The sequence below is a fragment of the Chryseobacterium sp. KMC2 genome (assembly GCF_016756935.1).
Classification (GTDB): Bacteria; Bacteroidota; Bacteroidia; order Flavobacteriales; family Weeksellaceae; genus Chryseobacterium; species Chryseobacterium rhizosphaerae.
Genome location: NZ_JAESIT010000027.1, coordinates 1 through 56,086, shown reverse-complemented (window position 1 = coordinate 56,086; position 56,086 = coordinate 1). Strand labels below are relative to the sequence as shown.

General features: G+C 34.9%; 65 protein-coding genes, 1 pseudogene and 1 riboswitch (1 of these 67 cut by a window edge). Of the genes and pseudogenes, 12 read left to right on the top strand and 54 right to left on the bottom strand.

Annotated elements, in window-relative coordinates:
• Both JML65_RS21920 and JML65_RS21915 read left to right on the top strand, forming a co-directional pair.
• Positions 1–605: the 3' portion of a GNAT family N-acetyltransferase gene (locus tag JML65_RS21920; protein ID WP_202272202.1), read on the top strand. It extends 241 nt beyond the left edge of the window; only the last 605 of its 846 coding nucleotides appear in the window; the start codon falls outside the window, past its left edge; its stop codon occupies positions 603–605.
• Between the two features lie 107 nt (positions 606–712).
• Positions 713–1,996, top strand: a complete 1,284-nt coding sequence (locus tag JML65_RS21915) for an ectonucleotide pyrophosphatase/phosphodiesterase (protein WP_202272200.1) — start codon at positions 713–715, stop codon at positions 1,994–1,996.
• A 76-nt stretch (positions 1,997–2,072) separates the two neighbouring features.
• On the opposite strand, the gene JML65_RS21910 is transcribed toward JML65_RS21915, so the two are convergent.
• The gene (locus JML65_RS21910; protein ID WP_202272198.1) at positions 2,073–2,951 is read right to left on the bottom strand and encodes an NAD(P)H-binding protein; all 879 of its coding nucleotides are present in this window, start codon (positions 2,949–2,951) and stop codon (positions 2,073–2,075) included.
• 173 nt (positions 2,952–3,124) lie between these two features.
• On the opposite strand from JML65_RS21910, the gene JML65_RS21905 reads away from it, so the two are divergent.
• Positions 3,125–3,484 (top strand): winged helix-turn-helix transcriptional regulator, encoded by a 360-nt coding sequence (locus tag JML65_RS21905; protein ID WP_202272196.1) that lies wholly within the window; start codon positions 3,125–3,127, stop codon positions 3,482–3,484.
• A 477-nt stretch (positions 3,485–3,961) separates the two neighbouring features.
• Here JML65_RS21905 and JML65_RS21900 read toward each other — a convergent pair whose 3' ends face one another.
• On the bottom strand, positions 3,962–5,014 hold the full coding sequence (locus tag JML65_RS21900) for an NAD(P)-dependent alcohol dehydrogenase (protein ID WP_084085652.1): 1,053 nt from the start codon (positions 5,012–5,014) through the stop codon (positions 3,962–3,964).
• A 33-nt stretch (positions 5,015–5,047) separates the two neighbouring features.
• On the bottom strand, positions 5,048–5,452 hold the full coding sequence (locus JML65_RS21895; protein WP_084085651.1) for a cupin domain-containing protein: 405 nt from the start codon (positions 5,450–5,452) through the stop codon (positions 5,048–5,050).
• A gap of 130 nt (positions 5,453–5,582) precedes the next feature.
• On the opposite strand from JML65_RS21895, the gene JML65_RS21890 reads away from it, so the two are divergent.
• The 3 genes from JML65_RS21890 (at position 5,583) to JML65_RS21880 (ending at position 8,434) form a co-directional block, all read left to right on the top strand.
• Positions 5,583–6,485 carry a helix-turn-helix domain-containing protein gene (locus tag JML65_RS21890; RefSeq protein WP_202272194.1) on the top strand — a complete coding sequence of 301 codons (903 nt, stop codon included), beginning with the start codon at positions 5,583–5,585 and terminating at the stop codon, positions 6,483–6,485.
• A 203-nt stretch (positions 6,486–6,688) separates the two neighbouring features.
• Entirely contained in the window at positions 6,689–8,026 is a 1,338-nt protein-coding gene (locus JML65_RS21885) for a carboxylesterase family protein (protein WP_202272192.1), read from the top strand.
• A gap of 240 nt (positions 8,027–8,266) precedes the next feature.
• Positions 8,267–8,434: a hypothetical protein gene (locus JML65_RS21880; protein WP_179140043.1), complete on the top strand. Its 168-nt coding sequence runs from the start codon at positions 8,267–8,269 to the stop codon at positions 8,432–8,434.
• A gap of 79 nt (positions 8,435–8,513) precedes the next feature.
• Here JML65_RS21880 and JML65_RS21875 read toward each other — a convergent pair whose 3' ends face one another.
• The 6 genes from JML65_RS21875 to lpxK form a co-directional block, all read right to left on the bottom strand.
• Positions 8,514–9,986, bottom strand: a complete 1,473-nt coding sequence (locus JML65_RS21875; protein ID WP_202272190.1) for an alpha-amylase — start codon at positions 9,984–9,986, stop codon at positions 8,514–8,516.
• 44 nt (positions 9,987–10,030) lie between these two features.
• Positions 10,031–11,128, bottom strand: a complete 1,098-nt coding sequence (gene dinB / locus JML65_RS21870; RefSeq protein WP_202272208.1) for a DNA polymerase IV — start codon at positions 11,126–11,128, stop codon at positions 10,031–10,033.
• A 67-nt stretch (positions 11,129–11,195) separates the two neighbouring features.
• Positions 11,196–11,651 carry a GNAT family N-acetyltransferase gene (locus JML65_RS21865; RefSeq protein WP_202272188.1) on the bottom strand — a complete coding sequence of 152 codons (456 nt, stop codon included), beginning with the start codon at positions 11,649–11,651 and terminating at the stop codon, positions 11,196–11,198.
• 84 nt (positions 11,652–11,735) lie between these two features.
• The gene (locus JML65_RS21860) at positions 11,736–12,251 is read right to left on the bottom strand and encodes a TlpA family protein disulfide reductase (RefSeq protein ID WP_202272186.1); all 516 of its coding nucleotides are present in this window, start codon (positions 12,249–12,251) and stop codon (positions 11,736–11,738) included.
• 152 nt (positions 12,252–12,403) lie between these two features.
• Complete coding sequence (locus tag JML65_RS21855) at positions 12,404–13,219, bottom strand: purine-nucleoside phosphorylase (RefSeq protein WP_047494152.1); 816 nt, start codon at positions 13,217–13,219, stop codon at positions 12,404–12,406.
• A complete protein-coding gene (gene lpxK, locus JML65_RS21850; RefSeq protein WP_047494149.1) occupies positions 13,203–14,228 on the bottom strand; it encodes a tetraacyldisaccharide 4'-kinase in 1,026 nt (341 codons plus the stop codon). The genes JML65_RS21855 and lpxK overlap by 17 nt, the downstream gene beginning before the upstream one ends.
• An 87-nt stretch (positions 14,229–14,315) precedes the next feature.
• Here lpxK and truA point away from each other — a divergent pair, with 87 nt between their 5' ends.
• The 3 genes from truA to JML65_RS21835 all read left to right on the top strand — a co-directional run bounded on the left by truA (position 14,316) and on the right by JML65_RS21835 (position 17,368).
• Entirely contained in the window at positions 14,316–15,068 is a 753-nt protein-coding gene (truA, locus tag JML65_RS21845) for a tRNA pseudouridine(38-40) synthase TruA (protein WP_228406084.1), read from the top strand.
• A gap of 27 nt (positions 15,069–15,095) precedes the next feature.
• Positions 15,096–15,449, top strand: coding sequence for a hypothetical protein (locus tag JML65_RS21840; protein WP_202272184.1), 354 nt, complete (start codon positions 15,096–15,098; stop codon positions 15,447–15,449).
• A gap of 173 nt (positions 15,450–15,622) precedes the next feature.
• Positions 15,623–17,368, top strand: coding sequence for an ABC transporter ATP-binding protein (locus JML65_RS21835; RefSeq protein ID WP_202272182.1), 1,746 nt, complete (start codon positions 15,623–15,625; stop codon positions 17,366–17,368).
• A gap of 104 nt (positions 17,369–17,472) precedes the next feature.
• On the opposite strand, the gene JML65_RS21830 is transcribed toward JML65_RS21835, so the two are convergent.
• From JML65_RS21830 to JML65_RS21815, 4 genes are read right to left on the bottom strand one after another with little or no spacing between them, the layout of a single operon-like run.
• Positions 17,473–18,087, bottom strand: a complete 615-nt coding sequence (locus tag JML65_RS21830) for a class I SAM-dependent methyltransferase (protein ID WP_202272180.1) — start codon at positions 18,085–18,087, stop codon at positions 17,473–17,475.
• Positions 18,084–18,677 carry a hypothetical protein gene (locus JML65_RS21825; protein ID WP_202272178.1) on the bottom strand — a complete coding sequence of 198 codons (594 nt, stop codon included), beginning with the start codon at positions 18,675–18,677 and terminating at the stop codon, positions 18,084–18,086. The genes JML65_RS21830 and JML65_RS21825 overlap by 4 nt, the downstream gene beginning before the upstream one ends.
• Complete coding sequence (locus JML65_RS21820; protein WP_115916445.1) at positions 18,667–19,137, bottom strand: RNA polymerase sigma factor; 471 nt, start codon at positions 19,135–19,137, stop codon at positions 18,667–18,669. The genes JML65_RS21825 and JML65_RS21820 overlap by 11 nt, the downstream gene beginning before the upstream one ends.
• Complete coding sequence (locus JML65_RS21815) at positions 19,137–19,988, bottom strand: alpha/beta fold hydrolase (protein ID WP_202272176.1); 852 nt, start codon at positions 19,986–19,988, stop codon at positions 19,137–19,139. The genes JML65_RS21820 and JML65_RS21815 overlap by 1 nt, the downstream gene beginning before the upstream one ends.
• 409 nt (positions 19,989–20,397) lie before the next feature.
• Here JML65_RS21815 and JML65_RS21810 point away from each other — a divergent pair, with 409 nt between their 5' ends.
• A complete protein-coding gene (locus JML65_RS21810; protein ID WP_047494121.1) occupies positions 20,398–20,613 on the top strand; it encodes a hypothetical protein in 216 nt (71 codons plus the stop codon).
• A 55-nt stretch (positions 20,614–20,668) separates the two neighbouring features.
• Here JML65_RS21810 and JML65_RS21805 read toward each other — a convergent pair whose 3' ends face one another.
• Entirely contained in the window at positions 20,669–21,961 is a 1,293-nt protein-coding gene (locus tag JML65_RS21805) for an MFS transporter (RefSeq protein ID WP_202272174.1), read from the bottom strand.
• Positions 21,962–22,072: 111 nt separating this feature from the next.
• Positions 22,073–22,825, bottom strand: coding sequence for a DUF3575 domain-containing protein (locus JML65_RS21800; protein WP_228450384.1), 753 nt, complete (start codon positions 22,823–22,825; stop codon positions 22,073–22,075).
• 186 nt (positions 22,826–23,011) lie between these two features.
• On the opposite strand from JML65_RS21800, the gene JML65_RS21795 reads away from it, so the two are divergent.
• Positions 23,012–25,096, top strand: a complete 2,085-nt coding sequence (locus JML65_RS21795; RefSeq protein WP_202272170.1) for a TonB-dependent receptor domain-containing protein — start codon at positions 23,012–23,014, stop codon at positions 25,094–25,096.
• 73 nt (positions 25,097–25,169) lie between these two features.
• On the opposite strand, the gene ribB is transcribed toward JML65_RS21795, so the two are convergent.
• The 36 genes and pseudogenes from ribB to JML65_RS21615 all read right to left on the bottom strand — a co-directional run bounded on the left by ribB (position 25,170) and on the right by JML65_RS21615 (position 53,623).
• On the bottom strand, positions 25,170–25,817 hold the full coding sequence (gene ribB / locus JML65_RS21790; RefSeq protein ID WP_047494115.1) for a 3,4-dihydroxy-2-butanone-4-phosphate synthase: 648 nt from the start codon (positions 25,815–25,817) through the stop codon (positions 25,170–25,172).
• 92 nt (positions 25,818–25,909) lie between these two features.
• A riboswitch (FMN riboswitch) is annotated at positions 25,910–26,035 on the bottom strand.
• A 180-nt stretch (positions 26,036–26,215) separates the two neighbouring features.
• On the bottom strand, positions 26,216–26,974 hold the full coding sequence (locus JML65_RS21785; RefSeq protein WP_084085628.1) for an SMI1/KNR4 family protein: 759 nt from the start codon (positions 26,972–26,974) through the stop codon (positions 26,216–26,218).
• 11 nt (positions 26,975–26,985) lie between these two features.
• A pseudogene (locus tag JML65_RS21780) lies at positions 26,986–27,335 on the bottom strand (DUF2200 domain-containing protein).
• Positions 27,336–27,346: 11 nt separating this feature from the next.
• Positions 27,347–28,126, bottom strand: a complete 780-nt coding sequence (locus JML65_RS21775; protein WP_202272168.1) for an alpha/beta fold hydrolase — start codon at positions 28,124–28,126, stop codon at positions 27,347–27,349.
• Between the two features lie 64 nt (positions 28,127–28,190).
• Positions 28,191–29,435: a hypothetical protein gene (locus JML65_RS21770; RefSeq protein ID WP_202272166.1), complete on the bottom strand. Its 1,245-nt coding sequence runs from the start codon at positions 29,433–29,435 to the stop codon at positions 28,191–28,193.
• 108 nt (positions 29,436–29,543) lie between these two features.
• Complete coding sequence (locus tag JML65_RS21765) at positions 29,544–30,284, bottom strand: hypothetical protein (RefSeq protein ID WP_202272164.1); 741 nt, start codon at positions 30,282–30,284, stop codon at positions 29,544–29,546.
• A 13-nt stretch (positions 30,285–30,297) separates the two neighbouring features.
• The gene (locus JML65_RS21760; RefSeq protein WP_202272162.1) at positions 30,298–31,089 is read right to left on the bottom strand and encodes a hypothetical protein; all 792 of its coding nucleotides are present in this window, start codon (positions 31,087–31,089) and stop codon (positions 30,298–30,300) included.
• Positions 31,090–31,403: 314 nt separating this feature from the next.
• Positions 31,404–31,814, bottom strand: a complete 411-nt coding sequence (gene arr / locus JML65_RS21755; RefSeq protein WP_202272160.1) for an NAD(+)--rifampin ADP-ribosyltransferase — start codon at positions 31,812–31,814, stop codon at positions 31,404–31,406.
• Positions 31,815–31,850: 36 nt separating this feature from the next.
• Positions 31,851–32,354 carry a DinB family protein gene (locus JML65_RS21750; protein WP_115916465.1) on the bottom strand — a complete coding sequence of 168 codons (504 nt, stop codon included), beginning with the start codon at positions 32,352–32,354 and terminating at the stop codon, positions 31,851–31,853.
• Positions 32,355–32,402: 48 nt separating this feature from the next.
• Positions 32,403–32,786 carry a 5-carboxymethyl-2-hydroxymuconate Delta-isomerase gene (locus JML65_RS21745; RefSeq protein WP_047494091.1) on the bottom strand — a complete coding sequence of 128 codons (384 nt, stop codon included), beginning with the start codon at positions 32,784–32,786 and terminating at the stop codon, positions 32,403–32,405.
• Positions 32,787–32,939: 153 nt separating this feature from the next.
• A complete protein-coding gene (locus tag JML65_RS21740) occupies positions 32,940–33,527 on the bottom strand; it encodes a hypothetical protein (RefSeq protein WP_084085609.1) in 588 nt (195 codons plus the stop codon).
• Between the two features lie 108 nt (positions 33,528–33,635).
• Entirely contained in the window at positions 33,636–34,250 is a 615-nt protein-coding gene (locus JML65_RS21735; protein WP_202272158.1) for a hypothetical protein, read from the bottom strand.
• A 73-nt stretch (positions 34,251–34,323) separates the two neighbouring features.
• The gene (locus JML65_RS21730) at positions 34,324–35,004 is read right to left on the bottom strand and encodes a hypothetical protein (RefSeq protein ID WP_202272156.1); all 681 of its coding nucleotides are present in this window, start codon (positions 35,002–35,004) and stop codon (positions 34,324–34,326) included.
• A 23-nt stretch (positions 35,005–35,027) separates the two neighbouring features.
• Positions 35,028–35,552, bottom strand: a complete 525-nt coding sequence (locus tag JML65_RS21725) for a hypothetical protein (protein ID WP_202272154.1) — start codon at positions 35,550–35,552, stop codon at positions 35,028–35,030.
• Complete coding sequence (locus tag JML65_RS21720) at positions 35,549–36,094, bottom strand: dihydrofolate reductase family protein (RefSeq protein ID WP_202272152.1); 546 nt, start codon at positions 36,092–36,094, stop codon at positions 35,549–35,551. The genes JML65_RS21725 and JML65_RS21720 overlap by 4 nt, the downstream gene beginning before the upstream one ends.
• 1 nt (position 36,095) lies before the next feature.
• Positions 36,096–36,485 (bottom strand): VOC family protein, encoded by a 390-nt coding sequence (locus tag JML65_RS21715; protein WP_202272150.1) that lies wholly within the window; start codon positions 36,483–36,485, stop codon positions 36,096–36,098.
• A 151-nt stretch (positions 36,486–36,636) separates the two neighbouring features.
• Positions 36,637–38,694 (bottom strand): M48 family metalloprotease, encoded by a 2,058-nt coding sequence (locus tag JML65_RS21710; RefSeq protein ID WP_202272148.1) that lies wholly within the window; start codon positions 38,692–38,694, stop codon positions 36,637–36,639.
• Positions 38,695–38,812: 118 nt separating this feature from the next.
• Positions 38,813–39,766 (bottom strand): DUF6985 domain-containing protein, encoded by a 954-nt coding sequence (locus JML65_RS21705; protein WP_202272146.1) that lies wholly within the window; start codon positions 39,764–39,766, stop codon positions 38,813–38,815.
• Positions 39,767–39,786: 20 nt separating this feature from the next.
• The gene (locus JML65_RS21700) at positions 39,787–40,287 is read right to left on the bottom strand and encodes a DUF2004 domain-containing protein (protein ID WP_115916479.1); all 501 of its coding nucleotides are present in this window, start codon (positions 40,285–40,287) and stop codon (positions 39,787–39,789) included.
• A gap of 134 nt (positions 40,288–40,421) precedes the next feature.
• Positions 40,422–40,721, bottom strand: a complete 300-nt coding sequence (locus tag JML65_RS21695) for a hypothetical protein (protein ID WP_047494075.1) — start codon at positions 40,719–40,721, stop codon at positions 40,422–40,424.
• A 33-nt stretch (positions 40,722–40,754) separates the two neighbouring features.
• Positions 40,755–41,180 (bottom strand): DUF1801 domain-containing protein, encoded by a 426-nt coding sequence (locus tag JML65_RS21690; RefSeq protein ID WP_202272144.1) that lies wholly within the window; start codon positions 41,178–41,180, stop codon positions 40,755–40,757.
• Positions 41,181–41,220: 40 nt separating this feature from the next.
• On the bottom strand, positions 41,221–41,979 hold the full coding sequence (locus tag JML65_RS21685; protein ID WP_202272142.1) for a subclass B1 metallo-beta-lactamase CHM-1: 759 nt from the start codon (positions 41,977–41,979) through the stop codon (positions 41,221–41,223).
• Between the two features lie 4 nt (positions 41,980–41,983).
• Positions 41,984–42,502 carry a hypothetical protein gene (locus JML65_RS21680; RefSeq protein WP_202272139.1) on the bottom strand — a complete coding sequence of 173 codons (519 nt, stop codon included), beginning with the start codon at positions 42,500–42,502 and terminating at the stop codon, positions 41,984–41,986.
• Positions 42,503–42,558: 56 nt separating this feature from the next.
• Positions 42,559–42,855: a DUF2695 domain-containing protein gene (locus tag JML65_RS21675; RefSeq protein ID WP_202272137.1), complete on the bottom strand. Its 297-nt coding sequence runs from the start codon at positions 42,853–42,855 to the stop codon at positions 42,559–42,561.
• Between the two features lie 148 nt (positions 42,856–43,003).
• Positions 43,004–43,348, bottom strand: coding sequence for a hypothetical protein (locus JML65_RS21670; RefSeq protein ID WP_202272135.1), 345 nt, complete (start codon positions 43,346–43,348; stop codon positions 43,004–43,006).
• Between the two features lie 36 nt (positions 43,349–43,384).
• Positions 43,385–44,638, bottom strand: a complete 1,254-nt coding sequence (locus tag JML65_RS21665) for a serine hydrolase domain-containing protein (RefSeq protein WP_202272133.1) — start codon at positions 44,636–44,638, stop codon at positions 43,385–43,387.
• A gap of 81 nt (positions 44,639–44,719) precedes the next feature.
• On the bottom strand, positions 44,720–45,379 hold the full coding sequence (locus JML65_RS21660; RefSeq protein ID WP_202272131.1) for a DUF2461 domain-containing protein: 660 nt from the start codon (positions 45,377–45,379) through the stop codon (positions 44,720–44,722).
• 4 nt (positions 45,380–45,383) lie between these two features.
• The gene (locus JML65_RS21655) at positions 45,384–46,310 is read right to left on the bottom strand and encodes a serine hydrolase domain-containing protein (RefSeq protein WP_237390964.1); all 927 of its coding nucleotides are present in this window, start codon (positions 46,308–46,310) and stop codon (positions 45,384–45,386) included.
• Between the two features lie 146 nt (positions 46,311–46,456).
• The gene (locus tag JML65_RS21650) at positions 46,457–47,158 is read right to left on the bottom strand and encodes a hypothetical protein (protein WP_202272127.1); all 702 of its coding nucleotides are present in this window, start codon (positions 47,156–47,158) and stop codon (positions 46,457–46,459) included.
• Positions 47,159–47,245: 87 nt separating this feature from the next.
• Entirely contained in the window at positions 47,246–47,950 is a 705-nt protein-coding gene (locus tag JML65_RS21645; RefSeq protein ID WP_047494046.1) for a hypothetical protein, read from the bottom strand.
• A gap of 297 nt (positions 47,951–48,247) precedes the next feature.
• A complete protein-coding gene (locus JML65_RS21640; protein ID WP_202272125.1) occupies positions 48,248–48,928 on the bottom strand; it encodes a hypothetical protein in 681 nt (226 codons plus the stop codon).
• 168 nt (positions 48,929–49,096) lie between these two features.
• On the bottom strand, positions 49,097–49,621 hold the full coding sequence (locus JML65_RS21635; protein ID WP_202272123.1) for an RDD family protein: 525 nt from the start codon (positions 49,619–49,621) through the stop codon (positions 49,097–49,099).
• A gap of 11 nt (positions 49,622–49,632) precedes the next feature.
• Positions 49,633–50,724 carry a Kelch repeat-containing protein gene (locus tag JML65_RS21630; RefSeq protein ID WP_202272121.1) on the bottom strand — a complete coding sequence of 364 codons (1,092 nt, stop codon included), beginning with the start codon at positions 50,722–50,724 and terminating at the stop codon, positions 49,633–49,635.
• 385 nt (positions 50,725–51,109) lie between these two features.
• Positions 51,110–51,715, bottom strand: a complete 606-nt coding sequence (locus tag JML65_RS21625) for a DUF6928 family protein (protein ID WP_202272119.1) — start codon at positions 51,713–51,715, stop codon at positions 51,110–51,112.
• Positions 51,716–52,186: 471 nt separating this feature from the next.
• Positions 52,187–52,732 (bottom strand): hypothetical protein, encoded by a 546-nt coding sequence (locus JML65_RS21620; protein ID WP_084085583.1) that lies wholly within the window; start codon positions 52,730–52,732, stop codon positions 52,187–52,189.
• Positions 52,733–53,113: 381 nt separating this feature from the next.
• Entirely contained in the window at positions 53,114–53,623 is a 510-nt protein-coding gene (locus JML65_RS21615) for a dihydrofolate reductase family protein (protein WP_202272117.1), read from the bottom strand.
• Positions 53,624–53,705: 82 nt separating this feature from the next.
• On the opposite strand from JML65_RS21615, the gene JML65_RS21610 reads away from it, so the two are divergent.
• Complete coding sequence (locus tag JML65_RS21610) at positions 53,706–54,053, top strand: winged helix-turn-helix transcriptional regulator (protein WP_202272115.1); 348 nt, start codon at positions 53,706–53,708, stop codon at positions 54,051–54,053.
• Between the two features lie 284 nt (positions 54,054–54,337).
• On the opposite strand, the gene JML65_RS21605 is transcribed toward JML65_RS21610, so the two are convergent.
• The 3 genes from JML65_RS21605 to JML65_RS21595 all read right to left on the bottom strand — a co-directional run.
• The gene (locus tag JML65_RS21605) at positions 54,338–54,613 is read right to left on the bottom strand and encodes a hypothetical protein (RefSeq protein WP_202272113.1); all 276 of its coding nucleotides are present in this window, start codon (positions 54,611–54,613) and stop codon (positions 54,338–54,340) included.
• Between the two features lie 6 nt (positions 54,614–54,619).
• The gene (locus JML65_RS21600; RefSeq protein WP_202272111.1) at positions 54,620–55,225 is read right to left on the bottom strand and encodes an REP-associated tyrosine transposase; all 606 of its coding nucleotides are present in this window, start codon (positions 55,223–55,225) and stop codon (positions 54,620–54,622) included.
• Between the two features lie 167 nt (positions 55,226–55,392).
• On the bottom strand, positions 55,393–56,086 hold a 694-nt coding region (locus JML65_RS21595), incomplete at its 5' end, for a DUF4435 domain-containing protein (RefSeq protein ID WP_202272109.1).

Genomic DNA, 56,086 nt, shown 5'->3' with positions numbered 1-56,086 from the left:
CAGGAGTGGTTCCTGAAAGCAGAGGAAAGGGGCTGGTAAGAAAAATGTATGATTTTATCCTTCCCTTGTTAAAAGACCGAAAAGTAGACACTCTGCTCCTTGAAGTGATTGATGGAAACAAACAGGCAATCAGAACCTATGAAAACTTAGGGTTTACTATGGTACGGAGACTGCTTTGTTTTAATGGAAATATTAATTTGCAACAGACAGATTCCAATATTGTTATAAAAGAACTGGAAGAATTTCAATGGGACAATCTCCGCTCTTTCTGGGATATTGAACCATCATGGCAGGGTTCTGTTTTTGTCCTTGAAGATATGCGCAAAGACTGTATAGTACTGGGGGCCTATAAAGATGAAAAGCTGGCAGGATATGCTTTTTATAATCCGGCAGCAAGGAAAATATACCAAATAGCAGTTGATAAAAATCACAGAAGACAAGGAATTGCAACCAGGCTTTTCGAAGCTATTAAAGAGAAAAATAATGGAGAAGCGGTGTCCTTAAATAATGTAGATGAGGTTTCAGAAAGCACCTGTCATTTTCTTAATGAAAGAATAGGTCTTAAAAATTGGGTATCGCAGTTTGAAATGAAACGGGCGGTATGATAATGTGTATATTTTTAATCAAAAATAAATGGTTTTAATATACTTTTAATCTCTTAAACTTTCCGGGGAGCAGGATAGAATGTAACTTTGCTGAAATTTTTAAAACAATGAAGCGAGGAATACATTTTTTACTATTGTTTATTTCCTTTACGGTTTTTGCCCAGCAGGCCACTATTGATACAGCCCAGATAACTGTCCCGGGTAGACAAAATACGATAGAGACTCAGTCAAAACCTTATGTGATTATGATCTCAACGGATGGTTTTCGATATGATTATGCTAAAAAATACAATGCCGAAAATCTCCTGAAACTCTCTAATAATGGGGTACAGGCAAAGGCCATGATTCCAAGCTATCCGAGTATTACATTTCCTAACCATTGGAGCCTGATCACCGGACTTTATCCTTCTCATCATGGGTTAATAGATAATTTTTTCTACGATTATAAGAGAAAAGAAACTTATGCCATGAGCAATAAGAAAAATGCAGAAGATGGAAGCTGGTATGGCGGAACTCCACTGTGGGGATTAGCTGAAAAACAGGGAATCGTATCTGCCTCTTTAATGTGGGTAGGTTCTGCCAGCGATGCCGGAGGAATGAGACCCAGCTATTATTATCCTTATCATGAGAAATTTACACCTTCTGAAAAAATAGAGAAAGTAGTAAACTGGCTCAAGTTACCCGAAGATAAAAGACCTCATTTTATTTCATTATATTTTCCGGAAGTAGACGGAAGCGGACATCATTACGGACCCGATACGAAAGAAACCGAAAACGCAGTTCATTTAATTGATCATGCCATTGGTGACCTGGTTCAGAAAGTAAATGATTTAGGCTTAAAAAATGTCAATTTTATTTTTGTTTCCGATCATGGAATGATCAAAGTGGATGGCGGGGCTCCGCTGGAAATTCCAGCTGTACTTTTTGATAAAAACAGGTTCGATTTTTATAATTCCCAGACCTTATTGAGAGTATATGTTAAAAACCCTGCTGAGGTCAAATCGGTTTATAAAGAACTGAAGGCTCATAAAACAGAAGACTACGAAGTTTACCTGGATAAAAAGCTTCCCAAATATCTCCATTTTGCAACAAGAGATGATCAGTACAACAGAATAGGGCAGATTCTTCTGATCCCGAAAGCACCCAAAATATTCCTTGAGAAAGGAAAGAAAACATCGGTAGGAAAACATGGTTACAATCCTAGGATTGTTCCTGAGATGAAAGCAACATTCTATGCCTGGGGGCCTGAATTTAAAAATAATTTAGTAGTAGATGAGTTTGCCAATATCAATGTTTATCCTGTAGTCGCTGAAATTCTAGGATTAAAAATTGACCAGCCTATTGATGGAAAGCTGAAAGTCTTGAAAGAAATATTGAAGGAGAAAAAATAATTGAATCACAATGATTACTTCAAAACCCGTATCGGCGCACCTTTGGTGCGCCGATACGGGTTGATATCCAAATGAATTAAAACTTGGAAGAAAATTCTTTGGCAAAATCTTCCAGCTTTATATTTCCTGTAACAGGGGATCCATGATCAATGAAATCCTTCTGTACAACACCTGTTCGTATTCCTCTTCCCATTTCAGTATACAGTTCTGCCATATCCTGAGGAAGTCCGGCCTGTAACATTCCGTTGAAAGAATCTTCATCTGAAAATTCTACCCATGGCAGTTCAGGTTTTTCTATGGCAGCTCCCAAGACTTTGGCAAAATCAGAAGCCTTTCTGTTATCACTTACAATATAACGTATGGTCTTACCATTTCCTTCTTTTACAAGCTCTTCAGCTGCTGCTTTAGCAATATCGTTAGGATGTACCAGCGGAACTTCAATATTTTCAGGATAATTACCTCCAATAATTCCTGCATTTTGAATCAGGGGAATATCATTGAAAAAATTAGTATAAAAATATCCGGCTCTTAAAAATGTAAATGAAGTATTTTCTACCTCATGATATAGTTTTTCAATCTGATGAAGCCCTTTGATAGGTCCGTTCTCTACAGGAGATTCTGCCCCTACACTGCTGAGCATAACAGCTCTTTTTACATGGGCTTTTTTTAATGCTTCGGCATAATTTTTTCCTGCATGAACAGTATGGTCAACGATATTATTTTCGCTGATAGCTGGTGGGGTCATGACGAAAACGGCATCGGCTCCCTCAAATGTTTTGGTAAGGAAATCCGTGTCTGTAATAGATCCGATAGCAGGAAAGGCTCCCAATGATTCTATATTTTGTTTTCTGTCTTCGTTACTGCTGATTACTGTAACGTTATGTCCTTCATTGACTAATTGCTGTGTTAAAGGCTTAGCTACATTTCCTAATGATCCTGTGATGATGATTTTCATATGTAAATTTTTTTATTGTTTTTTAACAGCTATATGTAATCGCTGAATATTAATTAGTCTTGAATAAACTAATCAGGTGTTAGCGATTTTGTAATAAATATTTTTTTATTTCTGAATACAAAGTTATATTTGTACTTACTTTTATACAAGTACTTACCCTAAAGTATGTAAAAATGACAGCAATTAAAGAAAGTTCAACCATTCAGGAGAATAAAAAAGTACTACAGGATTGTCCTGTAATGTATGTCATGGAAAGGATCGGGGGATTCTGGAAACCTATTATTCTGTTTAACCTTTCCACAGGAGAGAAAAGATACAGCGAGCTGAAAAAAGCAATTCCCGCGGTCACAGAGAAAATGCTGATTCAGCATTTAAAACAGCTGGAAGCAGATGGGCTGATCATTAGAACTGCAAGAACTGTTGTACCCCCTCATGTTACCTATAAACTAAGTGAAGCCGGTCATGGGCTAGGTACGGTGATTGATGCTATGGCAGAATGGGCATTCCAGGATATGGATGGGAAGTATAAATGAGAATATATTGTATAATGTATAATGTATAATGTATAATGTATAATGTATAATGTATAATGTATAATGTATAATGTATAATGTATAATGTATTAGTGATAATCTACCTATTGCCATTTGTACAAAGGATATAAAAATTCAATAGGAACGGGCTTTAGCCCGTTTTGGTTTGTATAAAATTCCATTGGCTTTAGCCAAAACCTATAAAAAATAAACAAAAAAGGCTCTTCAATCTGAAGAGCCTTTTCATGTTGTATAGCCAATTACAGAGACTGCATGTCAATCACAAAACGATATCTGACATCACTCTTCAGCGTTATTTAGCAAGCTTTATCAATAAAGATATTTATTCTTGATAATCTACTGTCATTTGTACGGTGGATATAAAGATTCAATAGGAACGGGCTTCAGCCAAAACCTATAAAAAATAAACAAAAAAGGCTCTTCAATCTGAAGAGCCTTTTCATGTTGTATAGTCAATTACAGAGACTGCATGTCAATCACAAAACGATATCTGACATCACTCTTCAGCATTCTTTCATAAGCTTCATTAATTTCCTGCATCTTGATCATTTCAATTTCCGATACAATATTGTGCTCTCCACAGAAATCCAGCATTTCTTGGGTTTCTGCAATACCCCCGATTACAGAACCGGCTACAGATTTTCTTCCCAAAATCATAGGAACAGTATTCAGAATAGGCTCTAAACCTCCCAGATATCCTACAAGTACATGAGTTCCACTGATATTTAAAGTAGTCACATAAGGATTTACATCATGTACATAAGGAACGGTATCAATAATCACATCGAATTTTCCTTTGACAGAATCCATTTGGGCTTCATCTGTAGAAATAATAACGTGGTCAGCTCCCAACTGTTTGGCATCTTCGGTCTTTCCCGGAGTTCTTGAAAATAAAGTCACTTCAGCCCCTAATCCTTTAGCAAGTTTAATCGCCATATGGCCTAAACCACCTAAACCTACCACTGCTACCTTAGAATTTGGACCTACGTTCCAGTGTCTCAAAGGTGACCAGGTGGTAATCCCGGCACATAGAAGTGGTGCTACAGCAGCAAGGTCAAGGTTTTCAGGTACTTTTAATACGTGATCAGAATTAACCACCACTTTCTGAGAATATCCACCGAAAGTATGGCCTCCCAAGTGTTTATCATGACCATTGTAAGTTCCTGTAAATCCATTCAAACAATACTGTTCAAGATCATGCTGGCAGCTTTCACAGTGGCCACATGAATCCACAATACATCCTACACCTGCCAGATCCCCCACTTTAAACTTGGAAACCTCGCTTCCTACCTTTGTAATCTTTCCTACGATCTCGTGTCCCGGAACGGCAGGGTAGATCGTTCCTCCCCAGTCGTTTCTTGCCGTATGAAGGTCAGAGTGACATACTCCGCAATATAGAATTTCAATTTCTACATCGGTAGCGGTAATTTCTCTTCTTTCAATATTCATTTCTTTCAGATCTGCTGTGGTAGACTCCGTACCAAAGGCTTTTACTGTAAATGTGTTCATTTGATTAATTAATTTAAGTTAATAAGTTAAGTTTTATAAATTGTTATATTCGTCGTCTGTTACAGGTTCCAGCCATTCTACAATCCCATTTTGGGTATTGACATTAATGGCGATATGTGTCAATTCACTGTCAGGTGCTGCTCCATGCCAGTGGATCACATGTGGAGGAATGTTGACTACATCTCCCGGATGTAAAACCTGGGCAGGTTTTCCTTTTTCCTGGTAAAAACCTTTTCCTGAAGTTACGATTAAAATCTGTCCACCTCCATGAGAATGCCAGTTATTTCTGCACCCGGGTTCAAAAGTGACATTTCCAATCTGGCAGTTCAGTACATCTTCATTCGGTTTTAAAAGATGAACCCAAGCTGTTCCTCCAAAAAAATAATCGGAAGGAGCTTTTTCTCCTTTCGGAAAAATGTTTGTATTAAAAGTTTCCATAACGATACAAAAGTCGAAACTTTCAGATAAACAAGACTTATACAGATTACCGAATTACTTACCAATTTTACAGACTCAGTATCTGTTCTACAAGAAAGTAGTAATTTTGAATAAGATTTAAATTTATTCAATGGAAAATCAGAAGGTTGATAAAATAAAAAGTGTTTCAGATTATAATAAAATGGTGAATCACGAGACTTTACATCCACTGGTAAGTGTGGTTGATTTTTCAAAATCTGATCCCATTTGTCAGTATAAGAGAACCTATGCATTTTATACCGTTTTTCTTAAAGATGTTATTTGTGGTGATATGTATTATGGGAAACACAGCTATGACTATCAGGAAGGAACGTTGGTTTTCATTGCTCCTGGCCAGGTAAGTGGAGTTACCAATGACGGTAAACCTATTCAGCCGGGAGGATATGCGCTCTTGTTTCATCCGGATTTGATTAAAGGAACCAATCTTGGAAAACATATAAAAGATTATACTTTCTTCTCTTATGATGTGCATGAAGCCCTGCACCTTTCCGAAAAAGAAAGGGAAATCATACTGGAATGTTTTAAAAATATCAAACTTGAGCTGGAACAGTCTATTGATAAACACAGCAAGTCACTCATTGTTAATAATATTGAGCTGTTTTTAAATTACTGCATGCGTTTTTATGACCGTCAGTTTATTACCAGAGATCATATTAACCAGGGGGTGATCGGAAAATTTGAAGATCTCGTAGATGGATATTTAAAATCTGATAATCCTAAAAATATAGGTTTTCCGATGGTGAATTACTTTGCAGAACAACTTAATCTCTCAGCCAATTATTTTGGAGACCTTATCAAAAAGGAATTGGGTGTTTCAGCACAGGAATTTATCCATAACAAATTGATTGATGTAGCCAAAGAACAAATCATGGATCAGGAGAAATCGATCAGTGAAATTTCCTATAATCTGGGTTTCAAATATCCACAGCACTTTACCCGGTTATTTAAAACCAAAGTAGGAATTTCTCCCAGTGAATATAAACTTCTGAACTGATTTTCAATACAGCTTAACACCTATTATGGGGTGGGAATATAATTGTAAAGCAACGCTCAATACCATAAGTATTCTTCTCAATAGTTTGCATGATAGTTTGTTAAGCTTAGTTTTTTTAAAAAAAATGTGATTTTTCCGGTTCAATAATTTTCAATAATTTTTTATTTTTCATAACTTTAAAATAAAAAGTTTTCAGTGTTAAAATGAAATCACAACCGAATAGAACCCATGTTTTTGAAACCCGTTTTGGAAAAATTATTGCATTAAAACAAAACGGTATTATCAAGGCTAAAAGTATTCGTTATGCCCACTCCGAAAGATTTCAATTACCTGTTCCGGTAGAATCTTCAATATCAGATATTATTCCTCCTGATAAAACTCCCGTTTGTCCGCAGATATTAAGTCCGCTGGTGGAAAAGATGATTGGAGTGACAGCTGTTGAAACTTTCGAGGCCGACGAATCTACCCAATATCTTTCTGTGACCCGCCCCGAAAATACTGTTGAAAATGAAAAACTTCCTGTAGTTGTCTGGATTCATGGGGGTTCTCATGAAATTGGCTGTGGTGATATGGATACTGCTGATCCCGCAGAATGGGTAAAGGAACAGCATATTATTGTGGTAAATGTTTCATATCGTCTTGGAATCTTTGGCTTTTTAGGAGGAGATGAAAATAGACGTCCGAATCTTGGCCTGTTTGATATCATTGAAGCATTAAAGTGGATCCAAACTCATATTGCTTATTTTGGAGGTGATGCTGAAAACATTACTCTTCTGGGGCAGTCTTCAGGTGGTGATGCGATAGCCCATCTGATGATTTCAGAAGGAACGGATGGCTTATTTCACCGGGTAATTATGCAGAGTGCTCCTTTGGGGCTACGTCATAAAAGACATAAAATGTCCGCTGAATTCCTGAAGAAAACAGAAATACTGAAAGATGAAACCGATGTTTTGAAGATGGTGGAGGAGTACAGGAAATGGGTTCCTTCCGTGTTGAAGTATGGTTTGAAAGCTGCCATGCCATTTGGAACACAATATGGATTCCCGCCCCTGTGCAGAGAAGAAGACGCTGAAACGAAATGGAAAGAAAATGCCGGGAAGTATGATGTTTTGATTGGTTTGAATAAAGATGAAACAGCATTTTATCTGAAAACCTCAGAATCTTTAGGCTCCTTTTTCAGGAAGGGCATAGGATTGAAAATAATGAATAAAACAGTTAGGAAAACCACTGAGTTTATCTATGGCCACCCGGCAAAGTTATTTGCAGATAATTATGCAAAAGCAGGAGGAAATGTTTATTTGTTCAGAATTCATTCCTTGTTGAAAGAAAATTATTTGGGAGCACCACACTGTATTGATCTGCCATTAATTTTCGGAAATGAACCAGCGTGGAAACCTTCAGGGCTGCTAAAAGATATTCCTTGGGCGTATATTCATGAAAACGGAAAAAAATTAAGAGCGCTCTGGGCAGAATTTGCCCGTACCGGGAAAATATCTGACACTGCCGAAAGACCTGAAATTCTGGAACTCCGAAAGATGTAGCTATTTATCAATCTTTCAAAATCTCTACTCTTAACAAATGTTCCAACTGAAGACATACATATTCCCCTTCCCTGGAGGAGTGATGAGAATTCAAAGAATTTTTGACAGGTTGGTCAACTGTATCTTAATTTTTTTTTCTGTGAATTATATATACTAAAACATGTGATTGATATTTATTATTCATTTATAATTGTTATTTTTAATGTATATTTAATAAATAAACCATAAAAAATAGTAATTATGAAAACAAACAAAGATTTCAAAGTAAGAAAGCTTACACGTGATGAACTGAAAAGTTTAAAAGCTGGAGATTTAAATTGGGGTAAAGTATGCTGTACTTCCACCGAAGACGGGCAATGTTGTGAATGGGCCACAGATGTTTGGAATTGTAGATACATTTATTGTTAATACCGCCTCTTGATAAAATACAAGGCATACCTGGTTATCGGATCGGATATGCCTTTTTATTTTTCCTGGAAATTGAATATTATTCTGGAATCCATACACTTACATTGCCTGCCGGAACGGGAAAATCTCCCCAGCCATTTTCATCAATCAGCACTGTATCTTCAGATCTTTTCAGCAGATCATTAAACTTTTTTCCGGCATACTGTTTTCCTATTTCCATAGGCTTGTTATAGGCTTCTTTATTACTTAGAACAACAGCACATCCCGGATGCTGATCGTCTCCTTCGCGGATCCACCCGAGACAGTTGGCATCTTCGAAATAATCCCGTTGATCACCATATGCATAATTTTTTCTTGCAGTAAGAAGTTCTTCGATGCCATCCACTTTAGGCATGAAAATTTCCTGATCATTCCCGGATCCATCTTTATCGGTATAGTGAGCGCCGTACAAATCAGGATAAAATATGCAGGGATATCCGTCTTTCCGCAATAAGATCAAAGCATAGGCAATAGGTTTAAACCAGGGTTCTACCGGAGCCTCCAGGTCTTGTAAAGGTTGGGTGTCATGATTGGCAACCAGACTTACAGCATGTAGCGGATCTGCCTGGGTAAGTGTTTCATCAAAAATTCTCCGGAGATCATAAGAATCTCCTTCTTTTGAAGCATTATGAAAATTGTTCTGCAGGGAGCTATCAAAAAGGCTCATGCAGCCTTCCGTTACTTCAATATATTTCTGAAGGAGATGAAGATATCCCGGAGCCCAGTATTCACCTACGGCAAAGATATTTTTTCCTGAATTGGAACGGAGCAAAGTAATCCATTCTTTGTAAAAATCAAAAGAAATATGCTTTAAGGCATCCAGCCTCACTCCATCAAAATCGGTCTGATCAAAATACCATTTAGCCCAATCATTAAGCTCTTCCCGCACAAAAGGATTTCGATGCTCAATGTCATTATACATGAGGTAATCATAATTTCCTTTCTCATCATCTATCATTTCTTCCCAGTCATTTCCATATTCAGACTGTATTTTAAAAATATGGGATTCCATACCTTCAGCATAATCCACTCCGCTGAAACACGTGAAATTCCACTCAAAATCAGAATATTTTTTTCCTCTTCCGGGAAATGTAAATTTGGTATAAGATTCTATTTCAATAATATCAGAAATGATTTTCTCCCTGTTGTTTTCATCTACTTTTACCGCTTTAAATTTTTCAAGCTCGTCACCTCCGGCTTTATGTCCCAGAACAATATCTACAATGATTTCTATATTGTGATTTTTAAGTGCTTTAATGGCCTTTATGTATTCATCTTTGGTACCATATTTTGTAGAGACCGTTCCTTTTTGGTCAAATTCTCCCAGATCATAAAGATCATAGGCATCATATCCCGCAGAATAACCGCCATTGGTTCCTTTGTAGGCAGGGGGAAACCATACAGAAGTGATTCCTAGTTTTTCTAAATATCCGGCCTGTTTTTCTGCTTCTTTCCACAATTTTCCATCGCCTTCAGAATACCAGTGGAAAAACTGAATCATTGTTAGGTTCATATATTTGAAGATTTGGTAGATACAAGGTAACGAAAAAATATGATCTATTCATTTTCGAATTCTTCAAACGGGATCTTTAGTTGAACGGAAACCAGCTTTTTTTCCTCCGTATTGAGCTGGGAGAGGGAAAGCCCCAGTAAACGGACGGCTTTATCATAAGGACGAAGTTCCCAAAGTTTTTTTCCAACACTGAAATACTGCTCCGGAGAATTGAAATAATTTTCCCGCGTAATACTTCTTGTAAAAAGAGAAAAGTCTTTGTATTTAATTTTTAATGTAAGGGTTCTTCCAAGAATATTATTTTTCTGCAAACGCTGATGAAGTTCCTCTCCGAGACTTTCCAATTTTTCATTGATCTGCTGTTCATCAAAAAGATCTTCAAAAAAAGTTCTTTCTACAGCCACGCTTTTCTGAATGCGATGAGGTTTTACCTCTGAAGTATGAATACCCCGTACCACATTGTAATAATGGGTACCTGACTTTCCAAAAAGCTTTACCAGATCTTCCAGCGATCTTTTCTTTAAATCTTTGCCTTTGTAAATTCCTAAACTAAACATTTTGTTGGCTGTAACCTTTCCTACGCCGTAAAATTTTTCAACAGGTAATTCCTCAAGGAAACTTTCTACTTTATCAGGATGAATTGTTTTTTGCCCATTAGGTTTATTGATATCAGAAGCTACCTTTGCCAGAAATTTATTGACTGAGATTCCCGCAGAAGCGGTTAGTCCGGTTTCCTGAAATATTTTCTGACGAATCTCCCGGGCTATCAGATTGGCAGAATCCATCCCTTTTTTATTTTCAGTGACATCCAGATAGGCTTCATCCAAAGATAAAGGTTCTACCAGATCTGTATATTCATAGAAAATTTCCCGGATTTTTTTTGAAATTTCTTTATACCGGGCAAAACGTGGCGGCACAAAGATAAGATCAGGGCATTTTTCCTTTGCCGTCTTGCTGGGCATTGCCGAACGAACTCCGAATTTTCTGGCTTCATAGCTGGCTGCAGCCACAACCCCTCTATGCTGGCCTCCTACAGCAATGGCTTTGCCTTTCAGTGTAGGATTGTCATGCTGTTCTACAGAAGCATAGAATGCATCCATATCCACATGAATAATTTTACGAAGCGGCAAAGAAAAATCCATATCACAAAGATATGGATTCATTTATTTATGGTAAATTATTTATAGAAAGGAAGTTGAAGTCTTTCAGTTACGACTTCAGTCTCATAGTAAGTAACAGGGGCTCAAAACCAGCTTTTTCATACGCTTTGACAGCAGACTCATTTTCAGCATATACATCGAGTCTTACTTCCGTAATCCCTTTGGATGTTGACCAGCTAACCAGTTCATCCGTAATTATTTTATTGATTCCTTTTCCTCTGTATTCAGGTTTTACATACATAAACCCCAGGTAAGCATAGCTTTTAAAATTATTATAGTCTTTTTCTGATGTTTTGATGAGTGCGTAACCTGATGCCACAATTTCATCATCGTCTTCCACAACAATTAAAGTAGCGTCCGGTGACTGTATGAATTCATTCAGGTCGTAATAATGAATCTCACCATCAATTAATGTACTGTTAAAAGGTCGTTCTGCGAAAACTATTCCCTGTTCAAATTCTAATAAAATCTCTAAATCCTTTTCTGTAGCTTCTCTTGTAATCATGGTATAAATGGTTGAATATTTTAATACATAGTGTATCAAAAATCTTTTATTTTCTAAACTTTTGAGGGTAAAAAAGAATGGTAATTATTGTAAAAGATTATTGATGGTCTGCTGAATTTCCGGGTCTTCCGGAGAGATCGCATAATATTTTGCGATGGACGATTTCTGATCAATAACCATATATCGTGGAATCCAGTTAAGGTCCACATAATTATTGAAATCATTTTTCCACCCTGAAGCAAACCAATAATTGTTTTTGTCTTTCATATTGAATCTGACAAGACTTTTATCAAAACCTTCTTTTGATCTTTCTAATGATAAGAATACAAAATCTACGTTCGGATTATTTTTTTCTAAGACCTCGGCTTTTGGAAGTGCCTGTAAACAGTCTCTGCACCATCCTGCCCAAAAGTCAATGACTAAAACTTTTCCTTTATGCTGATCAAGAATCTGCTGAACCGTGATGCTTTTTCCTTCTTCATCTTCCAGTTTCTGCTGTAGTGCTTCTTTGGAAAATCCTGTTTTAAGAGCTGTAGGTACTTTTTGGGAATAACTTAATCCAAAAATACCTACCATAAAAATTACTAACAACTTTCTCATTTCTGACAATTTCATTTGTACAAATCTAATCAATGAAATGCAATTGATAATTGATTTTTCATGAATTAGGAAAAATTTATAATATTGATAATTTCTATGGATTTCAAACATACAGGCCGGAGTTATGGATCATCCGGTCAAATCTTTGATGGTTACTGATACGTTTTAATTAAGCCTTTCACAACAGCAATTACATTAGGCATTGCTGTATTGGCCGCATTCAGTACTTCTTCGTGAGAAACGGAAAGGGCAATGTCAGGTCCGCCAAGGTCTGTAATGACTGACATACAGAATACATCCATCCCCATGTGTCTGGCAACAATAACTTCGGGTACAGTACTCATTCCTACCATATCACCGCCAATAGCCTTAATCATACCGTATTCGGCCGGGGTTTCAAAAGTAGGTCCCTGCAGGGCTACATATATCCCCTGATGGATCTTAATATTATTTTCAGAAGCAGCCTGCTCAGCTACCCTGATCATTTCTTTATTGTAAGGCTCGCTCATATCTACAAAACGTGGCCCAAGCTCATCTATATTTTTACCCCGAAGCGGATGTTCGGGCATCATATTGATATGATCTTTTAAAATAACGATATCTGCAACACTGTAAGCAGGGTTTACCCCACCACAGGCATTGGAAAGGATAAGATTTTGAATTCCCAACAAATGAAAAACCCTGATCGGAAAAGTTACTGTTTCCATAGAATGCCCTTCATAATAATGAAAACGGCCACTCATCATCAGTACTTTCTTTCCTTCCAGTATTCCATAGATCAGCTTTCCGGTATGTCCTGCTACCGTAGTTTGTGGAAAATTTGGGATGTCTTTATACTCTAAAACATGGATGGGCTCTACTTCATTCTGTAGTTTTCCCAGTCCTGAACCTAAAACAACCGCAAAGTCAGGGGTATCCTGAATGATATTTTTGATGAAATCTGCGGTCTCCTTAATATTTTTTAACATAATCCAAGATGATTTGATCGAATTCCTCCTTTTTATCAATGAGAACATTGATAGGCCAGTAGTAAACAATATCTCTAAGGTAGTCAAAAGTTTTCAGACGCACATAATCTTTCTCTGTGGTTAATATCAGTTTATATTCCCCTAATTTTTTGTACTCTGCAACGATTTTTTTTATATCATCGTCTGTAAAGTTATGGTGATCTCTGAATTTTAGATGTTTTACTCTTTTTGAGAATTTTGCAAGGTGCTCCAGCAGTGGTTTAGGATTGGCAATTCCCGTAATCAGTAAGATATCATAATAGTTCAGGTTATTGTCAGGAAGCATTTTCTCTTTTCCGTATACATTTTCGTCGTACCCGATGGATGAGAAGAATACTTTCTGATTATAAGAAGGTCTGATTCTTGAGATATAATAGCGTTTTGTTTCTTCAGTAAGTTCGTCAGGACATTTGCTGACCATAATGATATCTGCTCTTCTAACTCCTGCTCTGGATTCTCTCAGGTCTCCGGCAGGAAGAAGGTAATCCTTAAAATAAGGATCATTAAAGTCTGTCATCAGAATATTAAACCCGGCTTTGATAGCTCTGTGCTGTAAGGCATCATCCAATACCAGTACATTAAGGTCCATATCTTCGATCACTTTTTTGGCTCCGGGAACTCTTTCTTCTGAAACAGCAATGACAAAACGGTTTTTGAAACGTTCAAAAAGCTGCATTGCTTCATCGCCCACCATCTTATAATTACTTTCATAATTGGTGACCTCATACCCTTTGGTCAGTCTTCCGTAACCTCTGGAGAGCACTCCCGTTCTGTAGTGTTTGGATAAAAACTGGGCAAGATACATCACCATCGGCGACTTTCCACTTCCGCCCACGGAGAGATTTCCGACATTGATTATCGGTGTCTTGAATTTTGTCGACTTAAAAATCCCTAAATCATACATTGTGTTTCGGATACCCGTTACCAAATGATAACCGAGGGAAAAAGGATAAAGGTACCATCTTTTCATACGATTGCAAAAATAGGAATTTTCATAAGGATTGTTGTCATATTCTCAAAGACTTTTCAACAAATATTTCGTTAAATTAAAGTATTTTTGCGGAGTTATTATACTACATTGAGATACTTTATTGAATTTTCTTACAACGGAAAGAATTATTTCGGCTACCAGATACAGCCGGATGCTATTTCTGTACAAGAAGAACTGGAAAAAGCACTTTCCACCATTTTAAGGGAAGAAATTAAAACTACGGGGGCCGGAAGAACAGATACGGGAGTTCATGCCAAAAAAATATTTGCCCATTTTGATACGGAACAGGAACTGAATGATCAGTTTCCAAGGAGACTGAACGGTTTTCTTCCTCCTGATATTTCTATTAAAAAGATTTTTAAGGTGAAGGATGATTTTCATGCCCGTTTTGATGCTACCTACAGAACCTATGAATATTATATTTCTTTGGAAAAAAATCCATTCACTCAGGAATCCGCCTGGCAGCACTGGAAAAGATCATTGGATATCGATAAAATGAATGAGGCTTGTAAGATTTTGTTTGAATATGAAGATTTTACGAGTTTCGCAAAACTAAAAACAGATAACAAAACCAATATCTGCAAAATGTATAAAGCAGAATGGGAGCAGGTAGGATCAGAACTGAAATTTACGGTTTCTGCCAATCGTTTTCTAAGAAATATGGTTCGGGCTATTGTAGGAACTATGGTAGAAATTGGGGTAGGAAAACTGAAACCTGAAGATCTTCGTAAGGTCATTGAAGATAAAAACCGTAATGCGGCAGGAACATCAGCACCGGCTCATGGTCTGTATTTGGTAGATGTAGGCTACGAATTTTAAATAAAAAAACTAAAAAACAAAATAACCATGTTATCAATTTTTATACTTATTGGTGCTTATCGGTATTATGCACAATTAGCGGAGAGATTTGGAAAAACCAAATGGCATTTCGGCCTTTTAGCGATAGGAATTTATTTGGGAAGCCAGATTGTTTTAGGAGTGACATATGGGGTCTATAAAGGACTTACAGATCCTGCTGCTTTGGAAGATGTAAACTATACTGGTTTTTCTCTGGTCAATATGATTGGCTGGGTGATTTCTATTGCTGCAGTATGGGGTATTTATCAACTTCTTGAGAAGAAATTCATGAAAGAAAATCTTCAAAAACCTTCAATTGAAATAGAAAAAATAGGGGAGGTATCTGAAAGTCAGCAAAACTAGGGAGCTATACAAAAGGCTGTGATCCATAAAAAACAGACGAAAGATATTCATACTGTAAATGATAGGTATCTGAAATTTTCTATTAGGATTTGTAAAAGTTCTGAAGCCAGTCCAATTATAAAGTCTTATTTTTGCATAGAATTTTATTTTAATTCTTTTCTTCTATTCGTACAATGAAAAAACAAGATACCTGGGGAATTATAAAAAGATTGTTCTTTATTGGAATGAAATTTCGTTCTTGGTTCATTCTTACCTTAATAATTTCTGTCATACTTTCAATTGTTTCTACTTACAGGCCATATCTTACCATGGAAGTGGTGGATAATGATATTACAAAATTGCAGGATAAAGCTGTAATGATGAAGCATATCTACATTTTGGTGGGATTGGTATTTGCAGAAACTGTTTTAAACTTCTTCTTAGTTTATTTTTCAAATTTTATCTCACAAAATGTAATTAGGGATATCAGAGAAAGGCTATATGCCAAGCTGATCTATTTCAGAACTTCATTTTTTGATAAAACACCTATCGGACAGCTGGTGACCCGTGCTGTAGGGGATGTTGAAACGATTGCAACGGTATATACAGACGGTTTCCTGATGGTTTTCGGAGATATTCTGAGGATTGTCTTTGTATTGATCATGATGTTCAGCACTAATGTGCATTTAAGTTATATCACTTTGGCTATTTTACCTTTAATGGTTATCATTACAAGGTTTTTCCAGAAAAGACTTAAAAAAGCATTTGGAGATGAAAGAAACTGGACTGCAAATCAAAACTCTTTTGTTCAGGAAAGATTGGCCGGAATGCCCATTATACAGGTATTCAACAGACAGGAATCTGAATTTAAAAAATTCGATAGTATTAATATTACCCTGAAAGAAGCATTGTTGAGAACGGTTTTTATCTTCTCATTATTCTTTCCGGTTGTAGAGCTTATTTCTTCTCTTTTTATAGGATTTATCCTGTTTTACGGAGGGTATATTACGATCAGTGCGGGGGTTGTTATTGCCTTTATTCAATATATTTCAATGCTGATCCGTCCGCTAAGACAGATCGCGGACCGTTTTAATAATATCCAGAGAGGTATTGTAGGAGCGGAAAGAGTATTGGGGCTGATGGATGAGGAAAACTCAATGCCTAATAACGGAACTGTAAAAAAAGACCATTTCGCCGGTAAAATTGAATTTCATGATGTACGTTTTGCTTATGATGAGAAACAGGAAGTCCTGAAGGGTATTGACTTTAAAGTAAATCCTGGAGAGACAGTAGCTATTGTAGGGGCTACGGGAGCCGGAAAATCTACGATTATCAGTCTGATCACAAGATTGTATGATATCAATTCAGGACAGATACTTATTGATGATGTAGATCTTAAAGATTATGAGCTTTATAATTTAAGAAGTCATATTGGAGTTGTACTGCAGGATGTCTTCCTTTTCCATGGAAGTATTTTTGAAAACCTTGCCTTTGGCGATGACAGTATTACACTGGATAAAATAAAAGAAGGAGCAAAAGAAATTGAAGTTGATCAGTTTATAGAGCAGCTGCCTGGCGGATATGATTATGTAGTAAGCGAGAGAGGTTCCTCTATTTCTTTAGGGCAGAGACAATTATTATCTTTCCTTAGAGCTTATTTATCAGATCCTAAAATTCTGATTCTCGATGAAGCAACATCTTCCATTGATCATGAAAGTGAAAAGCTGATCCAGAAGGCTACAGAAAAAATTACAAAAAACAGAACGTCAATCATTATAGCACACAGACTTTCCACTATTGAAAAGGCAGATAAGATTATTGTCATGGAGCATGGTAAAATTGTGGAAGAAGGAACACATCTTGATCTGTTGGATAAAAACGGATATTATGCTACGCTTTACAAAGCCCAGCTGCGTCATGAGGTAGAGGCGGAGTCATAAACCCAGTGCAAAGTATAATTGCTGTTTTTAAAATTAATATAGAGTAAGGCCCGAGAAAATCTTTGATTTTCTCGGGCCTTACTCATAAATAGAACAATGTGTTTTTAAAGCTTTTTAAAACTACAGAAAACAAAATTCTGAAGGGTATTGAAAGGCGTGATATGATCTTCCGTGATGCATTTTATTTTTTCAAATCCGGATTTGAATGTTTCGGCCAGAGATTTTTCATCATATTGCCGGATATCCAGTCCGCTGCATTGAGTAGGTCCATTTTTAGAAAAGGTTCCAAGGATCAGGAATCCTGTTATATTTTTTTCTGCAATATCGCGATATTTTGAAATCTGCTCCGGAGTTGTCAGAAAGTGAAAGGCAGCCCTATCATGCCAGATATCATACGTTTCTGTAGGCTCAAATGCTGTAATATCAGCAGCAATCCATTTCACTTTATTGGCAGCATCTCCCAACCTGTGCTTTGCCTTTTCCAATGCGTTGGCAGAAATGTCGAGCACTGTAATATTTGTATATCCTTCTTTGAGGAGAAAGTCTACAAGATTACTGTCTCCACCACCTACATCAATAATGCTGGCATCTTTTCCCAATCCCCCCGAATGAATGAAATCAAGGGAAGTCTGTGGTTTTTCCTGTGTCCAGCTTACCTGATCAGGATTTTTTGTTTCATATACCTTCTCCCAGTGGATTTTATTTTCTGAAAAACTCATAAGTCCTGTAGTTGATTATTGATTTCTTCAAATTTATTAATTAATCCATTAAGTTTTGCCTCTTGTTTTTTTATCGTTTTAGGCCTTATATAAAACCAGTTGAATCCTATCCATACTATCATAAGGGTGTATGCCAGTAGCGCGTAAAAGGATGTCATCTGTAAAGTATATTCATACATATAAAGACAGATTCCCAGAAACAGCATGATAAAATATACATTCAGCATGGTTGTCTGTATAAATTTCTGTTTATTTTTCACAGAATACAGACTCTGCAGGTACTGGCTGTTGGATTGAGTATTGTCAATGGTATAAAAAATCATAAACATTTTATTATAAGCCAATAAGAAGATGACCATGGCCAAAATAACAAGTATAATTCCTGCTTTTGTAGTCATAAGCTGAGGCTGAAATTGATACCAGATGAAGGCAATACCTATGGAAGTTACAATCAATAAAACATTCATGATGATGATCTTCCGAAGGGTTTCATTCTTAAACTTTTTCAATTTGCCAAGAAGTTCTTCCAGATTAGGTTTATTGGAGGTTTGCTGTTTCCATATATTTTTGAAATCTATATTAGTATCCATTTTCTTTAAACTTTTGAGTTAATTTTTCTTTTATCCGGTGAATCTTTACCCTGATATTAGATTCTGAAAGCCCAATGATATGGGCAATCTCAGCCTGCTTTACTTCTTCCAGTTCCAGGGAAATAATGATACGGTCCGTTTCAGGAAGTTCTGAGATAAACTGATAAAGCAATTGTATCTGAGGCTCCAGCGACTCCTGTTTTTTCTCTTCCAGATTAATGGGCAGGTCTGCTTTGGCAAATCTTTTTTCTTTTTCCATCTGACGCAAGCAATTATTGGAGGCAATCCTGAAAATCCATGTTCCTACACTGGATTCATTTCTGAATTTCGGAAGCTGCTGCCATACTATAATAAAGGTTTCCTGAGCCAGATCCTGAGCAGAATCGGTATCATTGACATATCCCATACACAAACGGAATATTTTCTGCCAGTACAGTTCATATATTTCTTCAAATACCATTATTTCGTAGACAAGAAGTTGTTCAGCTGATTAAAATACCATTCTTTATCATCATACATAATAAAGTGTAATCCCTTGGAAGCATATTGCATATTGGCATTTTTCAGATTTTTATATTGGGCTTCGATAGCCGGTTTAAAATTGACAAAATAAGATTCCAGCAGGATAAGAGAAGGGCAGTGTATATTTTTTATTGTTTCTCTGAGATCTGTATTGGAGAAATCACAGTATATACTGGCAAATGTTTTTCTGTCTGATTTCATACTCCAGTTGATTACGGTTTCCTGCATAGAAGTATCTGCCATTAGGCGAGGGATGGATTGGGTCTGCATTTGGCGGAATTGTTCATCTGTCATGGCGGTTAATTTATTAACGGTTGCTGAACAGTCATTATTTTCTTTAGATGTAAAATTGGGATTGGATAGGGCAGCCAGACAAGGCAGCGTATCTACAATAATAATTTTACCCGGAAGCTCAGGATAGTCAGCGGCGATAGCCAAAGCCAAAGCTCCTCCCATACTGTGTCCGATGATAATAGGTTTTTCAATATTTGTATCCTTTATAAAGGCTGCAATTTCTTTTTCCCAATTTTTAAAACTGGCATCAGTTTCTGGCTTTATCCCTGCAAATCCTGCCATGGTTAAAGTATAGCACGTATAATTTTTTTCAAATTTTGCTGTAGTTTCATTCCAAACATCTCCTGAAGAGGCGAAACCTGGAATAAAAATTAAAGACTGTTTACCCTTTCCTGTTTTCTTAACTTCAAATGAATATGATTTTTCCTGACCAAATATATTGCATAATGCTGCAAAAAATAACATGATGATAAGAAGGAATGTGAATTTTTTCATGGTTTCTAAGGTTTTAAGGTTTATTTGTCTTTTAGAGACGAACCTTTTGAAAATGTTACAATATTTTTTAATTATTTTTTTTAAAAAAGTATTTTTTGCTGTGAAGCCTTTCCTAGAGCGAAACCTGAAAAAAAATTCTAGGTTCTCGATTTTAAAATCCAGAGATTTTCTCTTCATTGAGAATCTTTTTCCACGGATATATGTATTCTATTATTTTTTTGCTCTTTTTTAGATTATAGAAATAAATATATCTTTTGTGTTTTTGTTGAATAAAATAAAAAAATAATGACCTGAAGGTGTTTATATTGATAAAAATTACTAAATTTATTAAATATTTAAGACGATGCCTTGCATGTCATAGGGGTATCACGTAAAACTGGAATTTTTAATTAAAACCCAAAACATATAAATGAGTAGTAGTATCCAAGATGAATTTAAAGTCTTTAAAGACGAACTGAAAAAACTTAATATTGAAGTTCAGAAAGTAGTAAAAGTAGGAAACGGAAGCATGGATTTCCATGAAGTTTTCTACAAATCGCCAAGATATGAAGAGGTGAAAAGTGTGTATGTCCAGCGACACAATCTGGACAGTATGATAGAAAAATTCAAACAAGCTTACCATTAAAAATATAACCGGCGCCTCAGATTTCTGAGGCGCCGGTTTCTTTATGCTGATTCTATTAATCTTTATCCAGTGTTGAGTTTTCTTTGGTGTCTTTCATCCTTGAGTAGACTACCAGAGAGAAAAAGATACATGCTGTGATATACCAGTAAAAATAATCTTCACTCCCCACTTTTTTAAACCAAAGAGCAATATACTCTGCTGTTCCCCCAAAAATGGCCACTGTAAGAGCATAAGGAAGACCTACTCCAAGAGCCCGGATTTCGGAAGGAAAAAGCTCAGCTTTCACTACAGCATTGATAGAAGTATAGCCGCTTACAATAATTAATGCCGCCATAATCAGAAAGAATGCTCCCCATATAGAGGTAGTGGTGCTAAGTGCGGTAAGAAGAGGAACGGTACATAACGTTCCCAAAATACCAAAACCCAGAAGAAGAGGGCGTCTTCCAATTCTATCTGATAATGCTCCAAATACCGGCTGTAGACAAGCAAATATGAATAATGAAATAAATGAGACTAAGGTAGACTCTTCTTTGGTAAGATGAACCGTATTAACCAAAAACTTCTGCATATAAGTCGTATAGGTGTAGAAAGCCAGGGTTCCGCCCAGGGTAAGCCCTACCACCGTAAGAAGTGCCTGCGGGTGCTTCAAAAGTTCGCTCACAGTACCTTTTTTCTTTTCACTGACTTCCTTTTTGTTTTCAAAAGCTTCAGTTTCATGGAGGTTGGCCCTCAGGTATAATGCAATAACGGAGAGCAAAGCCCCTATCACGAAAGGAATTCTCCAGCCCCAGTCTTCCAGCTGTGCCTCTGTAAGCAGTAGTTTTTGCAAGATAAGCTGAATTCCCAAGGCAATAAGCTGTCCTCCGATTAATGTCACATACTGAAAGCTTGAGTAAAACCCTCTTCTGTCCTGAGTTGCCATTTCGCTGAGATACGTGGCGGAAACTCCATATTCACCTCCCACACTCAATCCCTGAAGAAGTCTTGCCAGAAGCAGTAATAAGGGGGCCAGAATTCCTATGGATTTATAGGTTGGAGTAAGGGCAATAAGCAGTGATCCAAAAGACATGAGTAATACCGAAAGTGTCATCGCTTTTTTTCGTCCTATTTTATCAGCTATGCTTCCAAACAGCCATCCTCCAATGGGTCGCATCAGAAACCCGACAGCGAATATCCCTGCTGTATTCATCAACTGTGCATTGAGATCAGAATCCGGAAAAAATGAATGCGAAAAATAGATGGCAAAGGCTGCATAAGCATACCAATCGTACCATTCTACAAGATTTCCAATAGAGCCGCCTACAATGGCTTTAATCCTTTGGCTGGTGGTAATTTGTGATGTATTCATATTTTTTATTTGCCCAAAAATCCCGATATAATGAGTGCCAATATACAACTTTCAGGAAAAATTAAACCGCCCTGAAAAAAGAACGGTTTATATCTTCTATTTTGTTGTTTTTTAAAACCTGTACCCCAAAGAAAGACCGCTTCTGAAACCTGCCCATGGGCCATCAACTTTTATTTTTGCACCATTGGCATTGGTTTCTACGGTATAATCCACGATTGGAATATCTAGCTTTTCTATTTCTTTTTTTAGCTGTGCCTGCATATCGGGAGTCAGCACAAAGTCGCTGGACATGGAGAAGTCCCCTTTTCCACTTCCATAGTGAGCCCCGGCAATCCAGAGATCAAGTACCAGATTTTGACTTTTAGTAAGGAAAAACTGTACTCCAACCATGAGGCCGCCACTGTTTCCATTGGTTTTTCCCTGCCCTTTAAGTGGAATCTGATATGTATTTCCATCAGGACCTTTATAATCGTAATAAAAATCAAAGGTATTGGATGAAACATCAGAGTACCGGTAATACGGAGCAATATAAAATCCTTTTCCATATCCCTGTCCGATATAAAATCGGGGTTCTATTGTAAAGTTGGTCGCTTTTATTCTCAGATTCTGAAATCTTTTTTCGTCTTCATCCTTAAGAAAAGCATTGATAAAAGGAACTTTTCCTTCCGGCATGGTCCCAAATCCAATGTTTACTGAAAACCACTGGTTAATGGCTCTTTCATAGGACAGGTTAATATTTCTGAATGCATAGGCGGTTACATTCGTTTTGATAATATTCATTTTTTCTGCCGAGATGTTTTGATCTTCCTGAGCTGTTGCTTCTGAAAACACTAGACCAAGGAGGAGTATAACTGCTTTTTTCATGATCTTATATTTTGTGGTGTAAGGTGATACCAGCAAAAAACGGGCTGAATTTAACATAATAATATCGATTATTAGAAAAAACATAACAGATTGCAATGATTTAGTTAATTATTGGTTCTGATACAGAAGATAAATGTAATAAATATAAGACTTGTGCTGTCTTATCTGTATTATTGCATTTCTGATATGAAAAAAACTATATATACCGTGCTTGTACTTTGTGGAACTTTTATGTTTTCGCAGGAGAAGGTGAATGATACTGTTAAGGGAGCGAAGACCGAAGAGATTCAGGAAGTTATTGTAAAGGCACAACGTAAAAAGCAGTTTGCAGATAAAGCAGTCTATACTTTTGACAAAGAAGCTCTGGAAAGAGCGCGTTATGCAAAAGATCTGCTTCGTACACTCCCGGAGCTGCAGCTTGATCCTGTAGCCAATACGATTACCAGTACAAAAGGAGGAAGTATATTATTTCTTATTAACGGAATTGAAGCTACGGATTTACAGATCCGCAGTGTAGCCCCCATTGAAGTGGTAAAAGTGGAGTATTATGATATTCCACCGGCAAGATGGGCAACAAGAGCAGATACCGTTGTTAATATTCTGACAAGATCTACGGAAACGGGTTATGTTTTTGGAGCTGATGTATCTTCAGCCTTGAATACAGGGTTTGTAAATGGCGCTGCCTATGCCAATTATACCAAAGGGAAAAATAATTTCGGCCTTGAATATTCCCTGAATTTAAGAGATTACGATGACAGAAGAGTAAACAGTATTTATGACTACCAGCTGAATGGAAAGCATTACCGTTCCGATGAAAACAGAACGGATCATTTTGGATATACTTTTCAGAATGTAGCATTACGTTACACCAGACTGGTTCCTGATCAGTATGCTTTCCAGGCGAAGTTGAATATGGATATTTTCAGCAGGTTTTCAAAAGGAGTAGGACAAAGTATTTTTACAGAAGATCATGCAAGTGAAGAACATGCCATGTTTAAAAATAACGGTTCAGATTATGTGATTCCTAAACTGGATTTATATTATTCAAAGAAAATAGGGGAAAAGGATGAGCTGAGTATTAATGTGGTAGGATCTCACTATACTACCAATACATCAGAAACGGCAAAAGAATGGATCGTAGGTTCCGGGCTTTCGGTATATGACAATGATATGACACTGAAAGCCAAGCAAACAAGCATTGTGGGAGAGCTTGCCCATGCTCATGATTTTGCAGCAGGAAAGCTTTCATCAGGATATCGTATTTCAAGATCTTCCATTTCCAATGACCTAAATAATCTTGCCGGCTATTCTCAGTATAGTGTTACCTATCTTGAACAGTATTTTTACACTGAGTTTTCAGGAAAAATTGAAAAGTTTACTTACCGCCTTGGTGCCGGGCTTACCAATATTCACAATAAAAGTGCTGAAAATACCTTTGATGAATGGACTTTTACTCCCAAAGTGATTTTAGGGTATCAGCTGAAAAACAATCAAAGTCTCCGTTTTACAGGAAGCTACAGCCCAGTAAGTCCTTGGAGTAATGCATTGAGCAGTAATGTGGTACAGTTGGCTCCGAATATTGTACAAAGGGGAAATCCTTTTTTACAATCTCAGCAGGTTTTTTCGAATACATTAACGTATTCTTTTAATAATAAGCATTTCGATTTTAATGCGGCTTTATTTTACCGGTATACGGATAGGGTGATTAACCAATATTATGTTCACGATACCGCATTGGGTGGATATGCACTGACCTATGAGAATGGAAAAAACGGGCAAAGGTATGGTGTACAGCTGACAGGATCTTATAAACCATTTGGGAACAGTCTGCTTGTCATAAAAGCAGTGATAACGCCCACTTCTGAAACGGTAAAAACAAGTGCAGACGCTTTGATTAAAAATAATTATCTAGGAAACTATTTTGTGCTGTCTTCGGAGTATAAAGCTTTTTCACTTCAATATCAGTTCAATATTCCAGTGTACAGTCTTAGTGGAGCTTTCCTCAATACCAATGAAAACCAGAATAATATTTTTGTAAGTTATAAGCATAAGAACTGGACCTTCTCTACAGGGATGTATTGGATGGGAATGCCTTCAGAATATAAAACGAAAAGCCTTCCGGAAAGTCTTGTAGACTACAGGGTTCATACACAGATTATGAATAATAAATCGATGTTTGTTTTGGGGCTGAGCTATGATTTCTCAACAGGAAAGAAAACTGAGCTTCAAAGAAAACTTAATAATGAAACAGCTCCGGCTGCTACTTTTTAAAATACCATTGACCTATAAAAACAGCCGGCTGATACAATCAGCCGGCTGTTCTGTGCGTTAAATATATTTTATTTTAGTTGCTGATGATCATTTTGCGGTAAGCATAAATATCTTCAATGGTTACGACGGTCATCCCTTTTCTGGAGGCAAAATCCACAATTTCGGGAAGTCTTGCCATAGAACCGTCTTCATTGGTTAATTCACAAAGGACAGCATCGTCCCCAAGGTTAGCCATTTTTACAAGATCTACGCTGCCTTCTGTATGGCCTCGTCTTTCAAATACTCCGCCTTTTTTGGCTATTAAAGGAAATACATGCCCCGGGCTGGCAATATGTTCAGCCTGAGCATTGGCAGCAACAGCTGTCCTGATGGTTGTCACACGGTCTTTGGCTGAAACACCGGATTCGACACCCTCTTTAGCTTCAATGGTAATGGTGAATGCCGTTTGATTTTTTGAATTGTTGTTTTCCACCATGGGACGTAAGTTGAGATGCTTACTTTTTTCTTCAGAAATACATAAACAGACAATACCGCTGCATTCGCGGATCAGAAGTGCCATGTCTTTTTCTGTAATAGTGGAAGCGGGATAGATGATATCGCCTTCATTTTCACGGTTTTCATCGTCTACTAAAAGAATACCTTTTCCCTGTTGTAATGTTTGAAGTGCTTTTTCTACACGTTCTTTGGAGGTAGCTCCGAATTGTTCTAATAATTTTTCCATGTTATTTTACTTTTAAAAGTTAAAATAGTCTTCGGTACATGGAAATGAAATACGACACACTAAGAGTCCATAAGGAATCTTACTGATCATCTCATTTTCTTCTCCCATCCAGACTTTAACTGTCGGTTTTGGAATTTCACCAAATCAGTCCCTTCAAATGAAAGGAGTCGCGGACTATAACCGCCGGTAGGGAATTACACCCTGCCCCGAAGAAAACTTATACTAAGTTTTGCTGTATGTTTTAATTTAAATTTTTATTTCATTGAATCGTATTTAACGCACAGGCCGCTAATTTCGGGAAGTTTTTTGAATTGGAGAAGAAATTTCTGATACTTTTTATCAATCTATAAGGAGCATCTGTGACGATGTCCCTTATAGATTTCTGAAGCTTCTTTGTCTTAGTTTTCATATTCTTTTAAATAAGAAACCCATTTTTTTTCAACGAGATCAGATAAAGAGTTTGCTATTTTAATGAGCTTGGGAGGTTGATGTTCATGAGCGAGAATGTACATTTTCTGACTTTCCCAATGGTACAACAACTGATCTCCATCTCCATGGATCCAAAATTCTCCCAAGACCAGATAGGTTTTATTTTGAATGATTTCAATATCGAGTTCCTCGAGATCAATGGTTAGCCCCTCAAGTTCCAGCCTGGATATATTTTGATAGAATAAAATCAGATCTTCCGGGAGCTGTATTGAAAGTTCCTTTTCTTTGTTTTGAATACGCTGCGGGTCTGCCCCTTTTTCAATATGATCAGAAGTACTGTAGGATTTTGTGAGTTGTTTAAGGAATCTTGGATAGATGTCTTTTAAATGCCCAAATTGACTTTCTACTGTTTTTTGAAGCTGACGTTCTTTCTCTTTTTCTGCTTTACAAAAATCATTGAATTCTTTTTCCCAGCCTTTTTTATAAAGATCAGACAGGTTGGTATTTATTTTTTGTAATTGGAGCCAGTCAAAAGCAGCCAGTTGTCCAATATATAGATTTCTGATATCACTGAAGCTATCCCTGGGTTTCATACCAAGGAAAGCTCTTCTTCCACATATTTTTTCCACACTTTCTTTATGTTGTGTGAACCAGTGCAGCCATTCCTCAGCACTAAGTTTTCCTTCGGATAAACGGATGAGTTGTTCAGTTATTTCTTCTAATGTCATCAATGTAAAAATTATTGTCTCAATATTTTCTCCATTTTTTTCCCCTTGGCCAATTCATCGATGAGTTTATCCATATACCTGATATTTCTCATCAGTTCATCTTCAATTTCCTCTACCCGATATCCACAAATGACGCCTTTGATCAAAGAAACATTAGGGTGGATCTGAGGGGCCTGTTCAAAAAATGTTTTAAAATCAGTTTTTTGATCGAGGTGGTCCTGAAGTCCCTGTTGGTCATAGCCGGTCAGCCAGCAGATAATCTCATCGACTTCTGATTGGGTACGGCCTTTTTTTTCGCTTTTTGAATATAGTGAGGATAAACACTGGCAACAGATGTAGTAAATATCCGGGTGTTTTGCATGGCTCTAAAATTTAGATTAATTTCTTAAGTACTTTATCGAGTATGGTATTGAACTCATCGGGTTTTTCCAGCATAGGATAGTGTCCAACTTCTGTGATGGTTACATAATCGTAGTCTTTCAGATACTTACGGTTGTTTTCGGGATGGGTAGGCGAGGCATCCGAGTTAATGGCAACCACCGGTACCTGAATCTGTTCCGCAATTATTTTAAAATCTGTTTTATATAAAGGGTTGAGTAGATTAATGGCTGCTTCCGGTTCGTTTTGAAGAAACTCATAAGACAGTCTTTCTTTTACTGAAGCAGGTGTTTTTTCTGTAAATAAATATTGAGGAAGAATATTTTCCACGGCATTTTTAAAATCATGACGGTAATGGGTAAACAAAAACTGTTCAGCCTGCTCTTCTGTAAAAGATTCATCTAAATTTTTTAGGGTATCAATTAAAACAAGGGCTTTCACCTGTGGGATTTTCAATGCTGCTTCAAGGACATAAGCTCCGGACATAGAGTGGCCCACAAGAATAATATCTGAAGAATGAATTTCATCAGCTACAGCTTTAATATCATTAGCATATTGTTGGCTTGTCCAATCCTGTCTGGAGGCATCAGATTTTCCATGTCCGGCTAAATCAAGTTGTACAATATGGTATTGATCTTTAAAATATTCCTGCTGGCTTTCCCACCATTGGGCATTTCCCAACCATCCATGTATAAAGATGACTGAAGTTTTTCCGCTCCCGGATTCTTTATAATAAATTTTTTGTCCGTCCGCTGATACTGCATATTTTTCCATGTAATAAGTTGTAATGATTTATAGTTTATTGTGAAATAGAAATAAAAGGTTCAGGATCTGAAACTTACCATTTCCAGGCCTGTGGTTCATCTTTCCAGATCAGTAATCTGAATTCTTCATAATGTTTGCCGTTACCTATAATATGAGTGTCTCTTTGACCTTTATTAAGTGTTAGTTTATGTAAAATCCCTGAATGGGCAGCTACCCAAAGTGTTTCCCCATTGTCTGAAACAGTCATTCCGGAAATTGTGGAGCCCAGGAAATATCTCCAAAGCTGATTTCCGTTGTTATCAAATGCTTTGATATAGCCATAGGCATCCCCCAGGATATAATGGTCTTTTGTAGCTACTCCTGCATAGACTCTCATCTCTTCATCAATGAAAGTGAAATCATCACTTTCGGTATACGCCTCGATATCTGCTCCTATATACTGATCTGAATTGATACCAATGGTAATACCATTATAAAAGTGGCAGGAATTGGTGATTAGCTGGCTGTCATCTTTTGCAAAGAGACAAAAATGAGGATAGGAAGATTGGGGCCCAATGGCTCCTAATGTATTTCCTTCTGCATCTAATATCCTGTGATCATAGCCCTGATCACCCACAGCAATATAAGTATTGTCATGTGATAAGGCTGCGTTTTCCATATCGATTTGCGAAGTCCAGTCTTCATCATTGTCTTCATTGATTGGGTGAATAAGTTTTTTGTCTTCTTTAGAGATCAGATAAATCCCGTTTGAAGAAACTACAAGAACTTTATTTCCATCATTGAAGGGTGTCATCTCTGTAATTCCGGAATCTTCGGTTTCACTGAGCGTAAACTCATTGATGATTTCGCCGTTCCAACCTTTATAAAGAGATATTTTTCCGGGAGTGGCTAAGGCAAAAATATTTCCCTGTTTAGATTTTCCAATAGCGTGAATAGACTCATCCAGTGTTGTGATGTTATTCTGATCAAGAACATAGGCCTGTCTTTTTTCATAAGAGGTACCGGTAAGGAAAACAATTTTCTGATCACTAATGAAGTGTAGCTGCTCAATACTTTGAGATTTTTCTTTCATTAATGGAATAATTGGACTGTGTGCCGGAGGAAACTGCTCTCTGAATAGCTCTGTTTCACCATTTTGATTGGCCGCTTTAAGTAATTCAAAAACTTCCAAGGCCAAATGGGCTCTTTTATCTTCCGGTTCTTCACCTTTCCAGTTTTCCCAGCCGTTTTTTTCGCCAAACTCAACCATTTCATTAATTTCTTTAGCATAGCGTTCTCCATTCGAGAACCATTCTTTTTGGATCGTAGTATTGTACATTGAAAAGTATATTTTATGATTTTGTTATTCTGACTGATCATCTGTAGAAGATGTAAAGGTGTATCAGAAAATAACAGATGATCTCAGAGTAAGTAAATATAAATATTTTTATTTGAAAGAAGTTCGTTTTTGATGTTCACCCCAGATTTTTATACTGCTTCCTTTTAGCAATGACGGATTAAGTGTACCCTTTTTTTTGGCAATAAATTTAAAGCTCATGGTGCTGAGTTTTTCTTTAGGATTAAATAATAACTTCTCCCATGCTATCTGATATTTCCCATCAGCATTAATTTTTATAGTGTCTGTAGGCCCCTCTATAAAAGAATGAATGTTAGTATTCTGCTTGTTTTCTACTTCAACACTTTTTGAGATGTGGAGCGTGTTGACATCATACAGGTTTGACCACTGTATAGAAAAGTCCTGGTTCAGAGAAGCTTCTTTGTTATAGATAATATTATTGGGACTACTTGTGGCAAGCACGGGAGCATTTCCGAGAAAGAACTTTTTGCCATTGGCCAATTGTATCTGAAGATCATACTGTCCGTTTTTGGGCTGTACATGTTCAATTCGGTAATAGTAATTTTTGCTATAATGTAAGTTTTGCATGATTTGGTAATCTGTTTCCTTTTGATTGACCCAAATGTTGATAGACTCGTTGCCTATCTCTTTATTTTTTTTATCATATAAAATGACAGTAATGATATTATCGTTTTCATCTGTTAAGCTTTGATAAATTTCAATTTCCGCCTTTACCTCAGAAATAACTGTGATTTTTGAAGCAGGTGCCGGCCCGGAACATGAGTACAATAGAAAATAGCTGCAGAATAGCAATACTGAAAACCTGATCATATGCATCGTTTATTTAATTTTTATTTACCTTCACTATTATATTTTTCAATTCAAAAGGGATTCTCCTGATGGATTGCTCATTTTCTATCATGAGCTCCACATTGGTTTGATCTTTCTCAGAAGAAGACATGTCACGCTTTAATTTAACCAGTTTATAGATGATACCCGTACTTTTATCACGTAAGGTTAAGGTATTGTACCCGGGATCCATATTGTCGTTGATGAAATATACAAGTTTTTGCTTATTGTTATACCTGTACGCATACATAATATCAAAGCTTTCGAAGTCTATTTTTGTATAGTCTTTATCATCATCCAATCTATATTTGAAATCAGGAAAAGCTTTGTTGATGGCTGTGGAATCCAGGATGCTAAAATAAAGGAGTGGATTTTTTTCTGTTATTTTTTTATCAATCAGGTTCGTATTTCGGACAATATTTTTAAGAGGACCTAAATTAAAGTATGAATTGTTTGCTGCTGATGGAGTAAAATAATTAAGGATTCCGGTGATGTCTATTGTTTTGAACTTTTTATCAGGAACGTAAAAATGTTTTATTTTATTTGTCCCATTGTTATAGTTATAATTTAAGGGGTATTCTTTACTTTCCTTCAGCATGTTCTTTTTATCATCTGTAACGATCATAGTATCCAGATCTATCAGGTCAAATTTACCGGTTGGTTTATTTATTTCTATCCCGATCTCAATAAAGTCCTCATGTTGAGAAGCATGGGATAAAGTTATTTTATCCTGCGATAAACACGGAATATAAAGAAGGGTAAAAAGAATAAAGAGATAGTTTTTCATGATTTGCCGGCTTAGGTTTTCTGTAGTAAGGTACAAAACATTTATCCACTTCTCCTGTGATGTCTATAAAAATAGATTCAGGTTATTGATAATCTCAAAACTAGGATTGGTCAGATTTGTGGATAACTTATCCACAGTGTGTAAAACGTATCTGTCAATAAACTGTCTCATAGCCTATGTTTTAGGATGTTTTTCAGTAGGCTTATTATGAGGTAATAAAAAAGTTATCCACATTTTATTCACATGGATTGATGGGTTTGTAGAAATGTAATTGTAATGATGTGGAAGACTTTTTCCTGTTCTATTTAAAGTTATCAGTCTTCAATCGCTTCAATTCCTTGCCTTTTAAGTTCTTCAAGATGCTTTTTCATGTGGGCAAGCTGCTCCTGCGAATGCCCTTTCCAGTCGGTAACTTCTCCAATTACCCTGAGCGGATGTTGGGAACGGTAAGATTTTGTAGGATTTCCCGGAAATTTTTTATCCGTCAGGTTAGGATCATCTTCAATACTCCCTGTAGGCTCTACCTTATAAATTCTTTCTTTTCCTTCTCCCTGAGCCAGCTCTGCACCCCATGTGGCAGCCTCCAGAGTTGCTGTAAGATAAATGTATTTTGCCTTTCTCCCCGTACCATAATTGGAGCTGAAACCTACTTCGATGAGGTCTCCGGTGGTAAGATCTGCTTTGGTCCCGTGGTAATACACGGGAGCTTCTTCGGAAATGTTCATAGGTATTGATATTTTTTATGAGAGCACTTAAAGAAATTATTTTTGATCTTTATAAATATTCCAGAAATTAAAATCTGTCATAGGAGCATCTGTTATTCCTATATTTCTTCCCATTGTTACAATCTGTCCGCGGTGAAAAGTTCCATGTATAATAATGTGTTGAATATATTCATACTTTGTAAAATCACATTGGAACCACTGAGATTCAATCTTTATATTTTTTTCCAGATCTTCTTCAGATAAGTTTTCCACATAATCCACAAGTTTTTGTGAATTGTTTCTTAAGGCGTTAAAAACCTCTTCTCTGCTGTCTGCAGCTGACGTTTGAGCAAAATCAAAGTTATTGTTTTCAGAAATATGGCTCCACCAGTATTCCTGTGTCTGCCAGATATGGTGTAAGGTTTTCAGGATGGTCGGAAAACTGGAAATGGTTTCCTGGTTAAGCTGTTCATCAGATTTTGTGGCTAACCAGTCGAGATATTTGTTGAATACCCAATTGTTGTACTGAACGCTTTTGGTGACTAATGTTTTTAAGCTCATAATAGTTTATATTTTGGTTGGTTTTTAAATTCAATTTCTCAATAATACTTACAGGCCAAAATGTCGGTCATTCTCTATATTATCGGGATTAATAAGCGCTTTATTGGTATATGTTGCTGCTTCAAATTCACTAATATTAACGGAGAGAAAAGAAATATCCGGGAGCAGTTTCGTAAGTTGGGATGTAATTTGTTTTGAAAGATGGGCTTTCTGTTCTGTATGACGTCCTTCCATAATAAAGCCGAAGACGTGTAAAAAGTTTGTTTTATTTTTTCCCAGCTGGTAATATTGATAGGGCTGAATCCTTACTTTGATATCATTGGGTGCAAAAAGTCCTGTGGAATCAGCAGCATGGTATACTGTATTCATGATTTCATCAGGGGTGTTCTGCTGAAATATATCCTGTGAACAATCTATGATAAAATGAGGCATGGCAATTCAATTAATTAGTTTTGGTTGGGTTGTATACTTTCGAAATTAATAAAAAAGACAATATGAAAAATACGATTTGTAAAAAAAGGAAAAGGTTTTTTAAGATTGTAGAATAAGGGTGCTGAACATCACTATGTATTAAATTTCAGCTTTTTATTCTTCGTGTTTTAGTTTTTCAAGCAATAATTTTCCAAATGGTGAGATTTCATAGCCAATAGAGTGACTGATAGTCAACCCCAAATTTTTCAATTTCCGGATATTGGGCTTTACCCATTCTTTTTCGAAGCCTGTCAGCTTTGCAATACCTGCCGCCTGTAGTTGGGGATGATTTTCTATTGCAATTAAAACGGCTTTTGTCCAATCCCCCTGCTTACTGAATTGATCCAACCGTCTAAGCTTTTCTTTGAGTTCAAGGTATTTTTCATCAGTAAGATCAGTCTGTTCCCGTACATCTATTCTTGGGTCTTCAGAGTAATAGCTAACAGATATTTTAAAGATAGGTATTCCAATAGCACCAGGAAAGGAATCGAGCAAGTGTTGTTTGTTTTTGAAACCGGCGTTTATGGAATCTTCTTCAGAAATATCCTGCTCCTCTACTATTTCAATGTCGCCAATTTTTACTACTCCTACAGATGTTTTTATTAAGGAACCCTTTTTTACAGCTCCTTTTTTCCATTTCCGAAAAGCTAAACTGATACTTCCGGATTTAATACCCTGTAGATGTATTTCTTTAAACAACATAGTTTAATAGTATAACTTATTCAAAATTAAGTGTTTTTGGCCAGATAATGTGAAGGTTTTTTGGGCGTATAAAAAAGATCGTTCCTGATTTTAATCAGAAAATTTTGCTCAGAGAGAAGTATTTAGAAACAATTTGTTTTCTATATACTCAATATTATACTTTCCATACATCTCTTTGATTTCGTTAAACCATTTTGATTTTTTAAATTTTTCAGGACTAATTGTAGACGGTACAGAATTAGAATAATACACCTGTTTGTCTAGCAAAAGTTTAAAACGAATCCGAGTTTGAAACTCGCCGGAATATCTTTGAGAAGATAGCCTCATTATGTGATGGGGAAGAAAATCTATTGTTTTATCATAACTATTACCACAGGTAGAATACCCCCAAAATTCGATGGGTTGCCATTGTTTATCTTTGGTCAAAGCTTCCTGAATAAGATATAAACTATTGTCCTGCGGAATTAGCTTTATGTTTTTATTGTGGTTGTTTTTTATATAAATTGAATAAATAGAATCATTTTCTGTATTAATAATGAGCTGAATCAGATTTTTTTCATTTTTAGGAAATAATTTTTTAATGTTTTGATCAGCAACAAAATGATAATCAATACTGTTTTGATTAGTAAACATCTCAGTAGATAAATTTTGTGCACTGAAATCTTGATTCAAAAACAATTGAATAACAATAAAGATCTTCAACGTGCTTAGGTAGTTTTTCATAAATAGATTATTTACAGGATGATAATCTAGGTTAATAAATAGACCATTAATAAAATCATTTTTTTAACCTCTTTTAATCTATAGATTTTCGAGTGGAAGTTATTAACCGATAGGCTAATATATCATTAATTTCAAAGGCTTTTTTAGGATATACAAAACCTTTTTTAACTTTAAAATAAGGCCATGGGTAGTAAATTTCTTGGCATTTTTTATCACAATTTCCAATGTTAATTTTTATAGAATCATCTTGATTGATATCTATAGTTACAAACTTTCTCCATAGGTCTAAATGATTATCTGAAATGATAAAGCTTAATATTCCAACCCATTTTCCATTAATTTTATAAACAGGATCATAGGTGTATTTTTGATGAAAGAATTTTCCGTCTTTATTTTTAGAAATATAAAGTATTACATTTTCAAAGCTTTCAAATCCGGGACGGCCATAATGATCATAGGTGTTAAATTCAATTGTTTTTTCAGGTAAATTGTTTTTCAAATTATTAATAATTATATATTTACAATGGAATGCTCTATCCATAAACCATTTTTGCTTTTTAACAATTATTGTATCTCCGGTTTCTTCATCTACTTCTTTTTGTATAGCCTTTATTGGGTTGCTATTAGGATCAAATTCTGTGATATCAATCTTTTTACCAATAAAAACATATAGATTATCATTTCCTTTTGCAATTTGAGAAAAGCAAAAAAAAGAGATAAAAGCAAAAACTGAGATGAGAATTTTTCTATACATAAAGAACCATTATTAAAATAAATTTAGCTTTTTTCTCTCTCATATAATTTTGTTTTTTCTAGACCAAAGTTGTTTATTATGACAGTTGGAGAATGGAGTTCCCAAGTTGGAAAATGATTTTGAAGTTCATTTTTTAATTTTACAATTCCAGGGGTATTGTATTGATCAAATTCATAATTTCTTTTATCCGTAATGATTTCCAGCCCTGTTTGCCTTTCCTGTCTTACATGATATTGAAGCGGAATACTGAAGAAGTATACCGAGATAATTTCATCCCATTGTATAAATTCCATTGAGTCTTTTTCTTTGAAATAAAACCCCTCACGGGTATACGTGAAAATTCCGTCATATTGAAGTAAGCGATCCATTTTTTTTTCAACAGACTGATAGTCTTCCTTATCAGGAAAATAAATCTTTGCTGTAGAAAAAGTAATCACAACAATACAGCAAAGAATAATGATATATGATATTCCTTCGCTGTCGAAAACAGGATAATTAAAGGAAACGGTACCCAAAATGATACTGCTAATAATAATTATTTTTTTCATGAATCAGAAGTATAAATAAGCTGTACCACTCCGGATTTAAAAACATTGGTTTTTATTAATTTTAAATTAAGTCGCTCTTTCAAATCTTCAAACAAAGGTTTCCCACTACCTAAAGCAATTGGATGAACAGAAATTCTGTAAACATCGATCAGGTTATTTTGAATAAAAGTCGTAATGAGGCTTGCCCCTCCGTATAGCCAGATATCTTTTCCACCCTGTTTCTTGATTTCAGAAACTTTTTCTATAATATCAGTATTGATAAAGGTTGCATTTTTATCTTCTCTGTGTTGGCTTGAAAACACAAATTTATTTTTTGAATGAACAGCTTCCCAAAGTTTTTGCTCTTCCGGAGTAGCATTTTCTTCCGGTAGATAATTTCCCCAGGCATCATAGCTTATTCTTCCATAAAAAATGGTGTCAATTCCTGAAAGGAAACCGTCAAAATCCATGTCGTCATCCATAATACACCAGTCGGTTTCTCCGTTGGGTCCTTCGATAAACCCGTCTAGAGTGATAGCTAAATCTAATAATACTTGTTTCATTTTACAGTGGGGAATTTGTTTTTTTAGTTTTTAATTGAAATACATTTCCTTCAGGATCTGTTCCGTCGCACAACCAAAAACCATAGTTGTCAAATGTTTTAACTTCTCTCATCTGAACATTTTTTGAAAGAAGTTCATTTCTGGCTGATTCTATATCAAGATCAATTGTAAAAACTATTTTGGTATTGTTATCAAATAAATATCCTTCGTCTATCTTTTCGAGATACTGATCTCCGATTTTATGAAATGCCAGGTTTACAGCACCTACATCCAGCAATACCCACATATCATCTTCTTCAATGACTTTTATATTAAAGTGTTCAACATAAAAGTTTTTCATCACTTCAATATTTTTCACGTAAAATAGGATGGTATCCAGTTTTGTATTCATTTTCAGATCGTATTCTTGTATGTTTTTAAAGAAGAACGCTATTAATTTCGGACGAACTAAATTAATAAAAAAGATTTCACAAAGTGAGGTAAGGAAGATAAATCGAAACTGGAAGTAATTAATTCTTTACTTTAAAGTTCAGGGCACAATATCAATTCACCTTCTCCGTATAACCAGAATTTGCCAAATCTTTCATTGTATTCAAAAGGTCTTTCTTTAGCAAGAAATATTTTCTGTTGAGAAGATAAGGATAAACATTGATCGCTCTCATCAGAAGCTGCAGGTGGGCATCAATATAATGATCGTTGTTGAAGTATATTAAATGGTTCTCGATATAGTAGTTCAGATCTTTGACATCCTGTTCTTCCAGATAAAATGAGATAGATGTATTTTCTAAATAAGGCCTGATTTCATTTTTTAATGTATCCTCCAATGGTTTTAGATTCAGGAAATTTCGTTTGATCTGCTCAGGCATAGTTTTCGTGCTCATAAAGGCTGTTGCATGAGCAATATCTGTATAAACCTTTAATTTTTCCTCATAGCTTGCGTCATATGCTGAAAGAAGCTGATAGGCATTTATAAATTCTGTTTTTTTACCGGAATCATCTGTGGAGGAAAGGAAATAATGATAGATATCGGAATCATTCTGCTGAATTTGTTTTTGTATTTCAGAAATAGAATGGTTGATTTCAGGAATCAGGTTTTTAGCTTCCTTAGCTGTATATTTCTTTCCGTCGTAATCAAATGTTTTTAAAACCAATTCTTTACTGGCAATAGCTTCTATTGTTTTTTTATCATTTTCAAGGGCGATCAGGGTGTAGACCAATTCCACTTTTTCTTTGCTGAAAAGTTCGTCAAAAAGAAGATCTTTGACAATGTGGTTTTCCTGAATGGTAAAATCAGGATTTTTGTTATCGTAATAACTGTTGAAAATTTTGTCAAAAGAATCCCTGTTGTACTGTTCTTCAAATTCTGTTTTAAAAACATCCAGTTCCAGCTCAGTTTTTCCTTTCTGGTATTTTACCTTTGAAAAGAGCTTTGCGGTAAGTTTTTCCTCAGTTTTTTCGAAGTCCTGGAATAAGTTTTTAGCGTGCTCATTGTCGGTATCCTTTATAATATTAAGTTTTCGAAGTCTTGCGATACGCTCTTCATGAGAAGGGTGTGATGCCCATTGGTTCTCAATCATCAGTTTTGATTTATTAAAAAGACCGGATTCTGAAAGTTTTACATTCGGAAGATCATGTTTCATTTCCAGTTCATTTTGGGTGGCCAGGAAATTCATCACGAAAGATTGTTCTTTGTAAATATTTTTGCTCGCCTGATTTTTTGACACCTTGGCATCGTAAAAACTAATCACATTGTTATAGGAGTTGCTTGCCAGTTCTATTCTGAGAAGAGATTCTTCCAATGAAACGGAACCTGCAATATGGGCAGCCACTTCATCGGCATGAAACTCCATTTCTCTGGAAAGTGCCATATGACGGATATTGACAAAAGAATACATTTTTGAAAGAACCCATTGGATTTTATTGGTGATAAAAAGGGAAATCGCTGCAAAAATGGAAAAATAACCACTCATACTTGCCCAGCTTTCTATAGAGTTCCGATAGGACTGATCATCATTAACAAGATTAAAAATAATCTGGTTTACATTATACACATAACTTCCCACCTTCATAGAACGTTGGGAAAAATGTCCGAATTCGTGGGAGAGTACAGCCTTTAATTCCTGTTTTGTAGAGGTGTTGATTAATCCCACCCCTATGGTCAGGTTTTTTTTAATAGGAAGAAACATACTCCAAAAACTTGAATCATAAAAAACACTGGCATTGACATCATAGGATAGATATACTTTTTTAGGAAAATCCGTTTCAGCTTCTTTTACGATTTCATCAATCATTTTAAAAAGCTGAGGCTCCTGTGTTCTTGTAATTTCTGTAAGATAACTTCTGTCGTTGATATGTTTCTTGAATAAAAATTTGATGATAAAAAAGAAAACACAGACGCCGGTTCCTGCAGCGCCTATTCCCAACATGAGGGTTAGAAACATTGGTTTGGTTATGATAAGTAAAATTCCTCCACCAATACAGGCTACAGCCAAAATAATGGTAAAAAGAAACATAAGGATATATACAATGACGAAAATGCTGATCGCCAGAATAGCGGATTTACTCTTCTTTTTGAAATCTTCAGAAACCTGAATGTACATGGTAATAATTTTTTACAATATTACATTCATAAAGCTAACAAAACAAAAAACCACTCAAAAAAATAGAGTGGTTTCTAAAATTTTTTATATCGTTTCGTGATGGGTAGATGTACCGAAACTAGCTATTAATACTGTTTAGATCTTTTTCTGCTGCCCAGCTGTCAAATGCTGTGGCCGCACTTCCTATTTCTATAATCCGGTCTTTATGAATCATAATTCCCAAACCATGTTCGCTGTCCCATGAACAGGAAAATCCTAACCCGATGTATGGGTAGTGATCCTTAACCACTGAGGTAACATAAAAATAAGTTGGTGACAGAAGATGAGCAAAACCTTGTATATCTTTTAAATCAGGCATACAATCTGTTTTGTCTTCTTCAGAATAGTTGTAATTTTTTTGTAGGCCGGGGTATTGCTTTAAAAGTTCAGCCAATATTTTTTCTAAGACGACTTCCTGGTTTTCCTGTAGGTAATGTAATCCATTTTCCTGTGCCGGGGTTGGTTCATCCATATAGTCATCTTCCTCATCCAAGAGTTCGTAATAAAATTCAGGATCTTCTTTTTGGAAGAAAGTCTGCCAGTGCTTCAGTTCAATACTAAGTTCAAAATAGTCATCATCACTTTCGTTCTGATCAGGCAGGTTTCTGGGATGATCGAGATGTTTATTGAAGAATTCATAGCAAAAAGGGGCTCTTGAAAAAATATACTCCTGATTTTCAGCATAACATAAGTTGAAATATTCCAGGGCTTTTTCTTCATTGCCACATTCCAGGCAGCATTCTCCTGCATAATAATTCCGGATATAAGACGCATTTTTGTGAGCAGCGGAGTGACGGTCAGAAATCTCCAGCCATCTCATCATATTTTCAAAATCTTTTTCCCGGATATATTCATTAATCATCCGGCTGCTTATGATGTAAGCCTGATATATATCATATTTTTCATCATCGGCTTCTTCCCATTTACCCTCTATAAAACTGATGAATTCTTCCCCGGTGATTGTAGAAGTTTTAAGCATCGACTTTTCTAAAAATATATCGATTTCGTTAATTATCTTTTCAGCATTTGACATTGGTGTTTTATTTTTTTATGTTAGCTTTCCATGGCCATATCATCTAGCTTTCCGTTTTCGTCGGTATTGATTACCACCAGATAATCTGTAATATCCCGGCCAATTGAATAGTCTGAAATGGCAAAGCTGTCTTCACTGTCAGGATAAATTCCAACCCGAACCAGTTCCAGTTTTTTCAAAAGCTGTTGTTCCGGCTGAGTGGTTGAATCATCGAAGTTGATCAGTGCTGAAAGCTCTTCTTTCTCACATTCTTCAAGATGGTGTTCTACATAAAACTTTACGGTTTCACCGTCTTCATCATGATAATCATTCAGGATGTATGTTTTATTAAGGCTGTCAAATTTCCCGATATTTTCAAGGTAATTTTTTACTTTATCCAATTGGGAAGGGGCAATGCTGTTGTTTTCGAAATTTAAATCCAGTTGAATTTCATTGCCATTAAAATCAATCGTCACATCATAATATTCTTCAATATCTTCTGTTGATAGTTGTCCAAAATAGGGTAGTGTGTATTCTGCCATGGTTATTTTTTTTATGCCTTTATCTAAGCTTTCTGCTAATATACCATTTTACTTACTTCATCTCCTGGTGATGATGGAAATTTTCAGGATATTTTCTTATTTCCTATTTTTGGTTTTAAATGTCTTTTTTGTATTCATTGAAGTTGTAGTCTTATCCAGTTAAGAATAAAGAGCACAATGAATATTCCGGCAATATAGAACTGGACTTTGTTCACTTTCTTTGGCCCCAACTTCCAGACACAAATTCTGTCTATGATCATAATGATGACAACAGGAATTAATCCGAATAATGCATACATTCCGGCCAAACCATCCTGTGCAGATACACTGTCGAAGGCAATAATGGAAAAAATTATCCCAATAAGAATTGACAGCAACCCTAAAACAAAAAAGAGGGTCAGTGTACCGGTTATAGTATTTGAAGAATTTTTCATGGTTTGTGCTTTTTGTTTAGAGTTGACGGGAAACTAGGTGTTTTGTTGTAATCCGAACTGTATAGCTTCCTGAAGTATTTCAATGTTGATATCTTTTAGTTTTTTAAACTTAATGCAATATCCGGTTACACCTGCCTTACCTATTTTTTCACCATAAGTTTGAGTCAAATAAGTTTTATCCTCAATTCCCAAAATATAAATAGAAATCCCGGTGGTGTTGGCACTCATTCCCACCTGATAAAAATCTCTGGTTTTTCCATCAGTATATTGCATGGTATGAAACCCATATCCGATATTGGGATTGGAAACTGTTTTGCCTTCACTGTTTTTTCCATCCAGAAACCACAACTGAGATTCCGGTATAAGTTCCAAAATGATGCGGTGCAGCTCCTGCATGTCGGTACGTTTTGGTTCATGCTGACTGTTGATATATTCCTGAATTTGTTCCTCGGTGTTCATATACAATTTTAATATTGCAAGTTATTATTAGGCGAATTTTTTATTGAGTTTTAAATAATGTAATGGTATAGTCCAGTAGTTTTCCGTTCCCATATTCTCCATGTCCCGGAACCACAATTTTCACATCAGGATATTCTTTTTTTACTTTTTCAACTGTATTGGACCATGCTGCCACATTAGCATCTCCCAGATATCCTTTACCTGCATCAAGCTCTTTTAATAAACAGCCTCCAAACAATATATGTTCACCAGGAAAATACCCTACTACATTATCTTTGGTATGACCTTCACCGAAAAACCTCGTGATAGTTTTTTCATTGCCAACTTTTAAAACCAGCGAATCATTAAAACTGTTTTCAGGAATTACAAACTTGTTTTCTTTGGCTAATTCAATGGTTTTGGAATAGGCATAGGAAGGAATATGATGATTATGAAAAGCCTGCAATCCTCCTGAACTGTCATCATGGAAATGGGTAGGAATAACGGCATTTATTTTTGCATGAAGTGTTCCATTGATCCATTGTATCAGTTCTTCTGAACTTTTGTCATTAATGGGGGTGTCGAAAACAATGGTTTCATTATTATTTTTTACAACAAGTCCGTTGCAGGGAACATTACCAAAATCATTGGTTTGTTTAAAAGAAGTATGGATAAAAGAATGTTCAGAAATCTGGGTAATAACCAGATGGGGAGATGTATACACTTCTTTTGCTTTAAAATGGTCTTTATGTTGAGAGCCACAGCTTATTATGACGAAAGAGAATACTATAGCGACTATATGGGTAAGGGTAGTTTTCATAGGTTTATTGCTTTGATATTTCAACTTTTTTGCTGATCAGATTATAAATCTTTTCAGTGTTTTCCGAAACTGTAGTCCAATCTCCAACAGAATTATATTCACACATCAAATTCATATTTTCTCTATCAAATCTAAGAATAACGCCTCCTGCATAATCCGTTGCCAGAACATTAGTGAATTTGGGCCGTGTTACAGATTCATAAATATACTTACTCAAACTGTCTTTTTCTGCTTTGGTAAAAAGTATTATTTTATGCTCCGGTTTTTCAGGATCTGTTTTTTCAGGTGTTGATTCCGGAATAATTTTAATTTCTTTATTACCGACAATAATGTTGTAGTAGTCGGCAGAGTCAGAAAATTTAGAAATTGTTAAGGTTTGAAATCTTGTTTTAATTTCAAGCGTTTCCCACTTTTTATATTGATCAGTTAGAACGGGCTCCTGTTTTTTACTGCATGAGATGAATAGCAACAAGCTTATTATGACTATGTGTATTGATTTTAGATTTAAATTATTTTCTTTCATGAGTTTATTTTTTGAGTCTAATTCCGTGATGATTATCCCTGTTTTTACTGAATCTGTTAATTTTCAAATTTCTCTTCAACGTTGGCTAATATTTCACAGTCACAATACCCGCCATGATCGGCGAGCCAACTTAATACATTTTCAATGTTACCGATTTTATTTTTTTTCAAAAATTCTACGGTAAGTTGATTGGTGTCATCACAATTTCTTTTTCCTAACTGATGATCAAGATCGTCAAATAATTTTTCAAAAATTTCCCTGTTTATGGGTAAGCTTTTTTCAAATTCTTCCTGCTGCTTTTGCCTCAGCTCATTTCGGATTTGTTTTCTTCGCTCTTTTTCATGTTGGTCCATATGGTATGTTTTGATGGTGCTTTCTTTATTGTAACACAGCCGGGGCTTTTTTATTCAAATTGTATTGACTGAATAACTTGATTATTTATTTTCATGAGCTAAAGTGTAATCTTTAAATTTCATTGAAAGGACGTCCTTACTTCCTATTTTAATATTTTTCTTTTTCCATAATAAACCAGTCGTCTACAGTTTCACCATCCCAATCTGTTTCCAGTTCGTAATAACCGATGGGTTCTAAATTATCAAGATAAATTTCGTTTTCAATATACAACCCTATTCTTGTTCTAATAATAGAGCTTCCAAAACGTCTGTCGATAAGGTATTGGTATCCGTCAAAAACTGTTTTTATTTCCTCTTGTTCGAAGCCACATAAAAAACTCTTGTCGGCAGCATTGTCTAAAAATATATAAGTAAGACTTTCAAATGCTGTCTTTTTTAATTCTAATCTCGTAACTCTTTCTTTCAGTAATAATTCAATTTCCTGAGCTGTCATATCATCCTAATTATTGCCTAAATCTACATATAAATGTTAATGTAAACGGCTCAGTGCATCCAGTTTTATAAAATATTCATCCAGCAGGTCATAAATGGCTTTCTGGTCTTTTCCCGAAACTTTTTGATCCCAATCTGTATTGACGATTAAATATCTGCCCATCCTTTGATCTTTAAAAAACCATATCACGGAATTCATTCCCGGATCGCCACCGGTATGGCCAAAGTTTCCGGTTGAGCCAAAGCCCATTGTGATGCCCATATTGTATTCGTCGCTGTATTCACTGTTGCTTCTGTCCTTGAAGTTTTCGGCTTTCAGCTGAGGCGTAAAATATTCTTTATAACTTTCTTTGGAAAGAATGCTTCCTTTCCCAAAATACCCTTTCATCAGTTCCAGTAGGTATTTGCTCATGTCACTGGAAGTGGTCAGCAATCCTCCGTCAGGATAAGTATTGAGTGAATAATAGGGGTAGGGTGTTTGTTTATTGATAAATGTCTGCGTATACTTTGAAAAATTGATAACATTAAATTTCCAGCCGGAATGATTCATTTGTAAAGGCTCAAGAATATATTTCGCTGTAAATGTGTCATAAGACATTCCCGTTGCCTTTTCCAGAACCAGTGCTGCCAGGGTTGCCCCAATATTAGAATAATTAAAGAGCTCACCAGGCTTATTTTCGGTGAATACATCTTTAGCATACCATTTTCCTTTTTCGCTGAGCACATGAGCTAAAAACTCTTCAATGGAAATTTTTGCAGAAGGAGGATTGAAGTGGGTAGGAGAGATATCAATATGCAGATGGTTGGCAAGATTGACAGTATCTTTTAAAACAACAGTATTATTTAAATAAGCAGTATTGTCATTGATAGAAGAGGTGTGGGTGGTCAATTGCCGGATCGTTACCGGGATTTGCGGATGATAAGGATTGGTCACTTTAAATGGAAGATATTGATTAACGGGATCATCCAGTTTCAGTTTTCCCAATTCCTGAGCTTTAAGGACTGCAATACCAATCAATGTTTTTGAAACTGAGGCTATATTCTGAACAGTGTTTTCATCATATTTTTGAAGTGGCTTTAGCGTGGCAACGCCGAATCCGTTTTGATACAAAATATCATGATCATTTACCAATGCCACTCCAAATCCATTGAAGCTTGTATTCTTACTGATTTTTGTGAGTTTATCCGTTAATTCTTTTTGGACCTTGATCAATTCCGCGGACTGTTTTTTCTGTGCCTGACAGAAAATAATCATTAAAACAAAAAGAAGGCTGTAGTTTAGATTTTTCATACTGGCATTTTATATAAAAACAATTTTATCACCCTAATTATTACATTATCAGAGTTTTATTTTCAAACAACCGGTTCGGAATTAAAATAAAGGCTCTCCATTGAGGTCTGTTGTCAGCACCTCGCTCATATAATCAAAAAAGGGACGCATAGCCAGTAAGGTGAGCACTACTTCCTTTTGAAAATTGTCGGATAAAACCTCTTTATCGGTGAATTTTCGCAGGACCAGATATTGTTTTTTTCTGATTAAATCTATGGCCGGATGATTTTTATCAAAACCTCTCGGCGCTGTTTTTACGGAATCACCGTCGAGCTTTCCAAAATATTTTACAAAGGTTTTATCAGAGGTAATCTTTTCAATTTCCGTGGTACTGATTTCAAATTCTTTACGGATACGGAGTAAGTCTTTGGCTTCAGGTCCCCAAAATCCACCTCCTACAAAACTGTTGCCGGGTTCCAGCTGAATATAATATCCACCTCGTAACATCGGTTTCGAACGGGAATATCCCACTCCGAAATTGGTTTTGTAAGGAGTCTGATCTTTAGAAAAACGAACGTCTCTGTAAATTCTGAAAATATGAATTCCTTTCAGATTATCATATTCCTGAAGTTCAGTATAGATTTGATTAAAAAAAACTTTGTTGTCTTTCACAATAGAATCAAATTCTGACTTGTGTGTGGTAAACCATTCCCTGTTGTTATTTTCTTTTAAATGGTTGAGGAATTCAAATGCTTTTTTCATGATCTTATTTTTCTTTTTTGTTTTTCAAAATTCCTGCAATAGCATCAGAAATTTCAAATAATTTTCCGTTGTGATTGTTTCCTAGCAGAATAATGGTCAGCTTTTTATTAGGATCATAAACGAATAAGGCTTCATAGTTTCCGTATCTCCCATCATGTATATGCTCAATTAGTTTTCTGTTTTTAAATTTTGCCTGTCCTAAAGAAGATTGAGTTTCCGGTAGGTTAAATTGCTGCCCCAGCTCAAATAATGAATCTGCATTGATGACTTTATTGGAATGAAGACAGCCTGACCATTTCAGTAAATCCAGAGTCGTTAAGTAAGTTCCTCCTGTTAAGGGAAGATCCGCTTTGTCCGCCACTGAATCATTATTAAATCCTTTGGCGATGTTGTTTTCATTTTCAAAAGGAGTCATTACAGAAGATGTCATTTTACAAGGTGTAAAAATGAGCTTTTCTGCATACAGGTTAAAAGGCATTCCCGTAATCCGCTCCAAAATAAACTGCCTTAGAAAAACATTATTCATGTTGTAATCGTATTGAGTTCCTGGAACAAAATCTAGTTTGTCAATTAATTTTAAATCATCAAAAATGTCCTTATCATTTTTAATTTTTTTCCAATTTACATTGGGTAGTCCACTTGTATACTGTAACAAATCTTTTATGGTAACTTCATTGGCCCATTTGGGTAATTCCGGAATATATTGGGAAACATGATCTTCGATCTTTAATTTCCCCTGTTCCTGCAATTGAAGCAATGCGACACCACTAAATTCTTTCGTAATAGAACCAATATTAAACCTGTAATCAGTTGTTAATTTCTTTGTTTTTGTAGCATCAGTGAAGCCAAAAGAAGCATGGTAAATAATTCTATTATTTTCTGACACTAAAACATTTCCATTAAAATTACCCATCTGATTTGACCGTTTCATTAATGAGTCGATTTGATGGGCCTTTTTTGTTTGTGCCCATGTATTATTCGTTAGAAGTAACAGAATAATGGAAAGCAAGAAGAGTTGTTTACAAGATTGCATGTTTAGTTTTTTGTTATTGGTTTTGTGTACAAGGTTCGAAAACTTTAAACAGATGGGATTGCAGATTTCGATTTATTTTTCTTCATGAGTTTTTTATATTTTTTATATTCAGAATAGTTTTCTTTATTGATTATTTTCATTGCACGCCAGGAAGTTCCATCTCTGGTCCATGTAAAATAGGGAACTTCTTGTGAAAATTTGGTGCTGCTTTCTTTATAATCTATTATTTCATCAATTTTAATTACAAAAAAATTAATCACATTGGATTCTGCAAATTTTTGTTGAGCAGTTGGTGTCCAATAATGTTTATGAGAATATTTATTACCGTCTTTTAGTTCAAATTTATAAGTAATTCCATCAAAACCAAAAGCCCAGTCTTTAATTTGATTACCACTTGGAATTTCATGAATTTTTAAAGACACTATAAGATTTTTTATTTCATTAACCTGTTTTTCAGTTAAATCAAATTGCTTAATGAATATTTTACCTGTTGGTTTATTATCCCATATCTCATTGGCATAAATCAGGTATTTGTTAGAGTCCTCTGATAGTTCTAAATAATATTTTTCCGAACTGAATCTGAAGAAATTTTTATTTTCTTCAGGTTTTATCAGTTTTAATTTTTGAATTATTGGTTTTTCGTATTTAGAAAAATAGAGAGTATCACTGTCTTTTGTCAATTCATATTGTTGAGCGAAAAGATTCAGTGTAAAGAACGAAAAAGCTATAAAAAGTATTGGTCTCATGTTGTTTTGAGTATAATATATGGGCAACTAGTTTTTTAACATCTACTTAATTACAACTAAAATCAATTTTTAGTAATTATCGTATGGCTATTTCCCTCCATTTTTGAGTGTAGATAACCCAAGTCGTTGTAGTTCTTCCTTTGAAAAGCTATCTATTATAGTTTTTGTGGTTTTGTTTTTTTTCTCTGTCACATTTTTTCTTAATTGCGAACATATTAAAATTAATAATTCTAGCTGGTCTTCATCAAATGTATAAGTTTCAGTGATCATATAATTCACTTCAATTTCTAACATTTCTTCTTCAATGTTATATTTGAACTTCATATAGCAAATTTGACTTTCATAAATATTATGATCAGAATGAGCAATAAAAGTATTTCTTAAGTTAATCAGTTTTTTATGCAGTTTTAAAAAGCTATCTATATCTAGCAAGTCATCCGGAAAGTTTTTCTTTATAAAACTTTCATCCAGCATTCTTCTTTTATTAGTTTTATTAAAGCATTTGCCATATGTGGTGATTATTGAAATAAATAATGATTTTTTTACAATCAAATTATCATCTCTATAACCTTCCGGAGATTGTGTACTGCTATATTCGCTCACTCTATAATCAATAAGCTTGCCTGTTGCACTTATAATAAAATTTAGATCTTCTTCCAAAGAACCGTAAGCCAAAAACTGATTGATGATATGATTTTTTTGTAAGATAATAGAATGCTCAGGTAGCATTTCTTTCATTTTATTAATGAAATATATTTCATTTGGCTCTTCGTATAGTTTGTAGCTTTCCATATAAATTTATTTTATCACTATAACATCTAATTTAGTCAGCGTAGGAAGGTTTCTCTTCACTATATCCATTATTTAGTTTCCTACAAATAATTTAAATTTTACCATTTCAGACTTAAGAAACCCAATTCAGCTTTATTAGATTTATAAATTCCCTGCAGTTTTTTTGTGAACTGCAAGATGAAAGAAATAATAAAGCTAAAATCAGGATGAAGATTTTCATGGCATTTGCAGAGAGGTTTATGTCAATTTTTATTTTAGTTGTTTAAAATCAGAAGACTTTGGATAGCGGTGATATATTTATTCTATTTGTGATCTATTTATTTTTCCGGTAAATATATTCGAAAAGTTATTTTCACCAAGCCTTAGGCGTAATTTAGTCTCATAATTACCATCATAAATTACTGAAGTTGTAATCGTGATTTCATTGGGCTTAAAATAAATCATATTCAAGCAAGTTCCACAGTCCAAAGTATAATACCTTTCAATATCTGTCCATTCTCCCTTTTCATTTTGTGCTTGCATTATTAATGGAATGTAATATCCGTATCCAATTTGAACATCTTGTGAATCGTTATTAGTCAAAACGACAGGGTTTGCGTAAAAAAAATCAAAAGTATTTGAACTCTTTTCATGATAAACAACTTTTGAAAATTTTATATTTTGACTTGTATCAACAAAAATATCAACCTTACCTTCGAAAGTATTTTTAAAAGAATTCTTTTCTCTTTTTATATAACCTTTATTACACTCATTTTCATAATGATTTTCAATGGCTAGAAGTCTATTGTTTTCAAATTTGTTAATGATTTCTTTTTGAATGCTTCCTATGTAAATAGGTTCTCTTTCCCATGAATTTTTCACGCTTGAGTTATAAAATACAGCCTTATTCTTTATACCTTCAATTAGCTTAGGAGTAGGGGGTTGCGAATACAGCAAACTAGAAATAAGAAAAAATAATATTTGTAAACGTATTTTCATTTGTAGGGTGGGATTTAAGATCATAAAAATGTCAAATTGGAAAAATAACGGAGACTTTGTGCGGGGCTTTCTATTATGTGTTTTAACCTTATGTTTTACCAATACAATATTGTACACAGTTTTTTTAAGTTCAACATTTTTAAATTCTGAATTTACTTTCCACAATTTTTATGCTTGCTTTTCCAGCATTTCTTCTATTTCTTTCAGCATTTTTTCTTTTATAATATAGGTCCCCGCAAATTTGTTATTTAAATACATATTAAAATTCATTACCGTTTTGTTTTGTTGATCTGTAAATGTGGGAAAGAAATTTATTAAGCAGAGAATATTTCGTTTTAATGATCTTGATAATGATGGTTTGTGGGCAAAATCATCGATTACCATTAGATTAAATATTTTTTTTCCTAAAGTTTTTCCAAATATTGTTTCACTAATTGCTCCATACATCATCACTAGGACAACAGACCACAATAAACTTTGAAGAACTGTCAGGTTACATAGAAAAATTAAGATTAAAATAAATGGTAATATATCAATGATTTTTGCAAATAATCTTTGCGTTTCACTATTCTTAAAATAGGGATTGTATTTGAAATCATATTCATATTCTTCAAAAATTCTATTGCCATACTTGTCAACTATTTTTGATGGTCTACGAATTATTCTGTGAACTTTTAATTCTGATACTCTCAATGGATTAAGGTTTATCTGTAAATTTTAACCTGTTGTAAAACCCCCTTTTCATTTTTATAACTAAAAAAGTAAATTCCTCTTCGGACTTTTGATAAATCTATTATTTTATTATAATAGGCAAAACCTTTACTGATTGGCTTCCCATCTTTTGTGAGAATGGTATATTCAAACTGATTGCTGTTATTTTTATTACTGATCCGAAAACCGTCTCTGGCTGCGTTGGTATAGACCCTTGTTTCAGTTTCATGATCATCATTGGCTACATTTGCAGAGAGTACATTTTCGTTAATATCTGCCACCTGTATGCCTTTAATGGCTGAGCTGGTGAGAGACGTTGTACTTCCACCGATGATGTATAGTTTATTGTTATATACTTCCGCTGCTGCATGTCTTCTGGGAATCATATTGGATGATAACTGATGGAATGTATTGGTTGTCGTATCAAAATAGGCCAGAAAAGTTTGATTATTAAAACCACCTACAATAAAAATCTTATTATCGGATACTGCTAATGCGTGTCCCGATATACCAGAAGGCATCATATATTGCTTGATCCAAAGATTAGAGTTGAGGTCGTAAACATTGATCAGACGGGATGGGGTACCGTTAAAACCACCAATGACATAAAGCTTATCATTAACAATTTTGCCCTTTGTTTCTCTGGCTGTGGGCATATCCGGTAATGAATTCCAGGTATTTGAAGCGATATCGTACACCTGAAATTTATTAGAAAATACGGTGTTTTTGGCTCCGCTTAATCCGCTGCCACCAAACACATATATTTTGCCATTATGGATGGCAGAACCTGCATTTCCTGTATAGGAGCGATTAACAGCCCCCTTCGTTATTGTATTGGTGGCAAGGTCTACAATTTCAAGATGGCTATTTCCCCAACCGTTAAAAATATAAATTTTATTATTGTAAGTCTCAGAATTAGCAAATTTTTTGGTAAATAGAGTAGAATTGAGGATACTCCAGCTGTTATCAGTAATATTATATTTCTCAATATAATTGGCGATACCTCCTTTTTCCTGATATCCATTGCTCACATATATATTGTCATTTACAATTACACTGGTTATGGCACCCCTGCCTGCAGACATATTAGCGAGATTTTTAAAATAAAGTGTTTGTGCATGGGCTGACAATGAGCCCAAAAATAAAAGGAATAATAATTTTGTTTTCAATGGCTTTATGATTTAGTGTTTGTTTTTTTTGATTTCTGTTGAGAATCCGGGACTATTTTTTAGCACCGAAGATCAATAAAACATCGAAGTTCAAAGATAGGGAAAAAGTTTAGGGAATTTTTTCAGTTGGCTTTTGAAAAGAAAAATACAGAAGTTGTATTTTCAAGGGTAACTTTTGTTACTTTAATTAGATCAATGATTCCTTCTTCATGTGAACAAACCCACAGCTTTCCCAAAATTTTCACTAAGCTTTTTCTTCTGTTGCCTGTTAAAAAGGTTGTGTTTCATCTTGCTCGATTTTTCAATACTGGTATCCTGTTAAAGTTGTTTTAAAGAGTAAATCATGTGCACTGTCAAGTTCTTGATCAAAATATCTTTTACAAATTAAAAAAACAAAGTTTTCTCCAACCTGATCTTCACTAAATGTTTCGTCAGGAAATTCGTCTAATACATAAACTTTATTTCCGTTTTCATCTAATTTAGATTTACTTAAAAGTTCTTTTTCTTCGTCAAGCGGCTCACCAATCTCCACAAATGTTCCATCATCTGAATTGCCTGCTCTTGCTCTTATTTTTTTTCCATTCCTTGTCACTGAATAACCCCACAAGTTAATTGCACTATGTAATACTATTGAACAAATTTCAGAATTTGGAAAAATCCGGTTGAATGTTTTTTCGATTGGGGTTTCATTCTCGTCAAAAAATTGCGTTGGAATGCCGGATGCACAAACCAATAAGTTGTTTTTATATGAACCGATATAAACCTTGTTATCATCAGGATTAATAGCAACTTCAAAAGGCTCATCCTCAATTCTTGTCAGATTATTAAATCCTAGCTCTGTTAGTAGCGTTTCGTTGTCTACCTGTGTCGGTTTATTAATTATTATAGCTGATGCTTTCCAACCCATATCTTATTTTTTTGTCAGTTTGTACGTTCTGCAAAATGGCAGATAATATCCAAATTTACATATTGCTCTAATATAAAACAGATCCAATTGTGTTAATATTTTTAGATTGTTTTCATCAATGACGTAGAATTAAATGTAAAACAACGATCACGCTAGACTTTGAGCAGCTTAACGCTCTTTAGTTCTTTCTTCGATTTTCAAGAATAAGGTGTGCAGCATCCAGCATTTTAGTCAGATGAATGTATGGATTGACTATATTCTTTCAGGTATATTGCGGTAAGCTCCCCGCTGCCGCACGAATCCTTTCGTGTGGTCTAAGTATTATAAATTAAACATTCTAATAATATAATCTAAAAGCTAAAGCCACACGATACAATCTTGAGGTAGCAGGGGTAATGATAAAGAATCCGAAGTGGGGAGACTTCGGATTTTATTGTGATTCATATTGAAAGGTTGTGTGAAAAAAATAGATTATGATTTTCCTTCGTTGATATATTCCTGGTAATCTTGTTCTAAATTATTAATTTCCTCAATTAAGAAGTCATAAATATTTCCCTCAAATACTTCGTAATCCTCCTCGTCATATTTGTCATACTCAACTTTTATCATCCCGTTGTCGGTATATGCCCGGTAGAGATTTCCACTGCGTTTGAAAAAAAGTTGCCCCAGTGGCTTTTCTTTATATTCAAGGGCTTCGTGATGTTTTTCTTCAAATCCCATCCATGACGGCATTTCTTCGTCCTGCGAAAGTCCAAACACAAAAAAGCCGTACCCGAATTTCCAGCTTGGAAGAACATCAAATTCATTGGGACGTTTCCATATCTCTTCTTTGACTTCAAAAACTAAGGATCCGAATGTGGTCAGAAAATCTTTAATATCTTCACTAAAGGTAAAGCCTGTGCTTTCCTCATATTTTCTAATTTGTTCTTCGGTTGCAGGATTGGCCACGGAGCCCATCACGAAAAAATCATCATTTAATTTCTTTTTTCTATCCCAGAATTCTTCTTTTGTTGCCATATTTTGTTTTGGTTTTACATCGTCAACACTGATCAGACTGTTGTTGAAACAAAGATAAAGGAAAGTTTGGGGATAAAAATGAGAGAGTAAATGGATTTTACTTTACTTATTCGAAGCCGGGAGGCTTTACAGGGCTTCGTTATTTTTATTTTTTCTCTCCCCGCTATCGCACGAATCCTTTCGTGTGGTTCTTAAACATTCTAATAATATAATTTAAAAGCCAAAACTATACGATACAATCGTGCGGTAGCGGGGGGTCTTTTTATACTTGTGTCTGGTAATAGACAGATTGTAATGTTAATAATTGATCTTGGTTATTCCTGTTTTTTTTGTCAAGAATATATCTGAGACTGTATTCACCTTTTTTTCAATCGTTGTTATTCAGTCTTCTTTGCTTAGATGCAGTTGAATGAAACCGTCTTTAAGGTTATATTCTTTATGTTTAAATTTTGAGTTCAGTTCACTGCTGTTTCCTAAAACACCGCCAACTCCTGTGATTAATGGATGAATATTAAAATAAATGTCTGTTACCAAATCTTTGTCTATAAAGGCATTAAAAGCATGTGTCCCACCGCCAACTGCCATTTCGTGTAAGCCTTTTTCTGACATATATTCAATAGCTTCTTCGGGGCTTTCAACAGTCTTGTAGCCTTTTGATGCATAGGGTTTTTCAGAGAGTATTACGATTTCTATTCCGCTAAAATGGTCTTTGACTTCCTGTGGGAAATTTAAAAAGTTTTCAAAGGTTTTCAAGCCTATGACAAGGTTCCCAACTTTTTTTGCAAATTTTAAATAAAACTCCATTGCTTCTGGTGGCAACTGATGATGTGGATGATCAGATAATAATACTTTACCATTAGCCGAAATGTTGGCAATTACTGTTACTTTCATTTTTAATTTTTTTTACAGGATAAAATTATCTGAAAGAAACTTTACCTTTACTATCCATTACCTTTTAGAAAGTAACTATTTTATGAGTATCAAAAAAAATGACATCAGTAAAGAAAAAATCTTGGCTCTTAAAGATGCCATTGAACTATTGGGCGGCAAGTGGAAATTCTGCATTCTGCATAATCTGTATAATTACGAAACTATGCGGTTCAAAGATTTACAGGAAACGGCTTTGGGAATAAGTCCAAAAGTTCTGTCCAAAGAGCTGCAGGAACTGGAAGATAATTTACTGATTACCCGAACGGTTAATAACACCAAACCTGTTACAGTTTCGTATGCACTTACCACACACGCCAAAGAAACTGAAGATGTAGTCAATGCCTTAATTAATTTTGGCTTGAAGCATAGAAAGAAAATAAAGGAGAAGTGATTTTTATATAAAAGCTGTTTAAACTTTTTTATTAAACTACAAAAGGCACAAAAGATTGAAACACTTAAGGGTGCTTAAGAGGATATCCCGGCGCAGAATAAGTCCACATAAGTTTTGAAAAATCTTTGATTTTTTTTCTTCAATGTATTTTTATGCTGTATTATTTTAAACTTTCTAAAGTGTACTAAAGTGTTTTAAAAATAAAAACTTTTGTGATTAGTTTAAACAGACTTATAATTAAGAAGTTGAGCTTACATCAAATCATCTTTTTTAATTTTGAAGCTTTACTTTTTTCCTTTCCTTTCAATAATAAGATACGCTGCATCCAGCATTTTAATCAGATGAATATATGGGTTTATCATGTTCCTTTCTGGTAGTTTGTCATAGATTCCCATTGAGAAATAAACCATCCCGGAAATAAAATAATCAAATTCTTTGATGCTGTATTCTTTGAATGCTTTTTTAAATACCAGCAGAGGATTTTGGTATTCTTTCTCTGTAAGTAAGCCAAGAACCAACGGAGAGACCTCCGCTGCGCAAAGTCTCCCGACTTTGAGCACTTATTTTTATTCATCATAATTATTATATTTCCAAAATTCATTTTTCTTAGTAGGATCTATAACTGGATTTTCAGCAATCTCAACCTCAAGTAATCCTTTTCCAAAAACATAATTACCAGCTGAAGAATAAAGATAATGATATCCTTTTTCAACAAATCCAGCCCTTACAGGATTGAGATGGATATAATTTAACTTATCCCACATAAAATGTAATGTAAATATTTCCTCAGCATGATTCCCATATTGCCAAAATTGATAGCACTTATTTCTATTATGCGTTTCGATTGCTTTTGAGAATCTCTCTAACATCCACTCTTTTCTACTTTCAGGTTCACTTTTGATTTTTTCCAAGATATTTTTAGCGGTAAATTTTTTAAAGTCTCTTAATAAATCTGATAAATTATGACTTTTTGATTGTACTATTAAATGAATATGATTAGTCATGATGACATAGCCGTACACTATCATTCCTTTATTTTTGATACAATATTTTAGCACTTCTATAACGATATCTCTATAGGTTTTTCGGGAAAAAACATCAATCCAATCTATAACTGTACAAGTAATAAAATGAGGTTTATCCTGATCTCTTATAATATAACCTTCTTTCATTGTGTTTGTTTTATTCTAAATATATAAATTTTAGAATAACTATTGAAGGTCTTACTTTACAAATAAAGTCAACCTTTAAAGATTGACTTTGTTATATTGCTAGCTCAAAGTCGGGAGACTTTGCTGAGTTATTTTTTTACTAATACAACATTCTTTACAATAAATAATTATATTCTTTTTATTCTTTCTTTTAGGAAATTTAATCTCTCAAGTTTTGAATTTGATGCTAAAAATAGTTTCAGTGAAGATTTAGGAAATAAAGTTTTTCCCTTATTAATACAATGATTTATTCTAAATTGTAGTAGCGGTAATATATAGTTTTTAGCAGAAACAATTCTTAAATAAGTTTCATTATTGTATTTCCAATCTGATATAATATAATCATATTGTTCGACATAAAGTTTATTTGCTTCTGAATTTGTTAATCCAGTATTAGTTAAAAATGTAATTATATCATTATATATATAGCTATTGTAATTTTTTATTTTTACCTTATCTAAAATAGTTTGTTTTTTATCTAAAGTTAAAAATTCATGGGCATTTTGTAAAATAGGACCTCCTCCTAATTTTTTTAATATTGCAAAATTAATAAATAGTTTTGTAAGTATAGTGGCATTATAACTTAGCCATTTATCAAAATTTAATTTATTTTTTAAGTTTTCAAAGCTTTCAGTGCCAATAGAATAGTATAGTAAATTTACAATTCCATGCTCTTCTATTAAATAATTTTCAATACAGTACGAATCTAGAACAACTAAGTTTTTTTCATTAGCTGGATTATTTTTATTTATAAGGTCTAAATCACCATCAACAATAAAAATTTTTTTCCTACCATCATGTTTAATTTGATCTCTATATGCA

Excerpts from the sequence above, each read along its gene's own strand:
- JML65_RS21875 (WP_202272190.1), bottom strand. The coding sequence starts at position 9,986 with ATGAACCTAACAATGATTCAGTTTTTCCACTGGTATTCTGAAGGCGAT.
- lpxK (WP_047494149.1), bottom strand. The coding sequence starts at position 14,228 with ATGAAAAGATGGTACCTTTATCCTTTTTCCCTCGGTTATCATTTGGTA.
- JML65_RS21715 (WP_202272150.1), bottom strand. The coding sequence starts at position 36,485 with ATGAATACAAAACTGGATACCATCCTATTTTACGTGAAAAATATTGAA.
- JML65_RS21645 (WP_047494046.1), bottom strand. The coding sequence starts at position 47,950 with ATGGAAAGCTACAAACTATACGAAGAGCCAAATGAAATATATTTCATT.
- JML65_RS21670 (WP_202272135.1), bottom strand. The coding sequence starts at position 43,348 with ATGACAGCTCAGGAAATTGAATTATTACTGAAAGAAAGAGTTACGAGA.
- JML65_RS21710 (WP_202272148.1), bottom strand. The coding sequence starts at position 38,694 with ATGTACATTCAGGTTTCTGAAGATTTCAAAAAGAAGAGTAAATCCGCT.
- JML65_RS21900 (WP_084085652.1), bottom strand. The coding sequence starts at position 5,014 with ATGAACACATTTACAGTAAAAGCCTTTGGTACGGAGTCTACCACAGCA.
- JML65_RS21840 (WP_202272184.1), top strand. The coding sequence starts at position 15,096 with ATGTTATCAATTTTTATACTTATTGGTGCTTATCGGTATTATGCACAA.
- JML65_RS21720 (WP_202272152.1), bottom strand. The coding sequence starts at position 36,094 with ATGAAACAAGTATTATTAGATTTAGCTATCACTCTAGACGGGTTTATC.
- JML65_RS21830 (WP_202272180.1), bottom strand. The coding sequence starts at position 18,087 with ATGAGTTTTTCAGAAAATAAAATCCACTGGGAGAAGGTATATGAAACA.
- JML65_RS21690 (WP_202272144.1), bottom strand. The coding sequence starts at position 41,180 with ATGAACACCGAGGAACAAATTCAGGAATATATCAACAGTCAGCATGAA.
- JML65_RS21770 (WP_202272166.1), bottom strand. The coding sequence starts at position 29,435 with ATGTACAATACTACGATCCAAAAAGAATGGTTCTCGAATGGAGAACGC.
- JML65_RS21855 (WP_047494152.1), bottom strand. The coding sequence starts at position 13,219 with ATGTTAAAAAATATTAAGGAGACCGCAGATTTCATCAAAAATATCATT.
- JML65_RS21785 (WP_084085628.1), bottom strand. The coding sequence starts at position 26,974 with ATGACATTAGAAGAAATAACTGAACAACTCATCCGTTTATCCGAAGGA.
- JML65_RS21730 (WP_202272156.1), bottom strand. The coding sequence starts at position 35,004 with ATGTATAGAAAAATTCTCATCTCAGTTTTTGCTTTTATCTCTTTTTTT.
- JML65_RS21750 (WP_115916465.1), bottom strand. The coding sequence starts at position 32,354 with ATGAGCTTAAAAACATTAGTCACCAAAAGCGTTCAGTACAACAATTGG.
- JML65_RS21610 (WP_202272115.1), top strand. The coding sequence starts at position 53,706 with ATGAGTATCAAAAAAAATGACATCAGTAAAGAAAAAATCTTGGCTCTT.
- JML65_RS21685 (WP_202272142.1), bottom strand. The coding sequence starts at position 41,979 with ATGAAAACTACCCTTACCCATATAGTCGCTATAGTATTCTCTTTCGTC.
- JML65_RS21640 (WP_202272125.1), bottom strand. The coding sequence starts at position 48,928 with ATGAAAATACGTTTACAAATATTATTTTTTCTTATTTCTAGTTTGCTG.
- JML65_RS21820 (WP_115916445.1), bottom strand. The coding sequence starts at position 19,137 with ATGGTATTTGAAGAAATATATGAACTGTACTGGCAGAAAATATTCCGT.
- JML65_RS21615 (WP_202272117.1), bottom strand. The coding sequence starts at position 53,623 with ATGAAAGTAACAGTAATTGCCAACATTTCGGCTAATGGTAAAGTATTA.
- JML65_RS21910 (WP_202272198.1), bottom strand. The coding sequence starts at position 2,951 with ATGAAAATCATCATCACAGGATCATTAGGAAATGTAGCTAAGCCTTTA.
- JML65_RS21675 (WP_202272137.1), bottom strand. The coding sequence starts at position 42,855 with ATGGACCAACATGAAAAAGAGCGAAGAAAACAAATCCGAAATGAGCTG.
- JML65_RS21735 (WP_202272158.1), bottom strand. The coding sequence starts at position 34,250 with ATGAAAAACTACCTAAGCACGTTGAAGATCTTTATTGTTATTCAATTG.
- JML65_RS21650 (WP_202272127.1), bottom strand. The coding sequence starts at position 47,158 with ATGAGACCAATACTTTTTATAGCTTTTTCGTTCTTTACACTGAATCTT.
- JML65_RS21655 (WP_237390964.1), bottom strand. The coding sequence starts at position 46,310 with ATGAAACGGTCAAATCAGATGGGTAATTTTAATGGAAATGTTTTAGTG.
- ribB (WP_047494115.1), bottom strand. The coding sequence starts at position 25,817 with ATGGAAAAATTATTAGAACAATTCGGAGCTACCTCCAAAGAACGTGTA.
- JML65_RS21775 (WP_202272168.1), bottom strand. The coding sequence starts at position 28,126 with ATGGAAAAATATGCAGTATCAGCGGACGGACAAAAAATTTATTATAAA.
- JML65_RS21835 (WP_202272182.1), top strand. The coding sequence starts at position 15,623 with ATGAAAAAACAAGATACCTGGGGAATTATAAAAAGATTGTTCTTTATT.
- JML65_RS21660 (WP_202272131.1), bottom strand. The coding sequence starts at position 45,379 with ATGAAAAAAGCATTTGAATTCCTCAACCATTTAAAAGAAAATAACAAC.
- JML65_RS21890 (WP_202272194.1), top strand. The coding sequence starts at position 5,583 with ATGGAAAATCAGAAGGTTGATAAAATAAAAAGTGTTTCAGATTATAAT.
- JML65_RS21620 (WP_084085583.1), bottom strand. The coding sequence starts at position 52,732 with ATGGCAACAAAAGAAGAATTCTGGGATAGAAAAAAGAAATTAAATGAT.
- JML65_RS21805 (WP_202272174.1), bottom strand. The coding sequence starts at position 21,961 with ATGAATACATCACAAATTACCACCAGCCAAAGGATTAAAGCCATTGTA.
- JML65_RS21665 (WP_202272133.1), bottom strand. The coding sequence starts at position 44,638 with ATGAAAAATCTAAACTACAGCCTTCTTTTTGTTTTAATGATTATTTTC.
- JML65_RS21705 (WP_202272146.1), bottom strand. The coding sequence starts at position 39,766 with ATGTCAAATGCTGAAAAGATAATTAACGAAATCGATATATTTTTAGAA.
- JML65_RS21810 (WP_047494121.1), top strand. The coding sequence starts at position 20,398 with ATGAGTAGTAGTATCCAAGATGAATTTAAAGTCTTTAAAGACGAACTG.
- JML65_RS21895 (WP_084085651.1), bottom strand. The coding sequence starts at position 5,452 with ATGGAAACTTTTAATACAAACATTTTTCCGAAAGGAGAAAAAGCTCCT.
- JML65_RS21815 (WP_202272176.1), bottom strand. The coding sequence starts at position 19,988 with ATGAAAAAATTCACATTCCTTCTTATCATCATGTTATTTTTTGCAGCA.
- JML65_RS21625 (WP_202272119.1), bottom strand. The coding sequence starts at position 51,715 with ATGGGTTGGAAAGCATCAGCTATAATAATTAATAAACCGACACAGGTA.
- JML65_RS21600 (WP_202272111.1), bottom strand. The coding sequence starts at position 55,225 with ATGAAAGAAGGTTATATTATAAGAGATCAGGATAAACCTCATTTTATT.
- JML65_RS21825 (WP_202272178.1), bottom strand. The coding sequence starts at position 18,677 with ATGGATACTAATATAGATTTCAAAAATATATGGAAACAGCAAACCTCC.
- JML65_RS21765 (WP_202272164.1), bottom strand. The coding sequence starts at position 30,284 with ATGATCAGGTTTTCAGTATTGCTATTCTGCAGCTATTTTCTATTGTAC.
- JML65_RS21905 (WP_202272196.1), top strand. The coding sequence starts at position 3,125 with ATGACAGCAATTAAAGAAAGTTCAACCATTCAGGAGAATAAAAAAGTA.
- JML65_RS21745 (WP_047494091.1), bottom strand. The coding sequence starts at position 32,786 with ATGCCTCATTTTATCATAGATTGTTCACAGGATATATTTCAGCAGAAC.
- JML65_RS21865 (WP_202272188.1), bottom strand. The coding sequence starts at position 11,651 with ATGATTACAAGAGAAGCTACAGAAAAGGATTTAGAGATTTTATTAGAA.
- JML65_RS21630 (WP_202272121.1), bottom strand. The coding sequence starts at position 50,724 with ATGTCTGCAGGCAGGGGTGCCATAACCAGTGTAATTGTAAATGACAAT.
- JML65_RS21885 (WP_202272192.1), top strand. The coding sequence starts at position 6,689 with ATGAAATCACAACCGAATAGAACCCATGTTTTTGAAACCCGTTTTGGA.
- JML65_RS21860 (WP_202272186.1), bottom strand. The coding sequence starts at position 12,251 with ATGAGAAAGTTGTTAGTAATTTTTATGGTAGGTATTTTTGGATTAAGT.
- arr (WP_202272160.1), bottom strand. The coding sequence starts at position 31,814 with ATGAACATTTCCGAAGAAGCTCCCGTGTATTACCACGGGACCAAAGCA.
- JML65_RS21880 (WP_179140043.1), top strand. The coding sequence starts at position 8,267 with ATGAAAACAAACAAAGATTTCAAAGTAAGAAAGCTTACACGTGATGAA.
- JML65_RS21725 (WP_202272154.1), bottom strand. The coding sequence starts at position 35,552 with ATGAAAAAAATAATTATTATTAGCAGTATCATTTTGGGTACCGTTTCC.
- JML65_RS21740 (WP_084085609.1), bottom strand. The coding sequence starts at position 33,527 with ATGTTGTTTAAAGAAATACATCTACAGGGTATTAAATCCGGAAGTATC.
- JML65_RS21695 (WP_047494075.1), bottom strand. The coding sequence starts at position 40,721 with ATGAAAAATTCTTCAAATACTATAACCGGTACACTGACCCTCTTTTTT.
- JML65_RS21760 (WP_202272162.1), bottom strand. The coding sequence starts at position 31,089 with ATGAAAAACTATCTCTTTATTCTTTTTACCCTTCTTTATATTCCGTGT.
- dinB (WP_202272208.1), bottom strand. The coding sequence starts at position 11,128 with ATGGATTTTTCTTTGCCGCTTCGTAAAATTATTCATGTGGATATGGAT.
- JML65_RS21700 (WP_115916479.1), bottom strand. The coding sequence starts at position 40,287 with ATGGCAGAATACACACTACCCTATTTTGGACAACTATCAACAGAAGAT.
- JML65_RS21915 (WP_202272200.1), top strand. The coding sequence starts at position 713 with ATGAAGCGAGGAATACATTTTTTACTATTGTTTATTTCCTTTACGGTT.
- JML65_RS21795 (WP_202272170.1), top strand. The coding sequence starts at position 23,012 with ATGAAAAAAACTATATATACCGTGCTTGTACTTTGTGGAACTTTTATG.
- JML65_RS21680 (WP_202272139.1), bottom strand. The coding sequence starts at position 42,502 with ATGAAAGAAAATAATTTAAATCTAAAATCAATACACATAGTCATAATA.
- JML65_RS21800 (WP_228450384.1), bottom strand. The coding sequence starts at position 22,825 with ATGAAAAAAGCAGTTATACTCCTCCTTGGTCTAGTGTTTTCAGAAGCA.